Origin of the sequence: Vibrio sp. 1159 (genome assembly GCF_033340395.1) — a bacterium.
Lineage (GTDB): Bacteria > Pseudomonadota > Gammaproteobacteria > Enterobacterales > Vibrionaceae > Vibrio > Vibrio alginolyticus.
The window spans coordinates 130,128-187,068 of sequence record NZ_JAWOWL010000001.1 but is presented as its reverse complement, the minus strand read 5'-3'; the positions used below and the strand labels follow the sequence as shown (position 1 = coordinate 187,068).

Genomic DNA, 56,941 nt, shown 5'->3' with positions numbered 1-56,941 from the left:
CTTTCATTGCTAAACTCCGTAAATGAAACTGAGTCTACCGCCGGATTAACGGCCGTAGCCTTTCAGATTCGCTTTCTTCAACACAGAATCATACTGTTGAGACATCAGATGAGTCTGTACCTGTGCCATAAAGTCCATAATTACAACAACTACGATTAGTAGCGATGTACCGCCGAAGTAGAAACGTACGTTCCACGCGACCATCATGAACTCGGGAATCAGACAGATAAAGGTAATGTACAGTGCACCAGCAAGGGTTAGACGTGTCATTACTTTATCAATGTATTTCGCTGTCTGCTCACCTGGGCGGATACCGGGTACGAATGCACCAGACTTCTTCAAGTTATCTGCTGTTTCACGTGGGTTGAAAACCAACGCCGTGTAGAAGAAACAGAAGAAGATAATTGCTGCTGCATAAAGCATTACATACAACGGTTGACCTGGGCTAAGAGCCAAAGACACGTCAGTTAACCAACCGAACGCGCTGCTCTCACCGTTTTGACCAAACCACTGAGCCAATGTTCCTGGGAACAAGATAATACTTGATGCAAAAATCGCTGGAATTACACCTGCCATGTTAATTTTAAGAGGCAAGTGCGAGCTTTGCGCAGCAAATACTTTACGACCTTGTTGACGTTTCGCATAGTTAACGACGATTCGGCGTTGACCACGTTCCATGAAAACAACGAAGTAAATTACTGCAAAAGCTAATACCGCGATTAGCAACAGAAGAAGTACATGCAATTCACCTTGACGCGCTTGCTCGATTGTTTGACCGATTGCAGAAGGCAATCCAGCAACAATACCTGCAAAAATTAGTATCGAAATACCATTACCAATTCCGCGCTCTGTAATTTGTTCACCTAACCACATCAAGAACATGGTACCGGTTACTAAACTTACGGTAGCAATTAGCGTAAACATGGTTTGGTTGATAACAACCAGATTGTCGACCATGTTTGGTAGGCCAGTTGCAATACCTATAGCTTGGAAGGTTGCAAGTACAAGCGTGCCGTAGCGTGTGTATTGGCTTATCTTACGACGGCCTGCTTCACCCTCTTTTTTGAGTTCAGCTAACGCTGGATGAACTACAGTTAGCAATTGGACAACAATAGATGCCGAAATATACGGCATGATGCCCAATGCTAATATAGATGCACGCTCAAGAGCACCACCGGAGAACATGTTAAACATTTCAACGATGGTACCTTTTTGCTGTTCGAACAAATCGGCAAGTACAGCAGCGTCAATACCAGGAATCGGCACAAAAGAGCCGGCTCGGAATACTAAAAGTGCACCAATTACGAATAACAAGCGCGACTTTAGTTCACTTAAGCCGCTCTGAGCACTACGAAAATCTTGTCCTGGTTTCTTAGCCATCTGTACCTCGTTCCTCGAGATTATTCCTCGATTTTACCGCCTGCAGCTTCGATTGCAGCTTTAGCGCCTTTAGTCACACGTAGACCTTTAACAGTCACTGCTTTGTTGATTTCACCAGAAAGAACAACTTTTACAAATTCGATGTTCTTAGTGATGATGTTAGCAGCTTTAAGACTGTTTAGATCAACTACGTCACCAGAAACTTTCGCTAGCTCAGCTAGACGAACTTCAGCAGACACTAGGCTCTTACGAGAAGTGAAACCGAATTTTGGTAGACGTTGTTTCAGAGGCATCTGACCGCCTTCGAAACCTGGACGAACACTGCCGCCAGAACGTGATTTTTGACCTTTGTGACCACGGCCACCAGTTTTACCTAGGCCTGAACCGATACCACGACCTACTCGCTTCGCAGAAGTTTTCGCGCCAGCAGCCGGTGCTAGAGTATTCAAACGCATTCTGATTACTCCTCAACTTTAACCATGTAGTAAACCTTGTTGATCATACCGCGAATACACGGAGTATCTTCAAGTTCTACTGTGTGGTTGATTTTACGAAGACCTAGACCGCGCAAAGTAGCTTTGTGCTTTGGCAGACGACCAATTGAGCTTTTAGTTTGAGTTACTTTAATAGTTGCCATGGTGTTCTTACTCCGAAATAGATTCAACAGTTAGACCACGTTTAGCAGCAACCATTTCTGGTGACTTCATGCTACCTAGTGCATCGATCGTTGCACGAACGATGTTGATAGGGTTCGTAGAACCGTACGCTTTAGATAGTACGTTGTGTACACCAGCAACTTCTAGTACTGCACGCATCGCACCACCTGCGATAACACCAGTACCTTCTGCAGCAGGCTGCATGTAAACTTTAGAGCCCGAATGGCGACCTTTCACTGGGTGGTGAAGAGTGCCTTCGTTTAGAGCGATCGTAGTCATGTTACGACGCGCTTTTTCCATTGCTTTTTGAATCGCTGCAGGTACTTCACGAGCTTTGCCGTAACCGAAACCTACACGACCGTTACCGTCACCAACTACTGTTAGTGCAGTGAAGCTCATGATTCGACCACCTTTAACCGTTTTAGAAACACGGTTAACTGCGATTAGCTTTTCTTGCAAATCATTCGCTTGAACTTGTTGTTCTTTAGCCATCTTCCAACCCTACCTTAGAATTTCAGACCAGCTTCGCGAGCAGATTCTGCTAGCGCCGCTACTCGACCGTGGTATTGGAAACCAGAACGATCAAATGCAACTGCAGTTACGCCCTTCTCTAGAGCGCGCTCAGCAATAGCTTTACCCACTGCTTTAGCTGCATCAACGTTACCAGTGTATTTCACTTGCTCACGGATCGCTTTTTCTACAGTAGAAGCTGCTGCGATAACCTCAGAGCCGTTAGCCGCGATAACCTGTGCGTACACGTGACGAGGAGTACGGTGTACAACTAGGCGAGTCGCACCCAGTTCTGCAATCTTACGACGTGCACGTGTAGCACGACGGATGCGAGATGCTTTCTTATCCATAGTGTTACCTTACTTCTTCTTAGCTTCTTTAGTACGCACATTTTCATCTGCGTAACGAACACCTTTGCCTTTGTATGGCTCAGGCTCACGGTAAGAACGAATGTCAGCCGCAACTTGACCAACTAGCTGCTTGTCAGCACCAGTGATCACGATTTCAGTTTGGCTTGGACATTCAGCTTTAATACCCGCTGGCAACTCGTGCTCAACTGGGTGTGAGAAGCCTAGTGTTAGACCTACAGCGTTGCCTTTGATAGCAGCACGGTAACCTACACCTTTAAGAGTTAGCTTCTTAGTAAAGCCTTCAGTAACACCAACAACCATGTTGTTAACTAGAGCGCGAGCAGTACCTGCTTGAGCCCATGCGTTAGCAACACCTTCTTTAGGACCGAAAGTCAGGTTATTTTCTTCCTGAGCGATTACAACTGCGTTGTTAAGAACGCGAGTTAGTTCGCCTTTCGCACCTTTTACAGTGATTTCTTGGCCGTTTAGTTTCACCTCTACGCCAGCTGGAATAGCGACAGGTGCTTTTGCAACACGAGACATAGTCTACTCCTTATTAAGCTACGTAAGCGATGATTTCACCACCAAGACCTGCTTTACGTGCAGCGCGGTCTGACATAAGACCCTTGGAAGTAGAAACGATAGCAATACCAAGACCACCCATTACAGAAGGAAGTTCATCTTTCTTCTTGTAAACACGTAGACCTGGACGAGAAACACGTTTAAGTTGCTCGATTACTGGTTTAGCTTGGAAGTACTTAAGTGTAACTTCTAGCTCAGGTTTTGCTTCGCCTTCAACAGCGAAGTCAACGATGTAACCTTCAGCTTTTAGTAGTGCAGCAATTGCAACTTTAAGCTTTGAAGAAGGCATTTTTACAGCAACTTTGTTTGCTGCCTGACCGTTACGAACGCGGGTCAGCATATCCGAAATCGGATCTTGCATGCTCATATGATTTACTCCAAATGATTAAGTGGCAATTACCAGCTAGCCTTACGAAGACCCGGAATCTCGCCTTTCATGCAAGCTTCACGAACCTTAATACGGCTTAGACCGAACTTACGTAGGTAACCGTGTGGACGACCAGTTTGGTTGCAACGGTTGCGCTGACGTGATGCACTTGAATCACGTGGAAGAGATTGCAGTGTAAGAACCGCGTTCCAACGATCTTCTTCAGATGCGTTTACATCGCTGATGATAGCTTTTAGCGCTGCACGCTTTTCAGCGAACTTAGCTACTAGCTTCGCACGTTTTGCTTCACGTGCTTTCATTGAATTTTTAGCCATAACAGTAACCCTTCACCTTACTTACGGAATGGGAAGTTAAAGGCAGCCAGCAGAGCACGGCCTTCCTCATCAGTACCAGCAGACGTCGTAATAGTGATGTCTAGACCGCGTACTCGATCAACTTTATCAAAGTCGATTTCCGGGAAGATGATTTGCTCGCGAACGCCCATGCTGTAGTTACCGCGACCGTCAAAAGACTTAGCGCTAACACCACGGAAGTCACGTACACGTGGAAGAGCGATGTTAATTAAACGCTCAAGAAAATCCCACATACGTTCGCCACGCAAGGTTACTTTACAACCGATAGGGTAGCCTTCACGGATTTTGAAACCTGCAACAGATTTGCGCGCTTTTGTGATAAGTGGCTTTTGACCAGAGATCGTTGCCATATCAGACGCTGCATTTTCTAGCAGTTTCTTATCGTTGATTGCTTCACCAACACCCATGTTTAGGGTGATTTTCTCGATTCTAGGGACTTGCATGACGCTTGTGTAACCGAACTGTTTGGTCAGTTCAGCGACTACAGACGACTTGTAGTAATCATGCAGTTTCGCCATAGTAGAACTCCAAATTACTTCTATTAGTTAGAAACGGTTTCGCCGTTAGACTTGAAGAAACGAACTTTTTTGCCGTCTTCAAAACGGAAACCGATACGGTCAGCTTTACCAGTAGCTGCGTTAAAGATAGCCACGTTAGAAACGTCGATAGCTGCTTCTTGCTCTACGATACCGCCTTGGATACCCATAGCTGGAACAGGTTTCTGATGTTTCTTAACTAGGTTGATACCTTCAACGATAACTTTACCAGTTGCTAGAACCTTAGTTACTTTACCTTTCTTGCCTTTGTCTTTACCAGCAAGAACGATTACTTCGTCATTACGACGGATTTTAGCTGCCATTTCTACGTGCTCCTTACAGAACTTCTGGAGCCAGTGAAACGATCTTCATGAACTTATCGCCACGAAGTTCGCGTGTCACAGGACCAAAGATACGTGTACCGATTGGTTGCTCAGTATTGTCGTTTAGCAATACGCAAGCATTTCGGTCGAAGCGAATGACAGAACCGTCAGGACGACGTACGCCTTTACGGGTGCGCACTACCACCGCCTTCAGAACATCACCTTTTTTAACTTTACCGCGAGGGATTGCTTCCTTCACAGTAACTTTGATGACGTCACCGATATGTGCATAACGGCGGTGAGAGCCACCCAGAACCTTAATACACATTACGCTGCGTGCGCCTGAGTTATCAGCTGCGTCCAGCATACTTTGCATTTGGATCATGTTAGTGCTCCGCTAAATATTAATAACTAGACCCATCACGGGTCGGGCTGCCTCTTTAAAAGGGACGCGAATTGTACCACCCTTTTTTGTGATTGGGTAGTCAAAAAATAAACGGCTCCAAAAATATTTTGGAGCCGCTTTAGTTTCATAGAATTAACGAGATTAAATCTTCGCCTTTTCTAGAACTTTTACCAAAGTCCAAGACTTAGTCTTAGACAGTGGACGACACTCTGCGATTTCAACTGTGTCGCCTAGGCCACACTCGTTGTTCTCGTCATGTGCGTGTACTTTAGTCGTACGTTTTACGTATTTACCGTAGATTGGGTGTTTTACGAAACGTTCGATAGCAACAGTGATAGACTTGTCCATCTTGTCGCTAACAACACGACCTTGTTGAGTACGTTTTACTTCGCTCATTATGCGCCTGCCTTCTCAGTCAAAACAGTTTTCACACGTGCGATATCACGGCGTACAGCTTTCAGAGTATGAGTTTGCTGTAGTTGACCAGTCGCAGCTTGCATGCGCAAGTTGAACTGTTCGCGTAGCAAATTCATTAGCTCAGCGTTAAGCTCTTCAACGCTTTTCTCGCGTAGATCTTGTGCTTTCATCACATCACCTGCTTAGTTACAAATGTAGTTTTGAAAGGCAGTTTACGTGCCGCAAGACGGAACGCTTCACGTGCCAATTCTTCAGGTACACCACCCATTTCGTACATAACCTTACCAGGTTGGATTTGGGCTACCCAGTACTCAACGTTACCTTTACCCTTACCTTGACGAACTTCAAGTGGTTTTTCTGTGATTGGTTTGTCTGGGAACACACGGATCCAGATTTTACCTTGACGCTTAACGTGACGTGTCATTGCACGACGTGCCGCTTCGATTTGACGAGCAGTTAGACGACCACGGCCAACAGCTTTAAGACCGAATTCGCCGAAGCTTACATCAGTACCTTTAGCTAGACCACGGTTACGACCAGTCTGAACCTTACGGAACTTAGTACGTTTAGGTTGTAGCATCTGTCGACTCCTTACTTACGGCCTTTACGCTGCTTCTTAGGCTTGTCGCCTTTAGGCTCTACAGCGTTAGCTGCTGGCATACCACCTAGGATTTCACCTTTGAAGATCCAAGTTTTAATGCCGATCACACCGTATTGAGTGTGAGCCGAAGAAGTTGCGTAATCAATGTCAGCACGTAGAGTGTGTAGAGGCACACGGCCTTCACGGTACCACTCTGAACGTGCGATTTCAGCGCCGCCTAGACGACCGCTTACTTCCACTTTGATACCTTTAGCGCCTAGGCGCATTGCGTTTTGTACTGCGCGCTTCATAGCACGACGGAACATAACACGACGCTCTAGCTGAGACGCGATGCTGTCACCAACAAGTTGCGCATCTAGTTCAGGCTTACGTACTTCAGCGATGTTAATTTGCGCTGGTACACCTGCAATTTTAGCTACAGCTGCGCGTAGCTTCTCAACGTCTTCACCTTTCTTACCGATAACAACGCCTGGACGAGCAGTGTGAATAGTCACACGGATGCTCTTAGCAGGACGCTCGATAACGATACGTGATAGAGACGCTTTTTTCAGTTCACTTGTAAGGAACTGACGTACCTTGAAGTCGCCGTCTAGGTTGTCAGCGAAATCTTTGGTGTTAGCAAACCATGTAGCATTCCAAGGCTTAACGATGCCTAGACGAATACCATTTGGATGTACTTTTTGACCCATTGCTTACTCTCCTAGTCTCTAGCGATCTGCTACAACAACAGTGATGTGGCTTGAACGCTTCAAGATACGATCCGCACGACCTTTAGCACGAGGCATAATACGCTTCATGGTTGGGCCTTCATCTACAAAGATTTTTGCGACATTCAGATCGTCAATATCTGCACCTTCGTTGTGCTCCGCGTTAGCGATAGCAGACTCTAGAACTTTCTTAACTAGTGCAGCAGCTTTTTTGTTGCTGAACGTTAGGATTTCTAGAGCTTGGTCAACAGATTTACCACGGATTAGATCCGCAACTAAGCGAGCTTTCTGAGGCGAAATGCGAGCAAAGTTATGTTTAGCAATTGCTTCCATTATCTACTCCTTAGCGCTTCTTAGCTTTCTTATCCGCAGCGTGACCGCGGTAAGTGCGTGTTGGTGCGAATTCACCCAGTTTGTGACCGATCATTTCATCAGTTACAAATACTGGTACGTGCTGACGACCATTATGGACAGCGATGGTCAAACCGATCATCGTAGGGATGATCATTGAACGACGGGACCAAGTCTTAATAGGCTTTTTGTCTCCGCTTTCCACCGCTTTCTCTACCTTCTTCAGCAAGTGTAGGTCAATAAAAGGACCTTTCTTGAGAGAACGTGGCATGGCGATTCCTCTTTATATAGATTACTTGTTACGACGACGTACGATGTACTTGTCAGTGCGTTTGTTCTTACGAGTCTTGAAGCCTTTAGTAGGCATACCCCAAGGAGATACTGGGTGACGACCACCAGAAGTACGGCCTTCACCACCACCATGTGGGTGGTCAATCGGGTTCATTACAACACCACGAACCGTTGGACGGATACCGCGATGACGTGATGCACCTGCTTTACCAAGTTCACGTAGCATGTGCTCAGAGTTACCAACTTCACCGATTGTTGCACGGCCTTCAGAAAGAACTTTGCGCATCTCGCCAGAACGTAGACGGATAGTTACGTACGCACCGTCGCGAGCAACGATTTGAGCGTAAGCACCAGCCGAACGAGCTAGCTGACCACCTTTACCAGGCTTAAGTTCAACGTTATGTACTGTTGAACCTACTGGGATATTACGCATTGGTAGAGTGTTACCAGCTTTGATTGGTGCATCAACACCAGACTGAATAACATCACCAGCTACAACACCTTTAGGTGCTAGGATGTAGCGACGCTCACCGTCTTTGTAAAGAACTAGAGCAATGTTTGCGCTACGGTTTGGATCGTATTCAAGACGCTCAACTGTCGCTGGAATACCATCTTTAGTACGTTTGAAGTCAACTACACGGTAGTGGTGCTTGTGACCACCGCCGATGTGACGTACTGTGATACGACCCTTGTTGTTACGACCACCGTTCTTAGAGTTTTTCTCTAGAAGAGGTGCGTATGGCTTGCCCTTGTGTAGGTCAGCGTTAACAACTTTAACAACGTGACGACGACCAGGGGAAGTCGGCTTACATTTAACAATAGCCATTTTTAACTACTCCTGTTATTCCGCGCCGCCAACGAAGTCAAGATCTTGACCTTCTTTCAAAGTAACGTACGCTTTCTTAACGTCGCTGCGGCGACCTTGGCGTAGACCTTGACGTTTGGTCTTACCCTTAGTGATAAGAGTATTTACAGACTTAACTTCAACTTCAAATAGCTTTTCTACAGCTGCTTTGATCTCTTTTTTAGTCGCATCTTTAGCTACTTTGAAAACGATAGTGTTCGCTTTCTCAGCTGCCATAGTTGCTTTTTCAGAGATGTGCGGTGCACGTAGAACTTTTAGGATACGCTCTTCAGTGATCATGCTAGCATTTCCTCTACTTGCTTAACTGCTTCTGCAGTCATTACAACTTTGTCAAACGCGATTAGAGATACTGGATCGATACCAGCAACATCACGTGCGTCAACTTTGTATAGGTTACGAGCAGCTAGGAATAGATTCTCATCTACTTCGCTAGTCACGATTAGAGCGTCAGTTAGCTCAAGCTCTTTAAGCTTAGCAACTAGCTCTTTAGTCTTTGGTGCTTCAACTGAGAAGTTATCAACAACGATTAGACGCTCTTGACGAACAAGCTCAGAAAGAATGCTCTTCATAGCACCACGGTACATTTTTTTGTTTACTTTTTGGCTGTGATCTTGTGGTTTCGCAGCAAAAGTAACACCACCTGTACGCCAGATTGGGCTACGGATTGTACCAGCACGCGCACGGCCAGTACCTTTTTGACGCCATGGCTTAGCGCCACCGCCAGAAACTTCTGAACGTGTTTTTTGAGCACGAGTACCTTGACGAGCACCTGCTGCGTACGCAACAACTACTTGGTGTACAAGAGCTTCGTTAAACTCACGTCCGAAAGTAGTTTCGGAAACAGTTAGTGCATCGGCACCTTTAACCATTAGTTCCATTACTTACTCCTGAGACGTTATGCTTTAACAGCTGGTTTAACGATCACGTTGCCGCCAGTTGCGCCTGGGACTGCACCTTTAATAAGAAGCAGGTTGCGCTCAGCGTCAACACGTACGATCTCTAGGTTTTGAGTCGTTACACGCTCAGCACCCATGTGACCTGCCATTTTCTTGCCTTTAAATACGCGACCTGGAGTCTGACATTGACCGATAGAACCAGGAGCACGGTGAGACAATGAGTTACCGTGAGTCATATCTTGAGTACGGAAGTTCCAACGCTTAACAGCGCCTTGGAAACCTTTACCCTTAGATGTACCAGTAACGTCTACTTTCTTAGTTTCGTTGAATAGTTCAACAGTTAGTTCTGAACCAACTTCGAACTCTTCGCCGTTTTCTAAACGGAATTCCCAAAGACCGCGACCAGCTTCAACGCCAGCTTTAGCAAAGTGACCTGCTTCAGCTTTGTTTACACGGTTAGCTTTCTTAGAACCAGCTGTAACCTGGATTGCTGCGTAGCCGTCAGTTTCAAGAGTTTTCACTTGAGAAACACGGTTAGCTTCAACCTCAACAACTGTTACTGGGATAGAAACGCCTTCTTCAGTAAATACGCGGGTCATGCCCACTTTACGACCGATTAGACCAATCATACTTCTAATCTCCCTTAACCTAGGCTAATTTGAACGTCAACGCCCGCAGCAAGGTCTAGACGCATTAGAGCATCAACAGTCTTGTCTGTTGGCTCAACGATGTCGATTAGACGCTTGTGAGTACGGATTTCGTACTGGTCACGTGCTTTCTTGTTAACGTGTGGAGAGATAAGAACTGTGAAACGCTCTTTACGAGTTGGCAGTGGGATTGGACCACGAACCTGTGCGCCAGTGCGCTTAGCTGTTTCAACGATTTCCGCTGTAGAAGCATCGATTAGTTTGTAATCGAAAGCTTTTAGGCGGATACGGATACGTTGGTTCTGCATGAGACAGAGCTCCAAATTTAATAAATTACACAAACAATATCGCCACTCAAACTCGTCAAGACGAGAGAATGCCGATTGATTTATGTGAAACCGTAGCATCCAAGATTAGGACGCATTGTCAGTTAATTTTCGATTAACTATCCCTATATGCCAAAGTCACCTTTGAGGATAGTTTTTCCGAAGAAAAGATAGCTAATTGTATTAACCGCGAACATAAGCTGAGTATACATTACCTCACAAATCCTTAGATTTGCTCGCTCCTCACTGCTCATTGGTTCACAACTGGCTTAACCAGTGCGCTGCATTATACAGTTCACACTTTAGGTTGCAAGCACTGAGTGAAAAATAATCGGGAATATTTCAAACCCTATACATCCCTCTTCGCTTGGTAACCATTAAAGTAAATTACCACCTTCTAAAGAAGGTGGCTTTGTGTGAGCCCCCTAAAAGGGGGCCTTTGTTTAGTCCAGCGCCAATTGCTGCTGCTCTACTCGCTCTTGCTTCTCTTGATGTCTTACATATCGGCGTATTATTTCTTCATTGATTCCAACACTATCGACAAAATAGCCTCTTTGCCAAAAGTGATTACCCCAAAGCCTGTTCTTCCTAAGGTGAGGAAACTTGATTGTATCTACTCATGTTATTTGTCCTCTTTGACTTCTGGAAAAATCAAAGATGCATTTAGCATGAGTAGATTTACAGGCAAAGCCGAGGCGGATGATAACCACCTACTGAAGTAGGTGGTTTAGGGCTGAAAACAAAAAGGACGCCGAAGCGTCCTTTTCTAAACTGTAATCGTAATAGCGGCTGCTATTATTTCTTACCGCTTGATAGTGCACCGAAACGCTTGTTGAAGCGATCAACACGGCCGCCTGTATCAACGATACGTTGCTTACCAGTGTAGAATGGGTGACACTTGTCACATACGTCTAGGTGGATAGACTCTTTACCTAGAGTAGAGTTGAACTCAAAAGAGTTGCCGCAAGAACAAGTCGCTTTTACTGCTTTGTATTCTGGGTGGATACCAGCTTTCATGGGATAACCTCAATAGTAGGCCGTGTCGCTATACGAATCTAAGCCGCACACCACACGCAATTAATAATAAAATGGGATACCGCATCAACTAATTGCCGAAGCCATATCTCAAGGCGCGATATAGTAAAGAATCACATTGCTCGGATCAACACATTTGACAACTTTTTCGCCACTTTTTTAGCCAGACTAATCATAGAGGCACGATTCACGCTGAATCATATTGCTTTACTCGAATTTCCATACCGATTTTAATAGACTCTCATTTCCTTTCCCTCTTTTTAATAGCTAAAAATTTATGCGCCCAACCATTGCTAGAGTGGCATTACCCGTTCCGCTCGACAAACAATTTGATTACGCCATTCCGGGGCACCTGTTTCCGATCATTGGCGGGCGCGTATCCGTACCTTTTGGACGTCAAACGTTAGTTGGCATCGTCACCGCAATGGTAAACCACTCCGACTTTCCTAAAGATCAGCTTAAGCCAATCAAAGCGGTATTAGACTCCCAACCGATATGGCCAGAGACGCTTTATTCTCTGCTAAATTGGTGCAGCCAGTTCTACCAATACCCACTTGGAGATACGCTACACAATGCGATGCCAGCAGCTCTACGTAAAGGAAAGCCTGCAGATTTTGCGACGCTACAAGAGTGGCAAATTACCGAATCCGGTAAAGACAAGCTGATGCAAGGGCTTGATCGTCGGGCCGTGAAGCAACAAAAAGTTCTGCAAATCCTGGTAGACGGAGCCGTACCGCACCAAGAATTTGTAGAGCAAGAGATCGCCTCAACAGTGCTGAAATCGGTCGAAGAGAAAGGTTGGATTGAGCGAATTGAGAAAATGCCAACGATTTCAAACTGGCCTCAGCAAGTCGAAAACGACGTCGACAAACCCAAACTTAACCATGAGCAGGCGTTAGCCATCGCCAGCGTCAATAGCCAAAGTGGTTTTGCCTGCTATTTATTAGAGGGCGTAACAGGTTCTGGTAAGACCGAGGTTTACCTCAATCTGATCAAGCCAGTGTTGGAAAAAGGACGACAAGCGTTAGTTCTGGTGCCAGAGATAGGCCTGACACCACAAACTATCAACCGCTTTAAGCACCGCTTTAACGTGCCGGTTGATGTTATCCACTCAGGATTGAATGATACCGAACGTTTAAACGCTTGGTTATCGGCTCGTGATAAAGCGGCTGGAATTATCATCGGGACACGCTCCGCCCTACTGACGCCATTTGCCGATCTCGGCATTATTATTGTCGACGAAGAACACGACTCTTCATATAAACAACAAGACAGTTTGCGCTACCACGCTCGTGATGTTGCTGTAATGCGTGCGCACAAAGAGCAAGTGCCTATTGTGTTGGGTTCTGCGACTCCGGCTCTTGAAACGCTGCACAATGCGTTGACGGGTAAATATCATCACCTGACACTAACTCAGCGTGCAGGCTCAGCGGTGCCGACCACCAATAAAGTACTCGACGTAAAAGGTCAGTATTTAGAAAGTGGATTGTCTGCGCCACTGATTGCCGAAATGCGTAAACACCTAAAAGCGGGCAATCAGGTGATGCTGTTTCTTAACCGCCGAGGTTTCTCCCCAGCCCTAATGTGTCATGAATGTGGCTGGATAGCCGAGTGTAAGCGCTGTGATGCCTACTACACCTTTCATCAATACAGTAACGAAATACGCTGCCATCATTGCGGATCTCAGCAACCTGTAATTCATCAGTGTCAGGGATGTGGTTCCACTCAGTTAGTAACAGTCGGTGTCGGCACAGAGCAGTTAGAGCATCAATTGATGCAACTCTTCCCAGAATACAAAGCCATTCGTATCGACAGAGACAGCACCCGCCGCAAGGGCAGCTTAGAAGATGCCCTTGAATCGATTCGTAAAGGTGAGTTCCAGATTTTAATTGGTACCCAGATGCTTGCTAAAGGACACCACTTCCCCAACGTAACGCTGGTTGCCTTGTTGGATGTGGATGGCTCTTTATACAGCAGTGATTTCCGGGCATCTGAACGCCTCGCGCAGCTTTTTATTCAGGTTGCGGGGCGGGCTGGTCGTGCGAGTAAGCCTGGAGAAGTAATTTTGCAGACTCACCACCCCGAGCACAGTTTGTTACAAGCACTGCTGCAAAAAGATTACCGCCACTTTGCCATGACCGCATTAGAGGAGCGGAAATTAGCGCAACTGCCTCCCTACAGTTACCTGACTCTATTTAAAGCAGAGGCAAACCAAAGTGAGGTAGTCGAAGACTTCCTGCGCCAAGTTCGTTTTACGCTGGAGTCTCACCCACTGTTTGACGACACTTGTATGGTACTTGGCCCGACCCCCTCACCTTTGGCTAAACGGGCGGGCAAATATCGCTGGCAACTCTTGCTGCAAACCCAACACCGGTCATTAATGCAAAAGTTATTAACCAGTGCCAAACCTGCTATTGAGTTGTTACCTAATGCCAAGAAAGTACGTTGGAATTTAGACATAGAACCACAGGATCTCAGCTAGCAAACGTTTAGCTATGTAATGAATTACCTTTTAATGTGATACATATCACGTTGTCATTGTGGATTTTGTTAAACAGACCGTAACTTTCGCTATAGAAATGAATAGACTATCCCAATTAGTAAAGTCTTAAGTGCTTTGCAGAAAAAGACTTTAAATGAACACCATAGCGATTCCCCAAATTTGAAGTGTTGTTCTGGTAATAAAGACGTACTTTACTCGGCAAATAAACACCAGAAATGTGATGGTAAAGTGCGAATTTATCTGTACTCAATAACAGTAATTTCACTACAGGGAATAACGTCACCTTGGCGAACAATTTGAGAGGTTAAAAAACTATGGCGACAATGAAGGATGTTGCCCAGCTTGCGGGAGTGTCTACCGCGACGGTATCTCGAGCATTAATGAATCCGGAGAAAGTCTCCTCTTCAACCAGAAAAAGAGTTGAAGACGCGGTACTCGAAGCAGGTTATTCACCAAATTCATTAGCGCGTAATTTACGACGAAACGAATCGAAAACCATTGTTACGATCGTTCCTGACATCTGCGACCCTTACTTTTCCGAAATCATCCGTGGTATCGAAGATGCAGCGATGGAGCACGGCTACCTGGTTTTACTTGGAGACAGTGGCCAGCAGAAGAAACGCGAAAGCTCATTCGTAAACTTGGTATTTACAAAGCAAGCAGACGGGATGCTGCTACTTGGTACTGACTTACCGTTTGATGTGAGTAAGCCAGAGCAGAAAAACCTGCCACCAATGGTCATGGCGTGTGAATTTGCGCCTGAGCTGGAACTGCCAACCGTTCATATCGATAACCTGACTTCTGCCTTTGAAGCGGTCAATTATCTGACTCAGCTTGGCCACAAACGTATTGCGCAAATTTCAGGTCCTGATACCGCGGTATTGTGCCAATTCCGTCAGCAAGGCTACCAGCAAGCGCTGCGTCGTGCAGGGATCAATAAAGACCCACAATACAGTATTGTCACCGAGTTCTCTTTTGACGGCGGAGCAAAAGCAGTGCGTAAACTGCTGGAACTAGCGGAACCACCAACCGCGATTTTCTGCCACTGTGACACGATGGCAATCGGCGCCATTCAAGAAGCGAAAAAACTCGGCTTCCGTGTACCACAAGATCTATCGGTCGTAGGTTTTGATGACATCAATTTCGCGCAGTACTGTGATCCACCGTTAACGACTATCTCTCAGCCTCGCTACGAGATTGGCCGACAAGCGATGCTAATGATGTTAGAGCTTTTAAAAGGCCACGATGTGCATTCTGGATCTCGTCTTCTGGAGACTAACCTGATTGTGCGCGGAAGTGCGGCGCCTCCTCAGCGAGCGTAAGCTTTTCTCGCTAAGAGCAGTTAAGTTTCTGTCCATTAAAAGCAGCACTCATTTGGTGCTGCTTTTTTATATGTATCTATCAAGATTAGAGAAACAGGGTGTTTTCTCAACTCGTTCTGGATTAACATATTTGGAAGAATTCTTGATGACCAGAAATGACCGTGGCAAACAAAGATTATGTAAGAAGGGGGCGTGGTACCCCAAAAAAGTCGACAAAAAAACAGCCTTCAAGAAAGAAACCTTGGCGTAGTGGTCTACTGGCAATCGTGCTAGTGGGTGGTTTTGGCTATGGGCTATATTTGCTAAACAATGATCCAGAGCCCCAGCCACAAGTTGTGCAGCAATCAACGGCTCCAGTCAGCAAGCCTAAGGCAAAGACAGATTTACCTCCCCCACCCGAAGAAAAATGGGAATACGTAGAATCTCTCCCAAATCGCGAAGTGGAAGTGGTCGCCAAAGAGATTCAAGTCTCGAAAATCCCTTACATCATGCAGTGTGGCGCTTATAAGACCCAGGCACAGGCAGAAGAGCGTAAGCTCGCCATCGCTTTCCAGGGCTTAACCAGCAAAATTGTTAAGAAAGAAGGCAGCTCTTGGTACCGGATTATTCTAGGCCCATACAAATTTAAGCGCGATGCAGAGAAAGATCGCCATAAATTGCAACGCGCTAAAATCGAGCCGTGTGCGATTTGGAAAGAGAATTTCTAGCGATAAAGTACAACCTGGGGCCAGTTTAATCGGCCCTAGGTCACTAGAAACCTACTCCACCGAAACCCCATCCTTTAATTTCCCCTTGAATCCCCTTTTCCTATCCCCCATATACAATATTACTTCCAAAGAGAAATAATTAAGAGGTCGACTGTGACTACCATTGTATCTGTACGTCGAAATAATAAAGTCGTCATCGCGGGTGATGGCCAGGTATCTCTAGGCAATACCGTAATGAAAGGTAACGCGCGTAAAGTTCGCCGCCTTTACAACAATAAAGTACTGGCTGGTTTTGCCGGCGGTACTGCGGACGCCTTCACCCTTTTCGAGCGCTTCGAAAGCAAACTGCAAATGCACCAAGGCCATTTGACCAAAGCCGCTGTAGAGCTGGCGAAAGACTGGCGTAGTGATCGCGCGCTTCGTAAGCTAGAAGCACTACTTGCTGTTGCAGACGAAACTGCATCTTTAATTATCACCGGTAATGGTGATGTGGTTCAGCCAGAAAATGACTTGATTGCGATCGGTTCTGGTGGTGCATACGCACAAGCAGCAGCAACGGCACTGTTAGAGAACACAGATCTGGATGCTCGTGAAATCGCAGAAAAAGCATTGAACATTGCGGGCGATATTTGTGTATTCACCAACCACAATCACACTGTAGAAGAGCTAGAATCAACTGCAGAGCTGGCCGCTCCAGCCGAGTAATCGTAACGAAGTAAGGAAAGAATATGTCTGAAATGACCCCTCGCGAAATCGTTCATGAACTGAACCGCCATATTATTGGTCAAGACAAAGCAAAACGTTCGGTTGCGATTGCTCTTCGTAACCGCTGGCGTCGTATGCAGCTTGAAGAAAGCCTACGTGTCGAAGTTACACCTAAAAACATCCTAATGATCGGTCCAACTGGTGTTGGTAAAACTGAAATTGCACGCCGCCTCGCGAAGCTTGCAAATGCGCCGTTCATTAAAGTAGAAGCGACTAAATTCACTGAAGTAGGTTACGTTGGTAAAGAAGTAGAAACCATCATCCGTGATCTTACCGATGTTGCAGTGAAGCTCACTCATCAACAAGCGATGGAAAAAGTAAAATTCCGCGCTGAAGAGCAAGCTGAAGAGCGTATTCTTGATGCACTACTGCCACCAGCTCGTGACAGCTGGGGACAAGCAGAACAGAGCGATGATAGCTCACACACTCGCCAGATTTTCCGTAAAAAATTACGTGAAGGTCAGCTGGACGATAAAGAGATTGAAATCGATGTCGCCGCGCCGCAAATGGGTGTCGAGATCATGGCGCCTCCTGGTATGGAAGAGATGACCAACCAACTTCAAGGTATGTTCCAGAACCTAGCGGGCGATACCAAGAAGAAGCGCAAGCTGAAAATCAAAGATGCGATGAAAGCCCTTGCCGAGGAAGAAGCAGCGAAGCTTGTGAACCAGGAAGAGCTGAAAGAAGCAGCGATTTACAACGTTGAAAACAACGGTATCGTCTTCATTGATGAGATCGACAAGATCTGTAAACGTGGTGAAAGCTCTGGCCCTGACGTTTCTCGTGAAGGTGTTCAGCGTGACCTGCTACCTCTGATTGAAGGCAGCACTGTTTCAACCAAACACGGCATGGTAAAAACAGACCATATCTTGTTTGTGGCTTCTGGTGCATTCCAGGTCGCGAAGCCTTCTGACCTTATCCCAGAGCTGCAAGGCCGTTTGCCAATTCGTGTTGAACTTGAAGCACTAAGCAGTAACGACTTCAAACGTATTCTGACCGAACCTAAAGCGTCATTGACTGAGCAATACATCGCGTTGATGAAGACAGAAGATGTAGACATTGAATTTACTGAAGACGGTATCACGCGAATTGCTGAAGCCGCATGGACAGTAAATGAAACCACCGAAAACATCGGTGCTCGTCGTCTGCATACCGTTATGGAACGTCTGATGGACGAAATCTCTTACGATGCAGCAGAGCAATCTGGCGCTAAGTTTGTGATTGACGCTGCCTACGTGCAAGCTCGTCTGGGCGATACAATTGAAGATGAAGATCTAAGCCGCTTTATTCTTTAATAAGCACGCTAATCAACAAAGCCCAGAGATTTCACTCTCTGGGCTTTTTAGTTCTGCGGAGACAATTCAACATCAGTGTATTTGTGCAATCGCCGGCACTCGTGCTTGAAATGCTATTCTCATACTTCAAAATCCAGAACCTCGCTTTTCAACCAACCCTTAACTTCCTGACTCTCTTTGACTTGCTTTAGGTCAATAGCGCATCTGCTTCTTTATGCTTATACTGGACACATCGGTTACTAGCACGAAATATCCATGAAACAATCTCTACAGATCTGGCTCGACGCCGCTCGTCCCAAAACATTACCACTGGCATTAGTCTCTATTCTTACTGGTAGTGTGCTTGCGTATGCTGCGGGTCAATTTTCTCTGCCTATTTCCTTGATGGCGTTTATCACCGCGACTCTGTTACAGATCCTTTCCAATCTGGCCAACGATTATGGCGACGCAGTAAAAGGAACCGACAATGAAAAACGCCTTGGTCCACTGCGTGCTTTACAGTCTGGCGCGGTAACTAAAGAGCAAATGAAGCAGGCAATTGGCTTCAACATCGTGCTAACCGTCATTTCCGGCCTGATCTTAGTGTTTTACTCTTTGAGCTCTCTTGAAAGTATTCTCACCTTCATCGGATTGGGTATTCTTGCCATCCTCGCCGCCATCGCCTACACAATGGGCAGCAAACCGTACGGTTATGTCGGACTGGGTGATATTTCTGTCTTTCTGTTTTTTGGCTTGCTTGGCGTATCCGGTACCTATTTCCTGCATACCGGACATGTCGATACCACCCTATTCTTACCCGCTTTAGGGTGCGGCTTACTGGCCGTCGCCGTTCTTAATATCAATAACATGCGTGATATTGATAACGACCGTGAGTGTGGAAAACGGACCGTAGCCGTGCGCTTAGGACAACAGAAAGCCAAGCAGTACCATTTCATCTTATTAGGTGGTGCTATTCTCGCTTTCGCTGTTTACCTGCTTATTCAGGACAAACCGGTTTGGATCAGTCTGCCATTCTTATTAAGCATTTATTTTGTCGCCCATCATGGCAAAGCCGTTTGGGAAACCGAAAAGCCTGCACAGATCGCACCTATGATGCCAGTGATCGTAAAATGCTCGCTGGTTACCAACGTTTTATTTGCAACAATTGTGGTAGCTCAAACTCTGGTAAGTTAAAAAAGGATTGTCATTGCATTGACTTAATGCCCAGATATACTCAAAGACAACCAGTTTCTGTTTAGAAAGGTACGCTATGGAATACAATACCTCAGCACTCTGTGATATTTACCTCGAGCAGGTAGATGTGGTTGAACCAATGTTCAGTAATTTTGGCGGTCGCGCTTCCTTTGCCGGACAAATCACCACCATCAAGTGTTTTGAAGACAATTCTCTGATCCGTGAAACGTTAGAGCAAGATGGCTTAGGTCGCGTGCTGCTAATTGACGGCGGTGGTTCCTTACGCAAAGCCCTTGTCGACGCAGAAATCGCAACCATCGCAGAAGAAAATGAGTGGGAAGGCATTGTCGTATACGGCTGCGTTCGTGAAGTCGACGAACTGGAAGATATGAACCTTGGCATTCAGGCTCTCGCCTCTATTCCTGTCGGCGCATCTAGCCAGGGTATAGGTGAACTCGACGTACCGGTGAACTTTGGCGGCGTTAGCTTTCTACCAGAAGACTACATTTACGCGGACAGCACTGGCATCATTCTGTCTCCAGAACCGCTCAATATCGACCTAGAACTGGACGAGGAAGTTGAGGAAGAAGAGTTAGAGGAACAAGATCCTAGGCTTTAGCGCTTTTCCCTACACCAAATACACAAACACCCGCTTATAGCGGGTGTTTTCAATTCTGGACAGAAAAGTAGAATTATTCCACTTCTTCCATTTTGCCAAGTAGTGCACGAATGCGCTCTTGCCACTGCGCGTGCTCTTGCTGTGCTTGCTCAGCTTTTTGCTCAAGCTCTTCACGTTGCGTGCGAAGCTCGTTTGCTTGTGCTTCTAGCTTTACTTTATCTTCTTTCAGCTCTTCAACTTCCATTTGAAGAAGAGTGATTGTGTCAACTGCAGTTTGAATTTTAGATTCTAGTTGTGCTAATACTTCAAAAGACATCTTGGCCTACCTATGTTGTTCCGTTGGGATGATGCACGAGACAGGCGCGCACCTTACCTATATGAGGTTCATTCTACTCAGCGTTGCGACGAGAAACACTCACTATATTCGATATTTTGCATCATTCGGTTAAAAAACCGGCGCAATCTCACTAAATGCTGACTTTTCTGATCACCGAAGCATTTTTGAGCAAGGTATTTGCCTCTCGCCACGAGAAAAACGCACTCAGTATTGATCAAATTCAACTTAACCAAAGTAAAAGCTCGGCAAAAACGCAAACGTTTAACACTCGTTATGGTAAAATCGCCGCGCAAATTCTTCTTCCCTCTTGCTTACTTGGAGACATCATGAAACGTGATTTAGCAATGGCATTTTCCCGTGTTACTGAAGGTGCAGCACTGGCTGGTTATAAATGGCTTGGTCGCGGCGATAAAAACGCAGCGGACGGTGCAGCCGTTGAGGTTATGCGCACACTACTGAACAAAACAGAAATCAGCGGTGAAATTGTTATTGGCGAAGGTGAAATCGATGATGCACCAATGCTGTACATCGGTGAGCAAGTGGGTATTGGTGGCGATGAAGTCGATATTGCAGTCGATCCTATCGAAGGCACACGCATGACGGCCATGGGTCAATCAAATGCTTTAGCGGTTCTCGCGGCCGGTGAAAAAGGCAGCTTCCTTAAAGCACCTGACATGTACATGGAAAAACTCGTGGTTGGCCCAGGTGCAAAAGGCGTTATCGATTTGGAGAAGCCTCTAAAAGAAAACCTAGAGAACATCGCCAAGGCCCTGAACAAAACTCTAGACACTTTAGTTGTGATCACGCTGGCTAAGCCTCGTCACGACAAAGTGATCGCAGAAATGCAGGCAATGGGCGTACGTGTATTTGCTGTGCCAGACGGTGACGTGGCTGCTTCAATCCTGACTTGTATGCCAGACAGCGAAGTCGACGTCATGTACTGCATTGGCGGCGCACCAGAAGGCGTAGTTTCTGCGGCGGTCATTCGTGCACTAGATGGTGACATGCTTGGCCGTCTACTTCCTCGTCATGAAGTAAAAGGTAATACAGAAGAAAACCGCATCTACGGCGCAGCAGAACTAAAACGCTGTGAAGAGATGGGTGTGAAAGCAAACGTCGTGTTGAAACTGGAAGACATGGCATGCAGCGACAACGTTGTTTTCTCCGCGACAGGCATCACCAAAGGTGATCTGTTAGAAGGCATTACTCGCCAGGGCAATATCGCGACAACAGAAACCTTACTCATTCGTGGTCGCTGCCGCACCATCCGTCGCATCAAGTCGATCCATTACTTAGAGCGTAAAGACCAAGAAGTGCGCGATATTATTCTTTAATAAATATCAGAGATTTTAGGGCCTGGATAAACGGCCCTAGAATCTCGCTTATCTCACCAAAACTAAGTCAACACTTTTCTTTACAAAACCTATCGCGCATAATATGTCATGACATATAAATGGTGGGAATATGAAAACCGTAGATAGGATATTGCAAATCGTTAAGCGTGACGGCTCTGTCACGGCAAAACTACTCTCTTCTGAACTTGGAATGACCACCATGGGTGCTCGCCAGCATCTGCAAGGTTTAGAAGATGATGGCATCCTGTCTATCTACGACGTCAAAGTCAAAGTCGGTCGCCCGACCAGACACTGGGCTCTCACTCAAAAAGGCCATGAGCAATTTGCCGACCGCCATGGTGAACTCACCGTACAATTCATCGAAGCGGTCGAACACATCTTTGGTAAAGATGGCCTCGAGAAAGTGACCTCTGAACGCGAAAAGCTCACGTTACAAAACTATCGCCTACATCTTGAGCAATGTGACACGCTGGAAAGCAAATTGAAAACGCTCGTCTCATTACGAGAACAAGAAGGCTACATGGCAGAACTAGAGCAAGATGAGCACGGTTTTATCTTAATTGAGAACCACTGCCCTATTTGTAAAGCTGCTACACGTTGTCCTAGTCTCTGCCAGTCAGAGCTAAGTGTGTTCCAAGCACTACTTGGCGATGAAACTCGTGTGGAACGCACTGAGCATATCATTAGCGGCCAGCGACGTTGCGTATACCGTATTCAAGCGTAGGTAATGATTAGAAACACGCTGCTCCTGCCTACAACTCACCTATGAAAATGCTCTCTTATATCTGAGACTACAGAGTCATTTCGCCGTTCTCCCCTTCTCCGTGATATACGCTTTTAATATCGAAGTGTAACTATCCGTATGGATTGGGAGACAAACGATGGCCAATCTGCGTACTCACAAACCGCAACCTCTGCCCTCTTTCGACGAACTGATGCAAATGGCACAAGATGACCCGGAAGCTTTTGAGCAATTCCGACAAGATAAGGCCCGCGAAATGATAGAAGGCGCATCGAAAAGCATGCAGCCACGACTTTGGGCGCAGCAGAGCCATATAGACAGAGTGATCAACAACTGTAAAAACCCAAATCATGTCAACGTGGTATTGATGAATGAACTACAGAAACAAGTGATGAAGTTCAGAGAAGCGTTGCAAGGAACACCACAACCTGAAAAGACACGTAATGTGGTTCAATTCAGGTCAATGAGGGACAATGACGATTATTGTTGATGACTCTCGGATCCTGTAATAATCGCCCTTAAACTTACCAATACGCTCACTCGTCGTCCTAGCGAGCAGCATCATTTATCCAACCGGATCAGGACCGTACTTATTAGGGCCTTTCGTTCCTTTTAATAAACCACATTCAACCAAAATCCATACGCCACAAATTAAAGATATAGAAGCAATGAACAGTTGCGGCGTAGCCGACTCTTGTGAAACTGGACTCGTCATTGGTGTAGCGAGTCGGCCCAAAACCAAAGGAATATTCAGCGCTAACCAATAAATCGATTTATCACGGTCATGCCAGCGCTTTGTGGTAATTGCGAGATCAGGAATAAGCATGACCAAGAGAAAAATAGGCAGCAGAAGGTGAGAAAAAGCCGGAAACAGCTGATTGATACCCACACCAAAACCTAAGATAGAAACGTAATAGATAATGTTCCATATCCAAAACGTTTTACGCCCGATGCGTCCTCGAAAAGAAAACAGTAGCTCTTTAGTCAACATTCACAATTACCCCGAAAATAAAAACTCTAGATTAGCCGAGCCCGTTCACTTTAGGAAGGAACAACGTAAAACTAAAGACACGAGAAACAAGCTGTTTCTATCAATTCACTACTTTTTGAAAACTCTCCACATCCATATCGCGAATGTTCACCGTTAAGCTATGAACATGGCTGGCTTGCTCTTGAAGTACAACCATTAAGTCTCGGGATAACGCACGTTTTTGTTCTGACGTTCTCCCTGCCAGTAACTCAAAGTTTACATGGATAAAATCCAGACTGTCGCCTTCTTCACCTATTAGCCAGTTATGACAGCGGAGTGTTCTTGACTTCACTGATGCCAATTCAAAAAGCCCGCAATCCAACGCTGCTCTATGTAAATCTTCTAGTAAACCTTGAACGTTGACGCGCTCTTCCACTGAGTTCGAATACTCTAAAACCAAATTTGGCATTTTGATTCCTTTCTACAACATTAAAATCCAGTGCGTAGTAATACCAATCCAAGCTGCAATTTCCGAGGAATGAACTATCATTCTGTCTACGTGATCACCAATCGATTGCTTTTGATAAAACTGACAGAAACAAGTGCTACGCTGACCAGATGTACAAAGCCGAACAAGACATGATACCAATCATGATCTGTTCAAATTATTCTGTTATATTCTTTCGTAGATTTTTTACATTAATCATTAATAGATAATACGGAGATATTCCTATGCGTCGTCCTGTAGTTATGGGTAACTGGAAACTAAACGGCAGCAAAGCGATGGTAACTGAGCTGCTAACTGGTCTTAACGCTGAGCTTGAAGGCGTTGAAGGTGTTGACGTAGCAGTAGCTCCACCAGCACTTTACATCGATCTAGCAGAGCGCGTAATCGCAGAAGGCGGTAACAAGATCATTCTAGGTGCGCAAAACACTGACCTAAACAACAGCGGTGCTTTCACTGGCGACATGTCTCCAGAAATGTTGAAAGATTTCGGTGCTACTCACATCATCATCGGCCACTCTGAGCGTCGTGATTACCACAACGAATCAGACGAGTTCATCGCGAAGAAATTTAACTTCCTTAAAGAAAACGGCCTAACACCAGTTTTCTGTATCGGTGAATCAGAAGCTCAAAACGAAGCTGGTGAAACTGAAGCAGTATGTGCTCGTCAAATCAACGCAGTTATCGACGCTTACGGCGTTGAAGCTCTAAACGGCGCAATCATTGCTTACGAACCAATCTGGGCAATCGGTACTGGTAAAGCAGCAACAGCTGAAGATGCACAACGCATCCACGCTTCTATCCGTGCACTAATCGCAGCGAAAGACGAAGCAGTTGCTGAGCAAGTAATCATCCAATACGGCGGTTCTGTTAAACCAGAAAACGCAGAAGCATACTTCTCACAACCAGACATCGATGGTGCTCTAGTTGGTGGTGCTTCTCTAGACGCGAAGAGCTTCGCAGCAATCGCTAAAGCAGCGGCAGCAGCAAAAGCTTAATCTTGTTTTAAACAAGACAAATAACAAAGGGATGCTCAATGCATCCCTTTCTCTATCTCGGTTCAAAACCTTCACGCACCAACATCAAACTACCAAATAAAACACCTTCAAAGGTACAGGGCTTCAAACTTATCGATTTTTTTACCGTAAGCCTCTAACTCTTCAACTGTTTTTTTTCTTCTTGATGAAGACGTGCAAGTTTTTCCTTAGAAATTTCTTAAACTTACGATTAATCTTCTTATGCATTAGGTAAGGGATAAAGTCCGATACCGGAATAAACTCTGTATTACCAAATCCATCAATCAAATAGAGTGTAATAGCCCCTTCAGACTGCCGCACCAACAAGTTCGTCAACACTAAATCGCTTGGTATAACTCGGTTCTCGATCAAGTAATCTTTTAGAATTCGAATCTCCAGCAGCAAATGATCGATATCGAGTTCATTCCCTTGCTGCACAATATATTGTGTAAGGTTTAATGAAACTGACAGGTCCTCGTCCAAAACCACTTGCTGCTTAAAGCCAACTTGAGTCTCTGTTGTCACCTTCCCCAAAAATTCTGGGATATGCGTGAACTGAACGCTTTTCTTTTTTAGTCGCTCAAAAAACTCAATTTCTCGATAGGTTTGCTTCGCGGCGTCTTTCTGGCTCAACTTAACACATTGAGCAGGATTGGAAGGGTTTTGAAAACAAACTCGCTCTGCACCTTTACCGATAACCGTCCAGTTTTGGAATTCATGATCTGATTGCATCTTTAACCTTTACATGTTTTCTCTTGTAATCGACAGCAGGAAAGCGCTTACGTTGTATTTACGAGAGGAACTCTTTGAACTTAATACTAATTGTACCACGAACTTGAAAAACTGTGACGAGTCGCTCGCGTCTTGGTAAGATAAGCCTCGACCTAGCTCATCTCCTCAACACCGTCATTCCGAGAAGTTCCTGCAACATCAGGAATATCCAAACAGAAAGTAAACTAATGCAAATACACTTAACAACAGCTAACTATTTCCGTATATCCTAAACTCTCCTTATTAGCCCTTTAAGGTGGCAATGTTTTTCGGTGCTAACCTCATCGCATTTCGTTACTTTTCCAACTTATTACATCTAATCTACGGAAGCATAAGCCTTACTCTTTCACTGCCTGCTCGCCTATGCTGAATAGTTAAGGAGAAAGCATGACGACACCAATATCAGACATCGCCAGTGTGATCCATCATGGCGGAAAGCATACCGTTACTGGCTCCTGTCATGAGCTTAAGCTCGCCAATGGCAGTATTTTGATTGATTGTGGACTATTTCAAGGCAAGGACTTCAGCTTTGGTGGACGCAATGCCTCACTGAATATCGAGTTTCCTATCGAGCAGATAAAAGCTCTCGTTCTCACTCACGCTCATATAGATCATATTGGCCGACTGCCTTGGTTACTGGCTGCTGGATTTAAAGGGCCAATCTATTGCACGCAAGCCACAGCGGAACTCGTTCCCTTAATGCTTGAAGACGGCTTGAAACTGCAACTCGGTTTAAACTACCACCAGCGAAAACAAGTCCTCAATATCATCAAGAAACAACTCAAACCTTTTGATTATCAGCAGTGGATAGAACTCCCTGTTCTCGCAGATGTTCGCTTTCAGCCCGCAGGTCATATTCTGGGTTCCGCCTATGTTGAGTTTAAACTGTCAAATGGTGAAATCGTCGTTTTCTCTGGAGATTTAGGACCATCGAATACGCCACTTTTACCCGATCCACACCCTCCTAAAAGAGCTGATTACCTATTTATAGAGTCAACCTACGGCGATAAACAACATGAAGACATTGCGACACGTACAAAGCGTTTAAACAACATCATTGATCATGCGTTAAAAGACGGTGGTGTAATTTTGATTCCTGCCTTTAGTGTCGGTCGAACGCAGGAGCTGCTGTTTGACATTGAGCAACTGATTAACCAGCATGATTTGGCATCTTCCTTGCCGATCATCTTAGACTCACCTCTCGCCAAAGAAGTCACCAAAACGTATCGTCGCTTCAAAATGTTATGGAGCCAGGAAGCCAAGCACAGGCTAGAGAATCAACGCCACCCACTCGCGTTTGAACAGTGTATTACTGTAGAGAGTCACACCGAGCATAAAGCCCTAGTCAACCGGCTTGCTTCAACCGATGAACCTGCCATCGTCGTGGCCGCTTCTGGTATGTGTGAAGGTGGCAGAATCGTCAACTATTTAAAAGCACTACTCCCTGATAAGAAAAATGATGTGCTATTCGCAGGTTATCAAGCTCAAGGCACGTTAGGTGAGGAGATACAATCAGGCAATTCAGAGATTGAGATAGATGATCAAGAAGTCCAAGTTAATGCTCAGATTCATACTATTTCTGGTTATTCCGCCCATGCAGACAAAAGTGATTTACTCAAGTTTATTACTGGCATTCCCACACAACCAAAAGCCATTCATTTGATTCATGGGGAAGATGAAGCCCAACAAGTATTGGGGAAGGAGTTAGAGAAGAAAGGATTTACGGTGGTTTATTGATGTATGAGGTTATAGGGCCTAGGACTTAAGTACCTAGGCCCCAACGTAATTAAGCTACCTTCTCGGCAGGCACTTCTTCAACCTGGTTTTTCGAAGGTTTGTTGTAAATATTCTCGAAGCAGTAATTTGTCGCCTCAATATAACCTTCTACGCTACCACAATCGAAACGCTGACCTTTAAACTTGTACGCCAATACGCAGCCGTTCTGTGCCTGCTGCATCAGCGCATCCGTGATTTGAATTTCGCCACCTTTGCCCGGCTCAGTATTTTCAATTAATTCGAATATATCCGGAGTCAAAATATAGCGACCAATGATCGCCAGATTACTTGGTGCGGTGCCCGGCTCTGGCTTTTCAACCATATTGTCGATGCGGAAGATGTCATCTTTGATCATCTCACCCGCAATCACACCGTATTTATGCGTCTCTGTTTCTGGGACTTCTTGTACGGCGACAATCGAACAGCGGAACTGCTTGTACAACTCAACCATCTGCGCCAGCACACCTTTGTCTTCGTTAACACACAGGTCATCGGCCAATACCACGGCGAACGGTTCATCTCCCACAAGCTCACGCCCGGTCAGAATAGCATGACCTAAGCCTTTCATTTCGCGCTGACGGATATAGGTGTAGCTCGCTGAATCAATCAAACTACGAATATCATCTAGCAGCACTTCTTTGCTGCTGCCGCTGATTTGATGCTCTAATTCGTAGTTTTTATCGAAATGATCCATCAGTGAATGCTTGCCACGACCCGTCACAATACACATGCCGTCCATGCCTGCTTCAATAGCTTCTTCGACGCCATACTCGATGAGTGGTTTGTTGACCACTGGCATCATTTCTTTTGGCATGGATTTAGTCGCAGGCAAGAAACGCGTACCGTAACCCGCTGCTGGGAATAGACATTTTTTTATCATTTTTAATTACCAACTGAAAAAAAGCTCCACGGAAGGAGCCTTTAGCTTTAAGAAAATTGAAATTAATCGCTACCAAACAGGTCACGTGTATAGACTTTATCAGCGACGTCAGCCAGTTCTTCTACCATGCGGTTTGAAACGATCACATCAGCAGTCTGTTTAAACTCATTGAAGTCTTTAACCACACGGGAGTTGAAGAACTCCTCTTCTTGAAGAACAGGCTCATACACCAAGACTTCAATGCCTTTTGCTTTGATGCGCTTCATGATGCCCTGGATAGAAGATGCGCGGAAGTTATCGGAGCCGGCTTTCATGATCAGGCGGTAGATACCGACTACCTTAGGCTGACGTTTGATGACCGACTCTGCAATGAAGTCTTTTCGTGTGCGGTTTGCATCTACAATCGCACCAATGATGTTGTTGGGTACATCTTGATAGTTCGCCAGTAGTTGCTTGCTATCTTTTGGTAAGCAGTAACCACCATAACCGAATGATGGATTATTGTAGTGATTACCTATACGAGGGTCTAAACCAACCCCTTCAATGATTTGACGAGCATCTAGGCCATGCGCTTCCGCATAGGAATCGAGTTCATTAAAGTACGCAACGCGCATCGCCAGGTAGGTATTTGAAAACAGCTTAACCGCTTCAGCTTCTGTTGAATCCGTAAACAGGACTTGAATATCTTCCTTTACTGCCCCTTCAACTAACAAACCTGCGAAGGTCTCAGCACGCTCACTACGCTCACCAACAATAATACGAGATGGATGAAGGTTGTCGTAAAGCGCTTTACCTTCACGCAGAAACTCTGGTGAGAAGATGATATTTTCGCAACCTAGTTCTTGCTTGATACGAGCGGTATAACCGACCGGTACCGTTGACTTAATGACCATTACCGCATCGGGATTAATGGTCATCACATCGTTGATCACCGCTTCGACTGAAGAGGTATTAAAATAGTTAGTCGTCGGATCATAGTCGGTGGGTGTCGCGATAACAACGTACTTGGCTTCGCGATATGCCGATTCTTTGTCTGTCGTGGCAACAAAGTTGAGTGGCTTATTCGCGAGAAAATCTTCGATTTCCGCATCCACGATTGGGGATTGCTTGTTGTTTAGCAACTCAACCTTTTCGGCAATGATATCGAGCGCTACAACTTCGTGGTTCTGCGCTAACAGCATGGCGTTCGACAAGCCAACATAACCGGTACCTGCTACTGCTATTTTCATCGTTTAATCCTTACGTAATCTCTACTTAGAGCATATCAGAATCGGCAAAGTGCGACTAGCGTTTGCGTCCGCAAAGCCGCGGTGGTCTCGCGGGGGGTGAGGTTTTTGCAAAAAGAGCCCCCAAAGGCTTGGGCACATTAGACCCCTGTCAAAGACCATTCAACAATAGCTAATAAATTCAACGCTTTAACAAATATCTAATTTTACCCTGAGACAACTTTCTGCCTCAAAATGGCCAATTGAGACAGTTGTTGTTGACCAAACACTGAGATGAACGCGAGCCTTTTACCCCGTGTCACTAGTGTTTACCACACGCCTGCCTGCGGCGTATCCACCGGAAAAAGCGCCAGAGCGACCGCGCTCAGAGTGAGAAATGAGAAGTGAGAAGTGAGCGCCATCGTCATCGAACTTTTCTTGACAATCGTAGTTCATTGTTTACTCTGGATAAATGGGTAATCGTTCACCGTTTGCTCTGTCAAAAGAAACACATAAACAAAACGGCGGGCAATAACCCCTCGCCCTAAAAACAAAACGGCTGGCAATCACTGCTCGCCCTAAAAAAATAAAGCCTGCTATCAGGCTAAAACTTGTTGTCGGTGGCGGTTTGAGTGATCAAACAGAGCCGTCAGCACTTGGTGATTATGCTCATGGCATACCAAGTCGGAGGGGAGTCCAGGCTCCAGGAGGACGATGGTAGCGTCATGTCGTTTTCATCAATGAATAAATAATGAATCGTGATCCGCACTCTTGCGATGTTCTCTCACAAGAACGGTGCGATGTCGGAGACGATATCAACCCACACCCTTGCCTATTCAGGTCGGCGTTTTCGACGCTGATCGCCGTCTTGGCACGAGTGGGGGCATGAAATAATTAAATTCGGATTGTCGTCCTAAAGGTCAGCCGCAACATAGATGTTGAACGGTGTGCTGCGCCTATGGAATGACAGTCAATGAAAACTCCAATTCTTTGGCGCTTGCCAACAGAAATGCCTAACAGCTCGCGCTCACGGCCTACAGAGGCTTCAAGAAATTGAGGTTTCGACTCAACGATTTCAGTGCCAATACCGCTGAACCTAACTCTAATCAAGTTGATTAAAACTTGAACCTTCAGCCGCCTCATAAGAAGGCGGTCTGCAAGCGATCCGGGCACTTGTGAACCCTTCACTTCACAACACACGCTCGAACTCGGAACTGAGCTGCCGCCTTTGACGGCAGACGATAGCGTTCCTCACTCACACTACGAATGTATTTTTTTGATCGCCTTTCGCGAGGCTTCGCATTGCCTGTCGCAATGTCCGTCCGCGTATGGGTTTCGATCGCCTTTTTGTCATTAAGGAACCGATATGTCCTATCAACAACATGAAAAAAAACGTCATCGGGCCGCCAATTCAGGCGGCGTGCCGATTGACGCCTATCGCGCGAGCCTGACACTGGCCACCGCGATGAATGAACTTCGCCCTAAAGCGCGAGGTAAACGCCCTCATTCAAGCACCGAATTGACCCTGTTCCACCTGTACTTTCTCTACCTATGGATCACGGGCAGCCTCGAAGGGTTAACGGATGCAAAAGATATCCCAACGCTGGCGTTAGTCACTGCGACCGCTGACTGCCGTGCGCATTGCCTGCGCCGAATTCGAACAAATGGCATTTCGTGGATCGAGTACGCCGTAGCCTATCCCTGTCAGGCCGGCACGCAATACCTCTGGCAACCGTTCCCAAGCGCGCTCAATCCCCTGTTTAGTTATTGGCTGACTCACCATGACGATGACTTGGCATTAACCCAAGAGCAAAAACAAGCGCTGTTCTGGACACTCAAGGGGCGAAAGTGGCGGGCTCCAGCCCCCCTTCGTCACCACCATATGCTGCGTAAAGACCGCTTATTCTCGTACTTATCTCACGAAGCCAGCATCGACCCGTTTTTATCCACCCCGGCCAAAACCATATTGATCGGCCAGGCACACCATGGCAGTGCGATTGCCTATCAAAAACTGAGCAGCAATCACATTCGTTATGAGATTTTTTGCGCGCACAATCGATATTTAGGCCGTTTGGCCAGTGCCATCAATGAAAACCAGCTTAGCCCGTATTGTGAATTAACCACCCCAAGCCGGCACTCCGCACACCCACTATTGAGTCAGACGATGACATTACCAGCCTACCTACAGCAAACGGGCGCGATCTGTGCCTATCACATGGAAATCACCGAGGGGACGCGCACCTATATCGAGCTCCCCGCGACCTATTTTGGCTCTCATCGAGCGCTGGCGATGTCAGATCTCAACGTGTTTTTTCACTACCTACACACACAAGTGGCGTCGCTTGCCCCGTTGAACTGTCACGATGACGAAGCGCTGCGACATTATCACAATGCAAAAGCATTGGAGCTGTCACTGCTCTTCGTTCTGCTGACGGGCACACGCCCGACCCACCACATCTCCATCGAACGCCAACACTGTTTTGATCTGCGCTTTGCGCTGATCAAAGACAAGGGGCGTTATCGCAGTATCGAGCTGTGTGATCACCTTAAAGGGAAAATTCAGCAATTCCAAGCGCTGCAGCGTCGCACCCTAGACGCCCTTGAGCCGACTTCGTCCAACGCCAATCGACTGCTCTGGTATTGGATTGATGAAGCCAACTGCACTCAACCTTGCCGCGCCAAACAACTGCGTCAGTTTATGGTGCAACACTGGCAGGCGTGCTTTGCCCAAACCCCGTCAATGACCGCGGCCAAATCGGTCGTTCCTTACCAACTGCGCCACTCCTTTGCACAGCACGCGCTATTGGCCACCAACCCAAGACTGACCACGCAGCAAGTGGATAGCCTGATGGGACACAGCAACGTTGGCGAGCATTTGGGTGATCACTACAGTTTCTCTGCGGTTCATCACGTACTTAGCCATCATCTGGCGCAGTGGGCTCAGGCGTTGCAGCTTGACTCTGACTCATCGATTGCACAACAGGAGAATTGAACATGGCCCATCCCGCTTTAGATCACCCCGGCGCAAAGCCGCTGCATTCAGAGACGCACACGGTCGCGCAATTTTACGCGCAGCAATCGCTCAACCACGCACCATTAGACGAGATCAGTGAGATCTTAAACAAAATAGACACATACAGCACGCACCCCAGAGCACTTGAACAGTCTGAGTTAGCCGCAATGAATCACGACATTCATCTCATCCCCTCGGGGAGGCAAAGCGTGCTTAAGCAAGCGAGAGATGAAGTCTTACTGTATCTCCAGCAGCTTTGTGGTTGGCGTCTGCCCGAAACCAAAACAAAGCAGTTTATTGACCACCAACACAATTCAATGGTGGCGATTTATCAACACAGTGAAATCGCCGACCTCATCTATCGTGCATATTGCCAAGCGCTGCCATTGCACGTCATGCAGCGATCAGACTTTAACGTTGCTTGGGTAGCGATCACGTTAATGGTGGACGTGGCACCGTTTCCCTTACACTATTGGTGCGAGCGTCTTATGGACCCACAACCACTGGAGTGGGTGGACGGCATGCTGACCATCAGAATTACGCACCCCAAAAAACTGTCCTATTTTGACGATGATGAACCGGCAAGTTTTACGCGCTACGCCATCCCCCCACTGGCAGCGAGAGCTTTTACCCACTGGCAGACGCTCACACCACTCAACACCACAGCACGGAAAGAGAAGAAACTGCTCGACGCCTTAAACCAGTGGCTGGTTGGTTACTATCCTGACCAACGTCCACTGAGTGCCCTCAACTGGCATCGTGCTTTACAAGCGTTATGGCTCCATCGCTACCACTTACCCCCAGAAGTGCTCAACGACTTTTCCGATCCGCTGCGCCATGTCAGCCCCAGATCCCATGGCATTGCCTCATTGAATCGTCAGCAAATGGAGCACATCTTTGCTGAGCACGATCTGCATTCAAACGAGATGGAGGGGGAACATCGAGCCAAGCGACCATTTCGACATTGGCCACATAAAGCGCTGCTTAAATTCATTGACGGCCGCCGCGCAACGAGGCCTGCTCAGCCGCCATTCGATCGCCACAACATTCTCCCTCGACTGGTGTATGACTATGTAGAAGAACTACACCGACTGGGCGGCGTAAAAAAAGGCACCCTTGCGGCGAGCAGCATTACACGCTATGCCAATGTGGCCACAGATCTTGTCACACACCCGCTCTCCTACGAGGTTGCCACGCAAAAAAATACGCTTCAGGCGTGGGCAAACACCGTATATGGCGCATTACGAGACGAGCAATCCCAATGGTTTATGTATCGCTTTTTCCGTTTTTTGACCCAGCAGGCGCTCACCTCTGAGCTGGATCTTCGTGTCTTTGACAAGCCAGTTCGGCCAACAAAAGTGGATGCGTTATCGCTGGGCGCAGAGGATGTTCACAGTCTGACCACAACCCTGTTGTCTGGCGGCGGCTCTCCATTGCAACGGCTATTCAGCAGTGTGGCCACGTTACTCGGTTATTATGGTGGCTTACGGCGAGGCGAAGTCCTGCGGCTCAGGATGAAAGATATTCGCTGTACCACCAGAAAAGGGGCCCATTTTGATGTTCGGATCACCCGTACCAGCGAAGGAGGTCCCAAAGGAGGGAAACCTCGTTGGGTGTACATGGTGCTCCCCGAGGCCGCGGCCAAGCTTATTCGATTGGTGATGTCACTCAAGCAAACCTGTCAGCCCAAAACGCCCTTTCTTGGTTTCATTGGTGAAAGCAAAAGTTCTCGTGAACGCCATTACCTTAAGCCGATATCCAAAGCCCTCAAAGCACGGTTTGGTAAACGCGTCCGGTTTCATCACTTGCGCCATGCTGGGGCCACATTACTCTACCGCCAAGGGCTTCACCTTGCATGTGGACGTTTCAGCGAAGCCTCGATGAAAGGCGTTGAGCAGCCCATTACCTCCCATTTGCTCGCAGAGTCCATGGTGAATGCCAGATTTCAATACTGGTTACAAGGCCGAGAATTTGGGCACGTTAATAATGCGCTGCTGTTTGATGAAATTGGTCGCCAGTTGGGACACCAATATTACGCAACAACCCGACTGCATTACCTTCATGGCATGGAGTGGGTCACCCCATTTTTTGTGCCTCAACAGCGCCGCTATAGTCGTGCTGAGCTGCGCTATATCTTTGGTCTGTCTACCCAATCCAATGATGTTTCCCGCATCCTCACATTATTGGTGCCTGAATATGCCACCCTCTCGGTACCAGAGAAAAAGTCGTATCACCCAATACTGACTCATGAGCAACTCAACGGATTATTGATGGGACGGCTGAATGTTCGCAGGGTCTCCATGCCTGGCCCCAACCCCGACACGCAGTTCAATGATAACGATTGGATAACCCTATGGAATCACACCACTGAGCAACAAGCCTTGCGTTGCGCCAATCCGCAGCATGTCGAATTTATGTGGCAGACTCAGGCTTGCCTGCACATGTTGCACACCGGCCAACAGACGTTTGCCGCCATTAGCAAGGTGTGGCAAACATTCGGACAGCACAAACCATTTCTCATCGAGAAAACCGCCCTCTCCGCGCTGAAAACACTGGGGCCTTTAATGCTGACACAGGCGCACAACTTCATCTTTGAAGGTCCGTGTAATCAGAAAACACAAAAAGCGCTGAATGCGCTTCGTTCAATCGGTATTGATGCCCAGCTCCATATGACGCTTCATCAAAACCGAAAACGCCTGGACAGTAAAAAGTGGGCGTTCATCCAACATCAGCTACTTAAACCCGGCGACACGGCAGAAAAACGCATCCACAACGCAGGGAAAACCTACCTCACTTTGACGTTATCTATTCCCAATCTCCCACTCGCTGCGCGACATGAATTTCACCAGTGGTGGACACGCCATACCCAACCAAACTTATAAGGATAGCCGCATGAAAACATTAACTTTCCAACCTGAAACGCATGAAAGCATCACACACTTCACTCAACGCATCAGACATGGCGATCCCAACCCCTTTATTACGCTGGTGATCAGCCATCATGCTGACATTACAATGATTGGCGGACCGAGCAGTGATCTCTGCCAAGTCACGATCCCCAAAGAAGACAATCCGGAACTTCCGACAGGCACCTGGTCGTTCAGCGCGACCGCCTTTCGCCAATACTGGCAAGGACAAGCAACAAAATTGCAGAAAAAAGAGCCCATCACACTCAAGGTCATAGATACACGCACCCCCTCCCACCTGACACTCGAGGGGATCACAGATCTGAACTCGTTTCGCTATGCCGAGTCGCAACCTGCGTGTGAGCACCACCTCGCGTTTTATAACGCCATCAACACCAAATCCACGCGTACCTTAAAAACGGACCAAGCCATTGCAATCCTCAACACCGCTGAAACCTATGTGCCCTATCAAGTGTTTGAACTCAGCAAAGAAGACCGTATGGTTCGCATTGAACGTGACAATGACATCTTGCCTTTTCCACTGCCTGACACGTTAGACGTGGACTTCAATATGACATTAACCCCCGAGGCCATGGCGTCAATGGCGTATTTGGCCCACTCGACCCATAAACCGGCGCTGTCGATGTATTTAGATGATGAACAAGCCATTTTTAGCGATGGGATCACGACGCTGAGCCACTCACTGGCACCACTGCGCGCCTATCGTGAGAAACAGCAACAACACTACGAGCTGGAAGCAAAAATAGTGATCAATATCTTTGAGTTCAAAAAGGAGCTTCAAGACTTTAAAAACATTGAAGAAGTAAGTAAGGCTAATCAGGCGCTTCTTTATATTGCTTCTGAGAACGTTTATCTAGGCGCACTCTCAAGTGCGGGCAGCGTTATGCGTCTGCACACAGCGGATATTAGCGTCACCCACCCACAAGTTTATGCCGTGAACCTCAATGCCATCACTAAAGTAAAAATTAAAGATATTACCGGTGCAAAAGCAATCAAGCTGACCGTATTGAAAAATACGCATGGTGAGCGAAAGTTGGGGTTTCATAATGATAAAGACAAAGAACACCCTTATGTTAGCGTGCCGTTGGAATTGGCGACCTCAAAACTGGCTGAACTGAAGCAGCGTATTGAGGCCGAAAAAGAGCTTGAGCAGGATCTCTCTGGCAAGCAAGGCGATATGATCGGCTTTGATGACGTTTGACCGTTTTGCGCCTGATGAAAAATAATGGGGCGCAAATACTGGACAAACATCCAGCTGCAACTATAGTATTAAGTAATCTTTTATCCAATAGAGGGTTATCAATTTCCTTTTATTGGACTGAAGACTTGAGAGGTGCCGAGGGTTCTCGGGATTTCGAAGAGATAAAGACAAGCAGTTGGGATAGGAAGGCTGCAACCTCCCTACCCCGTACCGGCTGCACCGACGTTTAACACGATCCCAGCCGATGGCACGATTCTAGCGAATTCCATCGGTGAGGGACAGATCTATTTATCAATCTGGCACCGATGGAGACCACTATGGCTCATATTCGCATCCGCCCCAACGGGCGCATTCAATTCGATCTGCACTTGTACGGACAGCGTTTTCGTGAAGGTACCAAGCAGATGGCCACGCCCAAAAACCTCAAGCTCGCGCAGGCGACCCTGAAACAGATGAATGCGGAAATCGATTTGGGGACGTTCCAGTACCGCGACTATTTTCCACACAGCAAAAAAGTCGCCACTTTTGAGGCGCTGCAACGCGCCAAATGCCCCGATCACCTTTATCCTTTTTTTGATGTCTACGCCAAGCAGTGGTATGAGCGCCAAAAGGCCAACTGGAAACCCAGCTATCAACGTGTGGTCTGGAACACCTTAGAATGCTACCTCCTCCCCGAGTTTGGTAACACACTGGTATCCGAAATCACCCTGTCTCAAGTGGATTTCTTTCGTCAGTCTTTGAAAGAGCGCACCAAAAGCAGTGGCACAAGAAAACTGACCAACAAACGCATCAACAATATTCTCTGGCCATTGATTGCCATCGTCAGTTTGGCCGCCGAAGAGCTCAAATTTGATTACCCGTTTCGCCGTTATAAATCGCTTCGAGAAGAGAAGGCCGAGTCCAAACCGCTGACCGCCGAAGAGGTGCACCACTTTCTCGCGTGTGTGGATGCGCACTGGCGAGATTATTTCCAGCTACGATTTTGGACAGGCATGCGAAGCTGTGAAGTACACGGACTGTGCTGGGAGCACATTGATTTTGACCACCGCCTGATCCGAATACGACAAAATCTGGTCAATGGGGCGGTGTGCGATGTGAAAACGCCGAAATCCCGACGTGATTTAGTCATGAACGATACGCTTTATGAGCTGTTCCTACGCCAAAAAAACAGCCCTTATACCAGTGATACGTTTGTGTTCACCAATAGGAAAGGCCAGGGCTTAGACACCCACTGGGTGAGTAAAAAAATTTGGCATCCAACGCTTGGCAAAGCGGGGCTTAAAAAGCGCCGCGCCTACGAAACCCGACACACGGCTGCCGTGCTCCATATTGCGGCTCATGAGAACCCACTTTATATCTCTCATATGCTTGGGCACAGTGATACTCAACTGTTGTTCGACGTGTATGCGCCTTATGTCGCTAACGCTTCTCGTATTGATGGGCAAGCGTTCACTGCCATGATGTCAGGAGGCGCACAATGACGATCCTCACCTTTGAGAAACCCGAGCATTTTCTGAAAAGCCTCACACAATACCAACAAATCGCCGCTTTTGCGCTCGGGGGGCAGAACCCTAAAGTTTATGTACATTTAAAGGCAGCTGGGATACCTCAAGCACTCGCACACCAACAGGCGATTGAGAGGCTAGCGAACCATTTCTATCAAACGCTCAAGTACAAGCCCGATTGTCAACGTGCACTGGATCGTCATCATGCTTTGGTTGTTGAGAACCTGCCTATCATGTGTGAGGATGTCGAACTGCACCTAAAATACCCTGAACTTCCTCTAGTAAAATATTACTCGGCGATCCAATATGCGAATAATCAAGTGGATGTCATCGAAATTTGGGAGCGTCATTTCAGTCTGTCTCGGACGTTGTGCTTTGCCATACACCACAAGCTAATAGAGCCTAAATCGCAAATTGGGTATACCAATGATATGGTGCTTGTTGAATTGTCAAACCAAAAGCAGAGCTTTTGTTATGTTCAAAACAGCATACCCCTTTGTTTTCATGTCGGGCAATTTCAATATTTCCAATTACCCTTGCCCTGGACTACATCCCTCTAACAGAGCCGTACGTATGGGTCTCGTATACAGCTCATGCATACTCCATATCACCTCGATTGGTCGCACAATGCTAATCTTAGGATCATGTGTTGTACGCTTTGTGGGGACAGTTTGTTGTTTTCAACATTGTTGGTAACTTTCATTGCAGGATTTGGCATTCTGACCATTAGCCACCATTAGCCAGTGACGCCCTTGCCATTCGGATTGCATTCCCCTTAGTCACGATAACTCCACTTTCTTTCAAATGAAGGGGGTTGCCAGCTTTGCTGGGCAAACAACGACGAGGGCTCCCACATGGGGGCCCTCGTATTGATGTTGCATTTTAACTAGCCTCTGTCACAGGTCACGTATGTAAATATCGCAGTTTCCTAAAACTGCGATTTTCTTCGTCTATTCCTTCATACACTTTTCCAAAAACAACAAAAATTGAATATTGAAACTTATCTCTCCTAACCCCTACTGAATAAGATAATTAGATAGATACTTAAAAACGAGCTTTTGGAGTTATAGAATTTGAGCTAAAATTAGTCGATATAATGAAAATAACCGTTGGCTAAATTATGTTCCTCGAGCTTAGTTTTATCTTTTTTTCTTCATTTACAACTCTATTCTTGATGCGAAAAATAGCAAAAAGAATTGGTCTTGTAGACAAACCAAATGCCAGAAAACTGCATGATGGTGCAATTCCTTTGGTAGGTGGGATTTCCATTTGCCTAGTGCTGGCGCAGTACTTAACTTTTAGGCCTGAAGCAATCGAACATAGCTGGCTGTTCTTGTTATGTATTGCTGTCCTTACTTTTGTCGGTGCTGTTGACGATAAAATAGATTTGAGCTTTAAAGTTCGTATGGGAGTTCAAGCCATTTTATCGATTATAATGATGAAAGTTGCTGGTATTGAGCTACATAGCTTAGGCAATTTGTTCGGAATCGGTGAGATATCATTAGGTTTGGGGGGGACATTAGTTACCATTCTGGCTGTCATTGGAGCGATTAATGCGTTTAATATGGTGGATGGTATTGATGGCTTGTTGGGTGGACTATCTATCGTAACTTTTGGTGCCATTGCATTCTTGCTACAAATAGACAGTCAGCACGGTTTAGCTTACCTATGCGTTGTCATTATTGTAGCGATGCTGCCTTATATCTTTATGAACTTGGGAGTACTGGGACGAGAGCGTAAGGTATTTATGGGAGACGCCGGTAGTATGATGATTGGCTTTACTGTCATTTGGTTACTTTTAGGAGTAAGCCAAACGGAAGGCACTCCACTTATGCGCCCAGTAACTGCACTTTGGCTTATTGCGGTACCATTAATGGACATGGCAGCAATTATGATTCGCCGAGTTAGAAGAGGTGATTCCCCATTTAAACCGGACAGAGAACATTTGCATCACATTTTCCAGCGTTTAGGCTTAGGCCCAAGACAAACGCTAGTTGCTATATGTTTGATCGCCGCAATGTATGCGTCATTCGGAATTTATGGTGAGGCAACAAACATTCCTGAAGTAATAATGTTTATGCTATTTATTGCCTGCTTTATAGTTTACTCTGTTGTCTTGGCGTATATCTGGAAAATAACTCGCTTTATCCGTGCTAAGTTAGGAAAGGACACCCGCATAAACGATACTTCTTTTGCAAAATAGTTCGGCCTATTGGGAAGCATATCAGCTTGATAAGTCGTTGCGACGCCTTACCTGCCAACATGCGAAGGCCATCGTCTATTCACGCAATCGCGTTTTTGAAGACTTGTCTTGGCATATCAGCCACCCAGAACTGCCGTTGGTGAAATACTATGCGGCCTTATTGGAAGCGGAGGGACAAATGGAGAAGGAGCAGGTGTGGCGGCGACATTTGATCTATTGCCGAACATTGTGTTTAGCCCTTCTGGAACAACAGCAACATCCAAAGGCTGACGTGTGTTATTTCATCAATGCGGTTCTGGTGAACATGGTTGAGGAGAGTCAATGCCTATGCTACTGCTTTAGGGCTACGCCGCAATGCTTTCACATAGATCAATGGCGTTATTTTCTCTTGCCGATGCCTTGGGAAAATAACGCCATACTTTACAGTGATTCGAAACGTGAGCCGAATTAAACACAGCCCGTTCTAATTTCAACACAGCCAACTCGGTATACATCTGGTTGGCTGTATCTTACAAAATATCAACACTACCTCAACTGAAATTACAATTCGCAATGACTAATAAAACTCGTTAGCGATTAGATAGTCGCCAAATCTCATAGTCTCATTATGCAGGCAAAAGTTCGTCAATACTCTCTCGTTGCTGGACCTGTTGCTCGTTAGCCGGAGGCGTCAAATAGAGGTTTTGATAACAATAATTGGTTGCTTCAATGTAGCCTTCCACACTGCCACAATCGAAACGTTTACCTTTGAATTTATAGGCCATCACACAGCCTTGCTGGGCTTGTTTTAACAGTGCATCGGTGATCTGAATTTCTCCACCTTTGCCAGGTTTGGTATTTTCAATGTGTTCAAAGATATCTGGTGTCAAAATATAGCGACCTATGATTGCGAGATTGCTTGGAGCCGTGCCAGGCGCAGGCTTTTCGACCATGTTGTCCACACGGAAGAGATCACCTTTGAGTTGCTCTCCAGCAATCACCCCATATTTATGCGTTTCAGAGTCCGGAACTTCCTGTACAGCAACGATGGTGCAACGGTGCATATTTCGGAGCATTCCGATCAGTCATTTCCCCTCAACACACCTTTGTCTTCGTTAACACAAAGATCATCGGCAAGCACAACTGCAAATGGGTTGTCGCCAACCAGTTCTTTGCCTGTCAGGATAGCATGCCCAAGCCCTTTCATTTCGCGCTGACGAATATAAGTAAATGAAGGAGAATCGATTAGGGAGCGAATATCATCCAACAACAACTCTTTCGACGTGCCGCTAATTTGATGCTCTAGCTCATAATTTTTATCAAAGTGATCCATCAGGGTATGTTTACCGCGACCGGTTACGATAGCCATATGGTTCATTCCGGCCTGAATCGCTTCTTCCACACCATATTCAATAAGTGGTTTGTTGACCACTGGCATCATTTCCTTCGGCATGGACTTTGTGGCAGGTAAGAATCGGGTACCGTAGCCAGCGGCAGGAAACAAACCGTGTTTGATCATGACGTTGTCCTTTGATTTTTTTATTAAGCCTATTCAATGGCATTATGTAGCGACAAAAAAGAGCAGCGGTCAAAAGACTCACTGCCCATTATGTGTAATATAAAACATCGATAACAAACACTATAAATTAGTTACTTGTACAATTATTTTTTCAATATACCTACAACAGAACCTTGCTCAACAACTAACAAAGAAGTGATACCTCTGTCAGACATTAATTCGTAAGCCGCTTGAATATTAGTACTTGGTGACACAGTAAGTGGATCGTTAGATGATATGTCTATAGCAACCAAATCGAACACTTCTTTGCCATTTTTATCCATAGCTCGTCGAATATCTCCATCAGTTATGATTCCTATACCGGAAGGTGAATTAACTAGAGTTAACCCCAGTTTCCCGCTAGTAATTGAGTGAATAACAGACTTAAAATCATCGTGTTGATCTACGATTGGATATTCAGAGACCATTTCATCTCCGACTTTAGAAAGCAATCTTCTTCCTAAACTTCCACCAGGGTGAAAACGAGCAAAGTTTTCTGGCTGAAAATTACGTGAATTCATTAAGGTTACCGTTAAAGCATCACCCATCACCAAGGTAGCTGTAGTCGATGATGTAGGAGCAAGTTGCAACGGACATGCTTCTTGTGGAACCGCAATATCTAAGTGACAATGCGCAGCTTTTGCCAAAGTGGATTCTGGCCTACCAGTGATTGCGACAATAAAGTTACCGTTATCACGTAAAAAAGGCAGCAACTTCAATACCTCGTCTGTTTCACCAGAGTTGGAAATAGCAATGAAGACATCTTCTGTCTTTACCATACCCAAATCGCCATGAAATGCTTCACCTGGATGCATGAAAAAGCTAGGCGTGCCTGTGCTCGCAAAAGATGCAGCGATCTTCTTACCAATAATCCCCGACTTACCCATACCGCAAATAATGGTACGGCCTTTGGTGTTTAAAATTGCTTCTATAGCAACTTCAAAAGACTGGCCAAGCTGTGTAGCCATATATTCTAATCCACTGATTTCTGTGCGGATAACTTCCCTAGCGCGCTCAATTACTGACATTTTAGTTTTCCATTATTGTTTTAACATTTAAATAATCTTGCTCAGTATCAATTCCGTGTGGTGGGGCCTGTTCTACAATCGTTGCTCCAATGGAAAAACCATTGCTCAAAGCACGTAATTGCTCAAGCTTTTCCATATTCTCTAATGCTGATTCTGAATATTGGCAAAATTGGCGAAGGCTTTTTACAGAATAAGCGTAAATACCAATATGACGAAAGACTGAGTCAATTGATTCAGGTTGGTCACGATTAAATGGAATGGCCGAACGAGAGAAATATACAGCCCGACTATATTCCCCCATGGCAACTTTAACGATATTTGGGTTAGTCACATCATCAATACAATGTATCGGTGAAATAGCTGTCGTAATATCAAATTGGCCATTCTCTTGGGTAAAATTAATTAGCTGACATATCAATGCGCTTGGAATTAATGGCTCGTCTCCTTGAACATTAATGATTAACGTCTCATCATCCCAACCAAGTTGATCCGCAACCTCATTTAACCTATCCGTTCCGCTAGGATGCCTTGAATCGGTCATAACACATGGTATAGCTAATTCAGATGCTTTTGAAAAAATACGGTCATTATCTGTAGCGACCACAATATCTTCAGATTGTACACCTGCCTCAACAACACGCTGGAACACATGCCAAAAAATAGGTTTACCACATAATGGAAGCAAAGGCTTACCAGGTAAACGTGAAGACCCATATCTCGCGGGTATGACAACTTTTATCCTGCTATTCACTGCTCTACTCCTTTGAAGTCGTCTTGAGCAATTTTGTTCAAAAGCGGTTGATAGATCTCTTTTAGCTGAAGGCCACTTTGTGTCATGAGTAAGTGATCCACAAAATCCCGGACCATTCCAAAGCCACCGTTACATTGAGATATCCAATTAGCTTCGGCTAAGACCAATTGGTGAGCATCCGCTGGTGCGGCTGACAAACCACATTGGCTCATAATGGGCAAATCAAGCACATCATCACCACAAAAAGCTATTTCATCTGTAGCAATATCAAAACGATTACAAATTTCTTCCAATTTAGGAAGCTTATGCTTGCAGCCAGTTTCAATAACTTCAAAGCCAAGTTGTTGGCAGCGCTTTGTTAGTGCAGGACTAGCTTTACCAGAAATTACACCGGATTTAATTCCATGCGAGCGGAGTAACTCGATAGCAAGTCCATCTTTGACATTAAATGCTTTGATGAACTCTCCAGATTCTGACATATAAATAGAACCATCAGTCATGACACCATCTACATCAAAAAGAACCATTTTGATTGGTTTGTTGATCTTTATAGACATACTTAGATTAACTTAGATTCAATCAATGGACGCTTATTCACAACCTGATCAATTTCAAGCAATGTTTCAAGAAGCTCCTCCATATGCTTAAGCGGCAGCATATTCGGCCCATCACATAGAGCATTATCTGGATCTGGATGAGTCTCCATAAATAGACCATCTACTCCTACAGCTACGGCTGCTCTAGCTATTGCAGGCACATGATAACGATTACCGCCTGTCGAACCATTCAAGGTGCCAGGCATTTGAACACTATGCGTAGCATCCATGACAACTTTGCATCCGGTTTCTTTCATAATAGTTAAACCCGGCATATAGTTGATCAACTGACCAAATCCAAAGCTAGTGCCACGGTCACATAGCCAAATATCTTCATTTCCTACAGCACGACATTTCTCAACGACTGGGGCCATATCACTAGGATGCATCCACTGGCCCTTTTTGATATTGACAGGTTTACCCATCGAAGCCACTCGTTGGATGAACCCTGTTTGCCGAACTAAAAAAGCTGGTGTTTGAAGTACATCAACTACTGATGCGACTTCATCTAGAGGTGTATCTTCGTGAACATCAGTTAAAACTTTAACATTAAGTTGGCTCTTTGCCTTTTGCAATACGCTAAGACCATTATCTAGCCCAGGGCCAGTAAAAGCGCTAATGGAAGATCGATTGGCTTTTACAAAAGAAGATTTAGCTATATATTCTATACCCAAGTTACCACAAATTTCTTTAAGTGAACCAAAAGTATCAATTACCAAAGACTCCGATTCAATAACACACGGCCCTGCTATTAAAAACATATCCGACTCCAAACAAATAGAAAGAGGAATAACAAAAACTTATAAAATAAATTTAGACTTAGCGACTCTCAAAACATACTTGACAAAAAATCTTGGATAATCGGAAACCAATCTTTTTCTGACATGTTGGTTTGATACTGCTCTCTGCAACCACCTTAGCCCAAGCTTTTTAACCCATCGATGATAATAATCACCTTTCACAGCAGTTTGGCTTAAAAAGCCACCACAGGTGAAAGCTATAAAATTTTGCTCCAAATGGGAATCAATTTTGCTTATAAAATCTTCCTGGTAAGGCGTACCCATACCTACTATTATCAAATCCACCTTGAGTTCTTCTAGAGATTTTAAGCATTCTACTAACTCTTGATCAGTATTGAAGTATCCGTTCCGATAAAATACTATGTCAATTCCAGAATACTGAAGCTTAATATTTTCAACTGCTAAACTTATTTCTTCTTGCTTACCACCGATAAATGCAACTTTCTTGGAGTTCTCTACAGCAAATTCCAACACATCACTAGCTATTGACGAAAAGTCAAAACTATACCTACTAATATTTGCACCATGCATTAGATTAAATATTTTTACTAATGATGCTCCATCCACATATACTCCATCAAACACGTCTTTATATTCACTTCGTTGTTCTACTAAGTTATATGAGAATGGATTAACGAATGTTACTTTAATGGAATTTGTTTTGTGATTATTAAGCAATGTTTCTATGTTTGGCGAGAGTAATATTTTTTTATCTAACCAATTCATTATCACCTCTCACCATTTCAATTTGTTAATAGTTAATCTAAAATATTTCCTAGATATAATCTTAAGCCTATCATAATAGGACAACTTCCAACTATGCTGCCAATGATGAATAGCTAGTGTGGTATTTTTTATATTTTTATACATCAGCTGCATTACAGTATCCCTATTGGGTTTATAAGGATAAAAAACTTCTTGAGTAAATATTTCAATATCTTCATCGAATGTATTTTCTTGAAGAACGTTACTCACCACTATTGGTGATATTTCAAACTTGCCAAGTTTATGGTTATTTTCCATTCTATCCATACAAGCCTTTACAAAAGCACTTCCTTTTTTTGCTCCAAAAACACCATTTGTAATCAACTTGTCGTCCTGATAGCCTAAGAAACAATCAAGCAAAAAAAGATGATCGATATTTTTTACCAACTCTATATCTGTATCTAAGTATATTCCACCGTACTCGTACACAGCCCAAAGTCGGACATAATCTGAAGCGAAAGCCCACTTTTTATCTCGTAATGCCTGTTGAACAACAGGATTATCAATTGGTGAATTTTCCTCACTCCATTTAAATATCGTAATGTTTGAAACATAATCGCCCCAAGTACTAATGCATTCTTCATTTAAATTACTTATTGGATTAGGACCAAACCAGCAGTAATGTATCAAATTACTCATAATTTACTCTTCTAAAAAATGTTGTCTAACTCAATGATTTTCTTAATTTCTGCCTTATTAAATCCTTGCGGCCTGAAATAATCAACATTTATTAAATACCGGGTAATAAACACCTTCATATCAATATCATTGAAATACTTGTATATTGCATTTCCGAATATTTGAACATCTTTATCCATTATTTTTGATTGAAGTCCTACAGTAGAGTTTATTGTAAATACAACTTTTGCACCTTTTATTAACTCTATAGAATCACAATCATTTTTCAATATAACGCCATTTAAATTACAAATAGAGTAAAGTTGTTTTATATGCTCATGATTTTCTTCAGCTGGGTGTATTTTTGCAACCACTTGAATATTGTTATTTTTAGAAAATTCAATAGCCTTTAATATCAAATCAATATTATTGATTTTGCTATTAACTAATACTTGAGTATCATTAGAAACTTGGAAAGGCACAAAGACATAATTATTAATCTTTTCGGAACTTATGTTTGAAGATTCATAGTTTGATTTTATTTCTTTTTTATTATGAAATTTATACAATCTATAGACTTTATTAATGTATGAATCGTCAGCTCGTTTACAAAAACCGAGAATATAATAACCAAAGTATTTAATTGATTCATTAAGAAGAGAGAATAGTAACAACTTACCTCCCTTACCTTTTACTTGCTTTGGCTTTTGAAGTGTTGATAAATACTTGTTTTTCCAATTAAAAAAATCCGCTTCAACCTCATTATCTATAAGTCTTTTATTTACTATAGAAGAATCTTCAAAGTACTTACTTTGTGCATTTGTACCTTTGGAATCAACAAAAACTTTTCCTGGGAAATTTGATATTTCGAAAAATCTAAATTTACTAAATGCTTTGAATTCATTAAATATTGTTTTAGCAATTAAACTTTCACCATTCCAAATAAACACATACTTAACTAACGTTTTATCAATTCTACTACATGACTGTATTGTGATATCTACTACTTTTTTTGCTAACTCTATTGACGTATCACCACTAATAACTTCGTAATTTCTCTTTATATCAACAACATTATCATCATGGCGAGATAACCGTTTACTACCTTTTTCTTTAATCGCTATTACTTTCTTACCTTTTGCAACTAGATAAAGATATACATTCAGTTCGTTAGTTATAAAAAGAGAATCAAATTCTGATGAAAAGTTACGACTAACTTCTATCCAAAACTTTGCTCTTTCAATATTGTCAGCATAGTATAAGATCATGACAAAAACCTTTTGGCTAAATTATTCAATCCAAATCGTTCTTTTAAGTTCATTAGGAAACCATTAGGGAAAATTCTTATTATCGTTACAAAAATTATTGTTTTTATTAAAATTAGCAAATTGACTTTACCCTGAAAGCACAGTCTAAGATCTCTAATGCACTGAATGTAGTTGGCATTTATTGCATGATTTACTGCAGTTTTAGAGTACAATTTGCAAGGATAAGAATTATAAATGTCTTTATATCTTTTAAAAAACAATTCTATTTGTTCAAAGTTATTGTTATCTACAATATCTTCATATTTATTTCTAGCAACTCTTCCCCGAAATAATTCAACAATAAAATCATGGATATGAATGGACTCTACATCATACTTAACAATTCTAGTTAATGAAGATAACGACATCCTATAGATGTAACCAGAATATTCTATATTTGCTACTTTGTGCTTTTGAATTATTCTGCTGAACCAATCTATGTCTTCACCAACTTTTCCTTTAAAGTATTCTCTATAACCACCAACCGAGGATATAATACCTTTTCGAATCATAATAGAACTGCCACAAATGACATCGTTGCCATTAAACAAATTAGCGAATATCTCATCATGATGTAAAGGTAAATTAGATGAAACTGAACAATAGTTACTTTCTTCATCTATTCTTTTAAAATTGCAGCCTACAGCATCAGTACAGGGATTTTCATTTAAAAAATCAAGTTGCCTTTTAAGCTTTTCAGTCTCATACATATCATCTGCATCTAAAAACGCAACAAATTCAGCACTACTTTTATCAAGTAACTTATTAAAAGTTTTCAAATAACCAAGGTTTTCTTCATTCTTTATTATTGTTATATTTTTGTGAGCTTCTGCCAGTCTTGCTACAATATTGAAAGATTCATCTTTAGAAGCATCATCGCATATAATTATATTTGCCTCTACAGTTTGTTTTAATACACTATTAATGCAATCTTCTATTGTGGATTTTGCATTGTACATTGGGATTAAAACATCTATTTCACTCATTATCTCACCTAACTATTTCAAACCATGATGACAGTAGTAACTGATCAGAAAAAACTTCATATGTCCAATGTGAACCAAAGATATATTTATACAAATACATTAAAAAGAAAAACATCGATGTTAGTAAAGAAAACAGACATTTTATTTCAACCCTATCATAATGCATATTTTTTAGAAAAATAAAAGCAACACTAAGCGATATGAAAAAGTAGTAGTTGTGGTATAGAAACATTCTTACTGAAAATAAAGGAACATTTCGGAAAATTAAGACTAGACAACTAATAAATAGAAATGGCGCTAATACATTATATATTCTTGGACTTTTATATGTTTTTCTATTGAATAAAACCAATAATAGGACAATCCCAAGTTCTACTATAAAAACCAAGAACTGTTTTGTATTTAAAACTTGTTGTGTTAAATCTGAAGCTCGATATATATAATAATCCAAATACACATTAAATATAGATATACTCAAGCCATTTAATAGTGCTTTTATAATAGAGAATAGATTACCTATCCCAAGAATATAAGATATAGGTAATAATATTATTAATGTGCGCAATTTAAGCACTTGTCCAAGTAAAACAATACTAGAACTATGTATACCAATACCAATAAAAGATAATAGGTAATATTTTTTCTTACTATTTGATAACATGTAGGACATAGCTAACAGCATAAATGCTAAAGAAGCAAAAGCTCTTGTAGTATGGCTCATATGTTCGGGTTGAGAAAAATAAAATACCCCAGCAACAAGCTGAATATAAAGAAATTTATTATCAACATTACCAAGATATCTGTTTATATTAACACAAGCTATTAATACCAATCCGATTGACAAACAATTCCAAAATAACAAAAATGTTTTTTCATTATCAAATACTGTCAAAAGACTCGTTGTATATATGAAAACGGGATCTGTTGGTCTAAACTTATAAGCATAAATAAATGGTATATCTTCCAGTGCTCTATACCATTCATAATAATTACTCAAATCGCTTTCAGCTACTTTGGTAGAATTTACCGAAGCTACAAAAAGAACAACCAAGAATATATATATATATGATTCAATATTCCTCTTGAATGTGAGTGACAAATAAACCAATAAAAATAAAACGGTTATTGTTGGTAAAGTTGAAAAAGTCAGCAATACCAAAATAAACCTTACAATTATTAAGTTGTGCTTATTAATTGTTGGCGATACATATTTCCCAATATAATTATTTTTCATGAATTTAATATTACAAAACAGATGTCATAATGTTTGTTTAAGTTTCATCCTTATTATTACAAGCTTACTTATAATAACAATTGTATATTGTATAAGGGATGATAGTATTAATGAATACATTCCTAACCTTTCGGTACTATACATTAGCACAATTAAATATACCATGTTACTCAAAACAATTATGGCTGTTACTGACTTCATCGCAGATAAACTTATACATAAAGGATGCACCCATATGAATGCAAACGCATACGCTTGTAATACTCCGAATAATATGACATGAATTTTGTAATCAATTAGTAGCGATTTAAATAATAATCTATCGAAATAGTCAAAACCCACGTACCCAAAAATAACCACGAAAATAGAAATAGCAATTGCAGTTAACATTATTTTATTTGCGATGTTTTTTATTTTATCTACACTGTTCTCTTTTAAATGATCTATAAATTTAGGGAATAGTATTTGTAAAACAGGTTCAGATAATTGTTTAACCATACCACCTATTCGTTTTATTAGATTAAAAACCCCAGCTAACTCAACAGTAAAAACCATGGATATAACTATACGGTCTAAATATACTACAGGGATATCAACAAGTGAATGTATATTCCCCCACAAAGCGTAAGAATTAAATTTCTTGAGTTTCTGTAATTTTGAACCACGTACTGATTTAATTCCTACTTTAACAAACAAAAGAAAACATACCGACAGAAACCAAACCACTCCATCGATACCACACAATATTATGATAAGTTCTTCAATATCTGCGTTAATAAAATAAGCGGCTAAAAGTTTTGTTATCGAACTAGTCATTAGTATTATTGAAACAAAAAGATATTGTTCTCTAGCCCTAAAGTAACCAATTACTGCTCCGCAATTTAAAGCGAATGAAAAAAGTAACGGAAGGACAAATAACTCTTGCTGCTCAAATATAAAATAATCTATTTTTATCGTATTTTTTAATGTTAAATATAATGCGAGTATTATTGGACTGGTTATTAAAAATATTGAAACCTCTTTGATTAGACCATAGTAGAACAACGCATTTATATCATAATCATTTTTAAATTTTACGATTGCCTGCCAAACCAAAGGTCTTGTAACTAAAGGAAATATCATGAAAAAAGATTGCACTACCACAAACTTACCATAACTCTCCATCCCATATTTATTAACTACTATTGCAGCAATCAAGAAACTCGATATCACTTGGCTTACATTGCCTGTTATAATATACAAGAAATGCCTAAAAAATCGCCACATTCAAATCAACCTCGATAATTTATCAAGCTAAAGAGTAAATATTATTAGTTTGTTAAAGTAAATCTAATTCTAAAAAATTCTAATTGTATCGATTAAGTAATTCTACCGTTTTGTAGTTCACAACATATCCAACATAATAATTTATGAATAAACATTTCTCGTGTTGATGAACTAACATTTAACTTAGTGGTAATTGGATTACTAGTCATTGGTGATGAAAACTTTTTATTTTTCTGAGGGATTGATTACAGATTATAAAAACCGTTTCGTCTAATACCACGCTCTAATTATATGACTAGAAATTAATAGCCGAATAATAATGCTATGAACATTACTTCTTGAATTATTGAATTCCATTCTCTTAAAGAATTTTTCGTGTGATTTCGCGTAAATTACTTCAAGAGTCCTGGCGAACTCAGACAATTTGAGTTCCTGAGACAGGAGATAGCCGTTTTGAGACGTATAATAATGTCGAATCAATAGTAATTCTTTGTTTTGTTTAAATTCGCCCAACCCGCCCCAACAGGTCCTGTATTTTCTTTTCAATTTCTCAAAGCGCACCTGCTTGTTGAATATAATCGTTTTTTCATCTCAGACAATCAAGTCAATTGAGACACTTTTTATCCATTTTGAGACAGCCTATTTTTACTATCTCATTGTAATTGCTTGTTTTATCCTAGTTTCCTAAACCTGCCCCAATGGCTTCTGTAGCCTAGGCTCTGGATGCTAGGTCCTCTATATCTTCATCCTTTCGAAACGCAAATCGTACTAACACAACTGCGACACCTAGCATTCCACCCAGTAATGTACCTAGTACACAGATCAGCGCTCGCTTAGGACCATCTTTTATTTCTGGAACAACGGCTGGATCTACTACCTTGAATACAAACTCTTCTTGAACTTCAGCCAGCATTAAGCTTTTGGTTTGTTCTTCTATAAGCTTGTAAAACGTGCTTTGCATATCGGCTACAGCCGTTTTCTGTAGCTGAGTATTCAGATAAGCCAAGTTTTGAGAAGTTTCTGCAATAGTACGTTCACGCATGACTTTGTTGATATCTTCAATCAGCCAGTTAACCCATTGCTGAGCAACATAAGGAGAGTAATGCTTCACCGATACTGTGTATAAACCACTCTCTTTATCTTGATTTACACTTAAGATATCTTTACTGAAACGTTCAAAAGCCTCTTGCGCTGTTGGTTTTGCACCGCGAAGACCTTCGGGCTCGCGTAACCACTTACCAGTATTCTGATCATATAGTTCTTCATCTAAAACTAATTGGTTATTAGATAAATCCCAGTCTTTTGCTGCCATTAACGGCACTAGCAAGTCATGTTTATTGATGAATTCGTCTACAAACTGGCGAGACTTTATGACTTGGACTGCAAGATCGGTTTGAGAAGTTTCACCACTACCAAGATTAACCCCAGCTAATGCCGCTAGGCCACCAAGTTGACCGGCCATTTTTGCTAAACCGCCACCGTTTGAGCTTTCTGCCGGTGCTAGTAAAGCATCAGCTTTGTAAATGTTCGGTAGGCTTAACGCGTACAATACCGAAGCGACCGCAAATACAAACGTTGTGGTGATGATGAGCCATTTACCTTTCCAGATAGCCTTGAACAATTCACGCAGATCGATCTCATCATCAGCAACAGGAGTCTGCGGGGGATAGGGTAAATAATTTGGTTGTGGTTCTTTGTGTGGTTCCATAGGGTTAAAAAGGTCCTAGCAGCCCAGAATCTAGTACTAATTCTAGGTTTGAAGATTGGTGAATTAGGATAATTTCGTTGTACAGCGATTATCCATTGAAGATATGACTTTCAGCTATCGAGAGCGTGTTGATTCGATTCCTAGCCTCGCTGGAATGACGTTTTATATTTCCTATACAAAGCACTTCGAGCCATACCTTCTTACTTTTGAAGCGAAGTAAGAGGTGTTTGGTCCCAGAGACCTAGCCCCTAGGACCGAAGCTTTTTTACTTCAATGCGTTGATTGCTACACCTGTTTGGTAAAGGATTTGCGTTGCGGCAGTCCAAGTGCTCAGCGCGTCACGGTAGTCCGTATCTATTGGAACAACAATCGTATCACCGGCACTTAGCTCTTCATTGTTATTACCAAACCAGTAGCCTGACGTCGGTTTATAAACAGAGCCGTCGGCACGTACGACGAAAATACGGTCTTCATCTGCTTGTTTTTTCGCACCACCCGCTTTGTTCAGGTAATCATCCACATCCAACTTACTATCTCTTAGATAAGTAATTGGAACCTGAACTTCACCCATAATCGATACGGTGTTACGGAAGGTCGGCACAAATAGGAAATCGCCGTCTTCTAGCATAAAGTCAGCAGAACGCTCATCTTTAATAATACGATTGAGCTGAACGACCATTCGGCCAAGTGCTTTTCTGCGACTAGCTTCCTCGACAAATTTCAGTGTTTTATCTGGGTCAGAAATAATGGAACCTAAGTTACTGTCGGCACGGAAAGTCTTCTTGGCTGTTTCTGCACGCACGTCAGCAGCATACTCGTTAAGTAGCTTCTGCTCTTTTAGTCGAAGTGCTTCACGAGTAAATATTGCCCCTTGAGGGTGAGCAAACTCAGTAAGACCACCAGCCCGCTCGAGTAGCTCTCCGAGCGTTTCACCTTGTCGTACAGTATAGTTACCCGGGAAGCGAACTTCGCCTTGCAAAGTCACTGTGCTTTGCAATTTCACATCCTGCTTTTGGAGAACGTTTAATCTATCTCTTCCACTAATAATTACATCATGGTTAATGTCACCTTGAATGGCCTTAATAAGATTAATTCGCTCTATACCAACAGATGCTCTTTCATCAAGGTTATTAATGGTGCTTCGCGCAAGCTCTGCATTGCTGAAAGCACTATAAGTCAAACCACCTGCAGCCTCTAATAGGATAGATACTGTCATACGTGAAGTAATTGGGTAGCGTCCTGGATATTTTACTTCGCCTGTTACTTCAACGATTTGTGGTGGTATGCCCAATCGAGCTTGCTGCTGCAGCTTAAGTAAAACAGGAGCTAATAAAGCTGTACGAGTGTTCTGTTTTAAACTATTAAGTTGCTCTCTTGAAACAGGCTTACCTTGCCACATCATGCGAATGTCAGTCTGAGAAACATTTTTCGACGGCTCAACAGCTTGCTCACGTTCTTGCTCTTGAGCTTGCTGTTGAGCTTGTTCTAAACTCTTCGCTTTATCTTCAGTTTCTAATAACGATTCAACATTCGTAATGCTTAATCGGTTAAAGACCAATACTCGGTCACGAGAATTAAGTTGTATGTTATCTTTGCTGCCTGGCGATAAGATCGCTTTTGCAAGGTTAACTTGATGGACTTCTATATCTCGTTGCGGATTGACTTCTCGTACGACTACGGCGTAATTAACATCTGCAGTTGAGTTGAAGGAAGAGTCAACAGAGTGAAAAAGGTCTGCAATACGTAGTCCGCTATTCCATTCAACAAAGCCAGGATGGCGTACGTCACCTTCTATTTGAACATAGCGAGTTAACTCTGCGCTTTTTTTCAGCACATTGACTTCATCACCCACTTTAACTTTCGCTTGTTGGTCTTGGGCGTTAATAAAGTTCAGCGTTAATGCTTCTCGGCTACCTTCAGTGCCAAAGCGTTTTATATCGATTTGTTCAAAGAAGGCATTGGCTGTAAAACCACCCGCCATTTGAATTAATTGTTTGTAAGTTTCACCCGGTTTTACTTCATATATAGCTGGGCGGTTAACTTCACCATCAATTGAAACGGTTTGTGCCACCGAGCCAATAAACACCACATCCCCTGGCATTAAGCGCACATCGTTACGAGCATCGCCGTTTAGAAGCAAATCGTACATGTCTAGATTGCGAATAACTTGACCATCACGCTTCAACTGAATATTACGCAGCGCACCACTTTCGCCAAAGCCACCACTGTAGTAAATCGCCTGAGAAATCGTCGATAGAGCACTCACGGTATACGCGCCCGGTTTGTACGCATCGCCCATGACAAACACTTGCATGGTACGCATTTCACCCAATGAGATGTCGCTACGTACACCAATCATCTGCTCTTGTACACGCTGGTTTAGTGAATCACGCACTTCAGAAAAGCTCATGCCCGCCACTTGCACTGGACCCAATGACGGGAAATTGATGATACCTGCACGGTTAACACGAAGACGATGAGTGGTATTCTCTTTACCGAATAACTGGATAACGATCTCGTCACCCGCACCAACCGTATAGTCAGCCGGTACTGGAACATCGCTAATAGGAGCAAATGTACTTGGTGAGCCTGCAAAAAGTTCTAACCCAAAGCGTTTTAACCCTGTCTCTTGGTTTTTCTGATTTACTTTCCTATTTTGTTCATTGTCGTTCACAGGAGTACGAGGCTCAATCACCTGTGGGTTTTGGTAAGTATCTGGCTGAGAAGATGCTGATGGGATGGAAATACCATACTTACTTGCCAGTGCTTGTTGCTGACTGGCTGGTAAGCTCTTAAACATTTGAATTTGTTCTGGAGTTGGGTTCTGCGCTAACGTGTATGGCGCAAGCATACTGGCCAATACACAAACCGCAATGGAGAAATATCCTTTAAGCATGATCGATCGCTATAATATAATGAAGTGAAAAACCTAGACACAATGACCTAGGCGCTAGGTTTTTAATTAAAACCGGTGCTGGAAGCCAAGCGAAATTCCATTCAGACGGACTTTATCTTCTGCGAGGCTATCAATAAATTCAAAGACAATGGCACTTTGCTTATCGAGCGCGTAATGCGCGCCCATACCAAAGCTAAAGCCCTGATCTTTACCAGATCCAACATTTTGTTGATCAATTTGCACACTGGAGTAACCTGCCAATCCATATAGGGCGACTCGGTCAGAGACTGGAATATTAAACTTGGTAAAGCCGCTTACTATACTATCGACAGCTAATCCACCATCGCGTTCAAGAGAGGTGCCGTAACGGGCTTCGAATCCGAGGTAATCATTGAAGAAGTAGCCAGCTTGAGCTTGAAGAAGAAAAGGGCTTCCTTCAGCTACTGAAGATGAGGTGGTGTGGTGATATTCGGCGTTAGAGTAACTCAATAACGCACCTGCATAAAAATCAGCCGAAGCAGAAAAAGAGCACAATCCTAAGCTGATTGCACTCAACGCCCCTAGCCATGGTCGTTTATTAATCACGTAATTGTTCCCTAGGTATCGACCTACCGCAGCGCTTAAAGCGAGCAGTAAGGCATGTTAAATATCTCGCGTTCCACGCTACCGCCCTGCGGCACTTACGCGTTAGCCACTGTTCGCTGATTACCGATTCACTTCTCGGTTTATTGATATAAATATTTTTATTTAAGCCTTTAAGCTTGTGAGATTACACCAAAAAAATCATGATTTAAAGTGCTCTACAAGGCTGCCAAATTATGCATGGAATGACAGTAAACAGCAAGAGGGCGAATATGTCTAGAATGTAAGAATGGGATACTCGTTTTTAGAAAAGGTCTAGGTGGCGAGTGTTCTGACTATCGAGGTAAACGTCAAGTTAGTAATTTGTCGCTTGGGATTACGGATTACGGATTACGGATTACGGATTACGGATTACGGATTACGGATTACGGATTACGGATTACGGATTACGGATTAC

Annotated in this window: 62 protein-coding genes and 3 pseudogenes (1 of these 65 running past the window's edge); 19 read left to right on the top strand and 46 right to left on the bottom strand. The window is 43.7% G+C overall.

Going from position 1 to position 56,941, the window contains the following annotated elements; translation table 11 throughout:
• From rpmJ to rpmE, 25 genes and pseudogenes are all read right to left on the bottom strand, one after another.
• On the bottom strand, positions 1-7 hold the beginning of the coding sequence (gene rpmJ, locus R7127_RS00925; protein ID WP_000868186.1) for a 50S ribosomal protein L36. It extends 107 nt beyond the left edge of the window; only the first 7 of its 114 coding nucleotides appear in the window; the start codon lies at positions 5-7; its stop codon lies off the left edge, out of view.
• A 38-nt stretch (positions 8-45) separates the two neighbouring features.
• Entirely contained in the window at positions 46-1,380 is a 1,335-nt protein-coding gene (secY, locus tag R7127_RS00920; protein ID WP_005379562.1) for a preprotein translocase subunit SecY, read from the bottom strand.
• Positions 1,381-1,400: 20 nt separating this feature from the next.
• Positions 1,401-1,835 carry a 50S ribosomal protein L15 gene (gene rplO / locus R7127_RS00915; protein WP_005383155.1) on the bottom strand — a complete coding sequence of 145 codons (435 nt, stop codon included), beginning with the start codon at positions 1,833-1,835 and terminating at the stop codon, positions 1,401-1,403.
• 5 nt (positions 1,836-1,840) lie between these two features.
• Entirely contained in the window at positions 1,841-2,017 is a 177-nt protein-coding gene (gene rpmD, locus R7127_RS00910; protein WP_005379565.1) for a 50S ribosomal protein L30, read from the bottom strand.
• Positions 2,018-2,024: 7 nt separating this feature from the next.
• Entirely contained in the window at positions 2,025-2,528 is a 504-nt protein-coding gene (gene rpsE / locus R7127_RS00905) for a 30S ribosomal protein S5 (protein WP_004745894.1), read from the bottom strand.
• Between the two features lie 14 nt (positions 2,529-2,542).
• Entirely contained in the window at positions 2,543-2,896 is a 354-nt protein-coding gene (gene rplR, locus R7127_RS00900; RefSeq protein WP_005379568.1) for a 50S ribosomal protein L18, read from the bottom strand.
• A gap of 9 nt (positions 2,897-2,905) precedes the next feature.
• Positions 2,906-3,439, bottom strand: a complete 534-nt coding sequence (rplF, locus tag R7127_RS00895; protein WP_005379570.1) for a 50S ribosomal protein L6 — start codon at positions 3,437-3,439, stop codon at positions 2,906-2,908.
• Between the two features lie 13 nt (positions 3,440-3,452).
• Complete coding sequence (rpsH, locus tag R7127_RS00890) at positions 3,453-3,845, bottom strand: 30S ribosomal protein S8 (RefSeq protein WP_005379572.1); 393 nt, start codon at positions 3,843-3,845, stop codon at positions 3,453-3,455.
• 29 nt (positions 3,846-3,874) lie between these two features.
• Entirely contained in the window at positions 3,875-4,180 is a 306-nt protein-coding gene (rpsN, locus tag R7127_RS00885; RefSeq protein WP_004410442.1) for a 30S ribosomal protein S14, read from the bottom strand.
• A gap of 17 nt (positions 4,181-4,197) precedes the next feature.
• Positions 4,198-4,737, bottom strand: a complete 540-nt coding sequence (rplE, locus tag R7127_RS00880) for a 50S ribosomal protein L5 (RefSeq protein WP_005379573.1) — start codon at positions 4,735-4,737, stop codon at positions 4,198-4,200.
• A gap of 23 nt (positions 4,738-4,760) precedes the next feature.
• Positions 4,761-5,078, bottom strand: coding sequence for a 50S ribosomal protein L24 (rplX, locus tag R7127_RS00875; RefSeq protein WP_005379574.1), 318 nt, complete (start codon positions 5,076-5,078; stop codon positions 4,761-4,763).
• A 13-nt stretch (positions 5,079-5,091) separates the two neighbouring features.
• Positions 5,092-5,463 carry a 50S ribosomal protein L14 gene (gene rplN, locus R7127_RS00870; RefSeq protein WP_004410450.1) on the bottom strand — a complete coding sequence of 124 codons (372 nt, stop codon included), beginning with the start codon at positions 5,461-5,463 and terminating at the stop codon, positions 5,092-5,094.
• A gap of 162 nt (positions 5,464-5,625) precedes the next feature.
• Positions 5,626-5,880: a 30S ribosomal protein S17 gene (rpsQ, locus tag R7127_RS00865; RefSeq protein WP_005379575.1), complete on the bottom strand. Its 255-nt coding sequence runs from the start codon at positions 5,878-5,880 to the stop codon at positions 5,626-5,628.
• On the bottom strand, positions 5,880-6,071 hold the full coding sequence (rpmC, locus tag R7127_RS00860) for a 50S ribosomal protein L29 (protein ID WP_005379576.1): 192 nt from the start codon (positions 6,069-6,071) through the stop codon (positions 5,880-5,882). The genes rpsQ and rpmC overlap by 1 nt, the downstream gene beginning before the upstream one ends.
• Positions 6,071-6,481 (bottom strand): 50S ribosomal protein L16, encoded by a 411-nt coding sequence (rplP, locus tag R7127_RS00855; protein WP_005379577.1) that lies wholly within the window; start codon positions 6,479-6,481, stop codon positions 6,071-6,073. The genes rpmC and rplP overlap by 1 nt, the downstream gene beginning before the upstream one ends.
• A gap of 11 nt (positions 6,482-6,492) precedes the next feature.
• Positions 6,493-7,191: a 30S ribosomal protein S3 gene (rpsC, locus tag R7127_RS00850; protein WP_005383161.1), complete on the bottom strand. Its 699-nt coding sequence runs from the start codon at positions 7,189-7,191 to the stop codon at positions 6,493-6,495.
• A gap of 18 nt (positions 7,192-7,209) precedes the next feature.
• Positions 7,210-7,542 carry a 50S ribosomal protein L22 gene (rplV, locus tag R7127_RS00845; RefSeq protein ID WP_005383164.1) on the bottom strand — a complete coding sequence of 111 codons (333 nt, stop codon included), beginning with the start codon at positions 7,540-7,542 and terminating at the stop codon, positions 7,210-7,212.
• A gap of 10 nt (positions 7,543-7,552) precedes the next feature.
• The gene (gene rpsS / locus R7127_RS00840; RefSeq protein WP_004394525.1) at positions 7,553-7,831 is read right to left on the bottom strand and encodes a 30S ribosomal protein S19; all 279 of its coding nucleotides are present in this window, start codon (positions 7,829-7,831) and stop codon (positions 7,553-7,555) included.
• 21 nt (positions 7,832-7,852) lie between these two features.
• Complete coding sequence (gene rplB / locus R7127_RS00835; protein ID WP_005383168.1) at positions 7,853-8,677, bottom strand: 50S ribosomal protein L2; 825 nt, start codon at positions 8,675-8,677, stop codon at positions 7,853-7,855.
• A gap of 15 nt (positions 8,678-8,692) precedes the next feature.
• Positions 8,693-8,995 carry a 50S ribosomal protein L23 gene (gene rplW / locus R7127_RS00830; RefSeq protein ID WP_004398471.1) on the bottom strand — a complete coding sequence of 101 codons (303 nt, stop codon included), beginning with the start codon at positions 8,993-8,995 and terminating at the stop codon, positions 8,693-8,695.
• Positions 8,992-9,594 (bottom strand): 50S ribosomal protein L4, encoded by a 603-nt coding sequence (rplD, locus tag R7127_RS00825; RefSeq protein WP_005379556.1) that lies wholly within the window; start codon positions 9,592-9,594, stop codon positions 8,992-8,994. The genes rplW and rplD overlap by 4 nt, the downstream gene beginning before the upstream one ends.
• Before the next feature lie 17 nt (positions 9,595-9,611).
• The gene (gene rplC, locus R7127_RS00820; protein ID WP_005379555.1) at positions 9,612-10,241 is read right to left on the bottom strand and encodes a 50S ribosomal protein L3; all 630 of its coding nucleotides are present in this window, start codon (positions 10,239-10,241) and stop codon (positions 9,612-9,614) included.
• 14 nt (positions 10,242-10,255) lie between these two features.
• Positions 10,256-10,567 carry a 30S ribosomal protein S10 gene (gene rpsJ / locus R7127_RS00815; protein WP_004410492.1) on the bottom strand — a complete coding sequence of 104 codons (312 nt, stop codon included), beginning with the start codon at positions 10,565-10,567 and terminating at the stop codon, positions 10,256-10,258.
• A gap of 461 nt (positions 10,568-11,028) precedes the next feature.
• Positions 11,029-11,190: pseudogene (locus tag R7127_RS00810) on the bottom strand (transposase); the annotation flags it as partial.
• Between the two features lie 190 nt (positions 11,191-11,380).
• Positions 11,381-11,602 carry a 50S ribosomal protein L31 gene (gene rpmE, locus R7127_RS00805; RefSeq protein ID WP_005379546.1) on the bottom strand — a complete coding sequence of 74 codons (222 nt, stop codon included), beginning with the start codon at positions 11,600-11,602 and terminating at the stop codon, positions 11,381-11,383.
• Between the two features lie 295 nt (positions 11,603-11,897).
• Here rpmE and priA point away from each other — a divergent pair, with 295 nt between their 5' ends.
• The 7 genes from priA to rraA all read left to right on the top strand — a co-directional run bounded on the left by priA (position 11,898) and on the right by rraA (position 20,004).
• Complete coding sequence (priA, locus tag R7127_RS00800; RefSeq protein WP_253644120.1) at positions 11,898-14,102, top strand: primosomal protein N'; 2,205 nt, start codon at positions 11,898-11,900, stop codon at positions 14,100-14,102.
• Between the two features lie 335 nt (positions 14,103-14,437).
• Positions 14,438-15,445 (top strand): DNA-binding transcriptional regulator CytR, encoded by a 1,008-nt coding sequence (cytR, locus tag R7127_RS00795; protein WP_014230660.1) that lies wholly within the window; start codon positions 14,438-14,440, stop codon positions 15,443-15,445.
• Positions 15,446-15,606: 161 nt separating this feature from the next.
• Positions 15,607-16,152: an SPOR domain-containing protein gene (locus R7127_RS00790; protein WP_014230659.1), complete on the top strand. Its 546-nt coding sequence runs from the start codon at positions 15,607-15,609 to the stop codon at positions 16,150-16,152.
• 153 nt (positions 16,153-16,305) lie between these two features.
• Entirely contained in the window at positions 16,306-16,857 is a 552-nt protein-coding gene (hslV, locus tag R7127_RS00785; RefSeq protein WP_014230658.1) for an ATP-dependent protease subunit HslV, read from the top strand.
• 23 nt (positions 16,858-16,880) lie between these two features.
• On the top strand, positions 16,881-18,212 hold the full coding sequence (gene hslU / locus R7127_RS00780; RefSeq protein ID WP_014230657.1) for an HslU--HslV peptidase ATPase subunit: 1,332 nt from the start codon (positions 16,881-16,883) through the stop codon (positions 18,210-18,212).
• Between the two features lie 255 nt (positions 18,213-18,467).
• Positions 18,468-19,385, top strand: a complete 918-nt coding sequence (locus tag R7127_RS00775; protein ID WP_014230656.1) for a 1,4-dihydroxy-2-naphthoate polyprenyltransferase — start codon at positions 18,468-18,470, stop codon at positions 19,383-19,385.
• Between the two features lie 76 nt (positions 19,386-19,461).
• Positions 19,462-20,004 carry a ribonuclease E activity regulator RraA gene (gene rraA, locus R7127_RS00770; RefSeq protein ID WP_014230655.1) on the top strand — a complete coding sequence of 181 codons (543 nt, stop codon included), beginning with the start codon at positions 19,462-19,464 and terminating at the stop codon, positions 20,002-20,004.
• A 73-nt stretch (positions 20,005-20,077) separates the two neighbouring features.
• Here rraA and zapB read toward each other — a convergent pair whose 3' ends face one another.
• Positions 20,078-20,320 carry a cell division protein ZapB gene (zapB, locus tag R7127_RS00765; protein ID WP_014230654.1) on the bottom strand — a complete coding sequence of 81 codons (243 nt, stop codon included), beginning with the start codon at positions 20,318-20,320 and terminating at the stop codon, positions 20,078-20,080.
• Between the two features lie 347 nt (positions 20,321-20,667).
• On the opposite strand from zapB, the gene glpX reads away from it, so the two are divergent.
• The 3 genes from glpX (at position 20,668) to R7127_RS00750 (ending at position 22,928) form a co-directional block, all read left to right on the top strand.
• Positions 20,668-21,675, top strand: coding sequence for a class II fructose-bisphosphatase (gene glpX / locus R7127_RS00760; RefSeq protein ID WP_025532746.1), 1,008 nt, complete (start codon positions 20,668-20,670; stop codon positions 21,673-21,675).
• A gap of 130 nt (positions 21,676-21,805) precedes the next feature.
• On the top strand, positions 21,806-22,420 hold the full coding sequence (locus R7127_RS00755; RefSeq protein WP_025532745.1) for a helix-turn-helix transcriptional regulator: 615 nt from the start codon (positions 21,806-21,808) through the stop codon (positions 22,418-22,420).
• Positions 22,421-22,577: 157 nt separating this feature from the next.
• The gene (locus tag R7127_RS00750) at positions 22,578-22,928 is read left to right on the top strand and encodes a DUF3135 domain-containing protein (RefSeq protein ID WP_025532744.1); all 351 of its coding nucleotides are present in this window, start codon (positions 22,578-22,580) and stop codon (positions 22,926-22,928) included.
• A gap of 75 nt (positions 22,929-23,003) precedes the next feature.
• Here R7127_RS00750 and R7127_RS00745 read toward each other — a convergent pair whose 3' ends face one another.
• Entirely contained in the window at positions 23,004-23,429 is a 426-nt protein-coding gene (locus R7127_RS00745) for a DUF805 domain-containing protein (RefSeq protein ID WP_025532743.1), read from the bottom strand.
• Positions 23,430-23,529: 100 nt separating this feature from the next.
• Positions 23,530-23,877, bottom strand: coding sequence for a 5-carboxymethyl-2-hydroxymuconate Delta-isomerase (locus R7127_RS00740; protein ID WP_025532742.1), 348 nt, complete (start codon positions 23,875-23,877; stop codon positions 23,530-23,532).
• 263 nt (positions 23,878-24,140) lie between these two features.
• Here R7127_RS00740 and tpiA point away from each other — a divergent pair, with 263 nt between their 5' ends.
• Entirely contained in the window at positions 24,141-24,911 is a 771-nt protein-coding gene (gene tpiA, locus R7127_RS00735) for a triose-phosphate isomerase (protein WP_014230647.1), read from the top strand.
• Between the two features lie 162 nt (positions 24,912-25,073).
• Here the strand turns inward: tpiA and R7127_RS00730 are convergent, their stop codons facing one another.
• Entirely contained in the window at positions 25,074-25,661 is a 588-nt protein-coding gene (locus tag R7127_RS00730; protein ID WP_229651917.1) for a YrbL family protein, read from the bottom strand.
• A gap of 426 nt (positions 25,662-26,087) precedes the next feature.
• Here R7127_RS00730 and R7127_RS00725 point away from each other — a divergent pair, with 426 nt between their 5' ends.
• A complete protein-coding gene (locus R7127_RS00725) occupies positions 26,088-27,437 on the top strand; it encodes an MBL fold metallo-hydrolase RNA specificity domain-containing protein (RefSeq protein WP_025532741.1) in 1,350 nt (449 codons plus the stop codon).
• Positions 27,438-27,486: 49 nt separating this feature from the next.
• Here the strand turns inward: R7127_RS00725 and galU (R7127_RS00720) are convergent, their stop codons facing one another.
• From galU (R7127_RS00720) to R7127_RS00710, 3 genes are all read right to left on the bottom strand, one after another.
• On the bottom strand, positions 27,487-28,356 hold the full coding sequence (gene galU / locus R7127_RS00720) for a UTP--glucose-1-phosphate uridylyltransferase GalU (protein ID WP_025532740.1): 870 nt from the start codon (positions 28,354-28,356) through the stop codon (positions 27,487-27,489).
• Positions 28,357-28,418: 62 nt separating this feature from the next.
• Positions 28,419-29,585, bottom strand: coding sequence for a nucleotide sugar dehydrogenase (locus R7127_RS00715; protein ID WP_025532739.1), 1,167 nt, complete (start codon positions 29,583-29,585; stop codon positions 28,419-28,421).
• A 285-nt stretch (positions 29,586-29,870) separates the two neighbouring features.
• Positions 29,871-30,017 carry a hypothetical protein gene (locus tag R7127_RS00710; protein WP_318148293.1) on the bottom strand — a complete coding sequence of 49 codons (147 nt, stop codon included), beginning with the start codon at positions 30,015-30,017 and terminating at the stop codon, positions 29,871-29,873.
• Between the two features lie 910 nt (positions 30,018-30,927).
• On the opposite strand from R7127_RS00710, the gene R7127_RS00705 reads away from it, so the two are divergent.
• The 7 genes from R7127_RS00705 to R7127_RS00675 all read left to right on the top strand — a co-directional run bounded on the left by R7127_RS00705 (position 30,928) and on the right by R7127_RS00675 (position 40,861).
• Positions 30,928-32,553, top strand: coding sequence for a site-specific integrase (locus R7127_RS00705; RefSeq protein ID WP_318148292.1), 1,626 nt, complete (start codon positions 30,928-30,930; stop codon positions 32,551-32,553).
• Between the two features lie 2 nt (positions 32,554-32,555).
• On the top strand, positions 32,556-35,456 hold the full coding sequence (locus R7127_RS00700; protein WP_318148291.1) for a site-specific integrase: 2,901 nt from the start codon (positions 32,556-32,558) through the stop codon (positions 35,454-35,456).
• Between the two features lie 10 nt (positions 35,457-35,466).
• Positions 35,467-36,702 (top strand): hypothetical protein, encoded by a 1,236-nt coding sequence (locus R7127_RS00695; RefSeq protein ID WP_318148290.1) that lies wholly within the window; start codon positions 35,467-35,469, stop codon positions 36,700-36,702.
• Positions 36,703-37,019: 317 nt separating this feature from the next.
• On the top strand, positions 37,020-38,183 hold the full coding sequence (locus R7127_RS00690) for a tyrosine-type recombinase/integrase (RefSeq protein ID WP_318148289.1): 1,164 nt from the start codon (positions 37,020-37,022) through the stop codon (positions 38,181-38,183).
• The gene (locus R7127_RS00685) at positions 38,180-38,767 is read left to right on the top strand and encodes a hypothetical protein (protein WP_318148288.1); all 588 of its coding nucleotides are present in this window, start codon (positions 38,180-38,182) and stop codon (positions 38,765-38,767) included. Before R7127_RS00690 ends, R7127_RS00685 begins: the two co-directional genes overlap by 4 nt.
• A 560-nt stretch (positions 38,768-39,327) precedes the next feature.
• Positions 39,328-40,410 (top strand): UDP-N-acetylglucosamine--undecaprenyl-phosphate N-acetylglucosaminephosphotransferase, encoded by a 1,083-nt coding sequence (gene wecA, locus R7127_RS00680; RefSeq protein WP_318148287.1) that lies wholly within the window; start codon positions 39,328-39,330, stop codon positions 40,408-40,410.
• Entirely contained in the window at positions 40,400-40,861 is a 462-nt protein-coding gene (locus tag R7127_RS00675; protein ID WP_318148286.1) for a hypothetical protein, read from the top strand. Before wecA ends, R7127_RS00675 begins: the two co-directional genes overlap by 11 nt.
• A gap of 154 nt (positions 40,862-41,015) precedes the next feature.
• Here R7127_RS00675 and galU (R7127_RS00670) read toward each other — a convergent pair.
• The 14 genes and pseudogenes from galU (R7127_RS00670) to R7127_RS00605 all read right to left on the bottom strand — a co-directional run bounded on the left by galU (R7127_RS00670) (position 41,016) and on the right by R7127_RS00605 (position 56,487).
• Positions 41,016-41,908, bottom strand: a pseudogene (gene galU, locus R7127_RS00670) (UTP--glucose-1-phosphate uridylyltransferase GalU).
• A gap of 143 nt (positions 41,909-42,051) precedes the next feature.
• The gene (locus R7127_RS00665) at positions 42,052-42,975 is read right to left on the bottom strand and encodes a KpsF/GutQ family sugar-phosphate isomerase (protein ID WP_318148285.1); all 924 of its coding nucleotides are present in this window, start codon (positions 42,973-42,975) and stop codon (positions 42,052-42,054) included.
• Position 42,976: 1 nt separating this feature from the next.
• Positions 42,977-43,726: a 3-deoxy-manno-octulosonate cytidylyltransferase gene (kdsB, locus tag R7127_RS00660; protein ID WP_318148284.1), complete on the bottom strand. Its 750-nt coding sequence runs from the start codon at positions 43,724-43,726 to the stop codon at positions 42,977-42,979.
• Positions 43,723-44,283 carry an HAD-IIIA family hydrolase gene (locus R7127_RS00655; protein ID WP_318148283.1) on the bottom strand — a complete coding sequence of 187 codons (561 nt, stop codon included), beginning with the start codon at positions 44,281-44,283 and terminating at the stop codon, positions 43,723-43,725. Before R7127_RS00655 ends, kdsB begins: the two co-directional genes overlap by 4 nt.
• A 2-nt stretch (positions 44,284-44,285) precedes the next feature.
• Complete coding sequence (kdsA, locus tag R7127_RS00650) at positions 44,286-45,095, bottom strand: 3-deoxy-8-phosphooctulonate synthase (protein WP_318148282.1); 810 nt, start codon at positions 45,093-45,095, stop codon at positions 44,286-44,288.
• A gap of 27 nt (positions 45,096-45,122) precedes the next feature.
• Complete coding sequence (locus R7127_RS00645) at positions 45,123-45,848, bottom strand: WecB/TagA/CpsF family glycosyltransferase (protein WP_318148281.1); 726 nt, start codon at positions 45,846-45,848, stop codon at positions 45,123-45,125.
• Between the two features lie 9 nt (positions 45,849-45,857).
• Positions 45,858-46,526 (bottom strand): glycosyltransferase family 32 protein, encoded by a 669-nt coding sequence (locus R7127_RS00640; protein WP_318148280.1) that lies wholly within the window; start codon positions 46,524-46,526, stop codon positions 45,858-45,860.
• An 11-nt stretch (positions 46,527-46,537) separates the two neighbouring features.
• The gene (locus tag R7127_RS00635) at positions 46,538-47,773 is read right to left on the bottom strand and encodes a hypothetical protein (RefSeq protein ID WP_318148279.1); all 1,236 of its coding nucleotides are present in this window, start codon (positions 47,771-47,773) and stop codon (positions 46,538-46,540) included.
• Positions 47,770-48,798, bottom strand: coding sequence for a glycosyltransferase family 2 protein (locus tag R7127_RS00630; protein WP_318148278.1), 1,029 nt, complete (start codon positions 48,796-48,798; stop codon positions 47,770-47,772). The genes R7127_RS00635 and R7127_RS00630 overlap by 4 nt, the downstream gene beginning before the upstream one ends.
• A 4-nt stretch (positions 48,799-48,802) precedes the next feature.
• A complete protein-coding gene (locus R7127_RS00625) occupies positions 48,803-50,032 on the bottom strand; it encodes an EpsG family protein (protein ID WP_318148277.1) in 1,230 nt (409 codons plus the stop codon).
• A gap of 24 nt (positions 50,033-50,056) precedes the next feature.
• On the bottom strand, positions 50,057-51,298 hold the full coding sequence (locus R7127_RS00620; protein WP_318148276.1) for a hypothetical protein: 1,242 nt from the start codon (positions 51,296-51,298) through the stop codon (positions 50,057-50,059).
• A gap of 712 nt (positions 51,299-52,010) precedes the next feature.
• Positions 52,011-53,006, bottom strand: coding sequence for a Wzz/FepE/Etk N-terminal domain-containing protein (locus R7127_RS00615; protein ID WP_025533540.1), 996 nt, complete (start codon positions 53,004-53,006; stop codon positions 52,011-52,013).
• A 265-nt stretch (positions 53,007-53,271) separates the two neighbouring features.
• Positions 53,272-55,629: pseudogene (locus R7127_RS00610) on the bottom strand (SLBB domain-containing protein); the annotation flags it as partial.
• A 339-nt stretch (positions 55,630-55,968) separates the two neighbouring features.
• Complete coding sequence (locus tag R7127_RS00605; RefSeq protein ID WP_025534585.1) at positions 55,969-56,487, bottom strand: porin family protein; 519 nt, start codon at positions 56,485-56,487, stop codon at positions 55,969-55,971.
• Positions 56,488-56,941 lie beyond the last annotated feature (454 nt).

What these genes read in the sequence shown, in the direction of transcription:
- rplW (WP_004398471.1), bottom strand. Translation starts at nt 8,995, where the DNA reads ATGATCACTGAAGAGCGTATCCTAAAAGTTCTACGTGCACCGCACATC.
- rplV (WP_005383164.1), bottom strand. Translation starts at nt 7,542, where the DNA reads ATGGAAGCAATTGCTAAACATAACTTTGCTCGCATTTCGCCTCAGAAA.
- rplR (WP_005379568.1), bottom strand. Translation starts at nt 2,896, where the DNA reads ATGGATAAGAAAGCATCTCGCATCCGTCGTGCTACACGTGCACGTCGT.
- R7127_RS00620 (WP_318148276.1), bottom strand. Translation starts at nt 51,298, where the DNA reads ATGTGGCGATTTTTTAGGCATTTCTTGTATATTATAACAGGCAATGTA.
- rplD (WP_005379556.1), bottom strand. Translation starts at nt 9,594, where the DNA reads ATGGAACTAATGGTTAAAGGTGCCGATGCACTAACTGTTTCCGAAACT.
- rplC (WP_005379555.1), bottom strand. Translation starts at nt 10,241, where the DNA reads ATGATTGGTCTAATCGGTCGTAAAGTGGGCATGACCCGCGTATTTACT.
- R7127_RS00775 (WP_014230656.1), top strand. Translation starts at nt 18,468, where the DNA reads ATGAAACAATCTCTACAGATCTGGCTCGACGCCGCTCGTCCCAAAACA.
- rplX (WP_005379574.1), bottom strand. Translation starts at nt 5,078, where the DNA reads ATGGCAGCTAAAATCCGTCGTAATGACGAAGTAATCGTTCTTGCTGGT.
- R7127_RS00725 (WP_025532741.1), top strand. Translation starts at nt 26,088, where the DNA reads ATGACGACACCAATATCAGACATCGCCAGTGTGATCCATCATGGCGGA.
- R7127_RS00655 (WP_318148283.1), bottom strand. Translation starts at nt 44,283, where the DNA reads ATGTCTATAAAGATCAACAAACCAATCAAAATGGTTCTTTTTGATGTA.
- rplB (WP_005383168.1), bottom strand. Translation starts at nt 8,677, where the DNA reads ATGGCTATTGTTAAATGTAAGCCGACTTCCCCTGGTCGTCGTCACGTT.
- hslU (WP_014230657.1), top strand. Translation starts at nt 16,881, where the DNA reads ATGTCTGAAATGACCCCTCGCGAAATCGTTCATGAACTGAACCGCCAT.
- R7127_RS00645 (WP_318148281.1), bottom strand. Translation starts at nt 45,848, where the DNA reads ATGAATTGGTTAGATAAAAAAATATTACTCTCGCCAAACATAGAAACA.
- R7127_RS00740 (WP_025532742.1), bottom strand. Translation starts at nt 23,877, where the DNA reads ATGCCAAATTTGGTTTTAGAGTATTCGAACTCAGTGGAAGAGCGCGTC.
- zapB (WP_014230654.1), bottom strand. Translation starts at nt 20,320, where the DNA reads ATGTCTTTTGAAGTATTAGCACAACTAGAATCTAAAATTCAAACTGCA.
- glpX (WP_025532746.1), top strand. Translation starts at nt 20,668, where the DNA reads ATGAAACGTGATTTAGCAATGGCATTTTCCCGTGTTACTGAAGGTGCA.
- R7127_RS00755 (WP_025532745.1), top strand. Translation starts at nt 21,806, where the DNA reads ATGAAAACCGTAGATAGGATATTGCAAATCGTTAAGCGTGACGGCTCT.
- R7127_RS00640 (WP_318148280.1), bottom strand. Translation starts at nt 46,526, where the DNA reads ATGAGTAATTTGATACATTACTGCTGGTTTGGTCCTAATCCAATAAGT.
- rpmD (WP_005379565.1), bottom strand. Translation starts at nt 2,017, where the DNA reads ATGGCAACTATTAAAGTAACTCAAACTAAAAGCTCAATTGGTCGTCTG.
- rpsQ (WP_005379575.1), bottom strand. Translation starts at nt 5,880, where the DNA reads ATGAGCGAAGTAAAACGTACTCAACAAGGTCGTGTTGTTAGCGACAAG.
- wecA (WP_318148287.1), top strand. Translation starts at nt 39,328, where the DNA reads ATGTTCCTCGAGCTTAGTTTTATCTTTTTTTCTTCATTTACAACTCTA.
- rpmE (WP_005379546.1), bottom strand. Translation starts at nt 11,602, where the DNA reads ATGAAAGCTGGTATCCACCCAGAATACAAAGCAGTAAAAGCGACTTGT.
- rplE (WP_005379573.1), bottom strand. Translation starts at nt 4,737, where the DNA reads ATGGCGAAACTGCATGATTACTACAAGTCGTCTGTAGTCGCTGAACTG.
- R7127_RS00700 (WP_318148291.1), top strand. Translation starts at nt 32,556, where the DNA reads ATGGCCCATCCCGCTTTAGATCACCCCGGCGCAAAGCCGCTGCATTCA.
- rpmC (WP_005379576.1), bottom strand. Translation starts at nt 6,071, where the DNA reads ATGAAAGCACAAGATCTACGCGAGAAAAGCGTTGAAGAGCTTAACGCT.
- R7127_RS00690 (WP_318148289.1), top strand. Translation starts at nt 37,020, where the DNA reads ATGGCTCATATTCGCATCCGCCCCAACGGGCGCATTCAATTCGATCTG.
- rraA (WP_014230655.1), top strand. Translation starts at nt 19,462, where the DNA reads ATGGAATACAATACCTCAGCACTCTGTGATATTTACCTCGAGCAGGTA.
- galU (WP_025532740.1), bottom strand. Translation starts at nt 28,356, where the DNA reads ATGATAAAAAAATGTCTATTCCCAGCAGCGGGTTACGGTACGCGTTTC.
- R7127_RS00685 (WP_318148288.1), top strand. Translation starts at nt 38,180, where the DNA reads ATGACGATCCTCACCTTTGAGAAACCCGAGCATTTTCTGAAAAGCCTC.
- R7127_RS00705 (WP_318148292.1), top strand. Translation starts at nt 30,928, where the DNA reads ATGTCCTATCAACAACATGAAAAAAAACGTCATCGGGCCGCCAATTCA.
- R7127_RS00615 (WP_025533540.1), bottom strand. Translation starts at nt 53,006, where the DNA reads ATGGAACCACACAAAGAACCACAACCAAATTATTTACCCTATCCCCCG.
- rpsC (WP_005383161.1), bottom strand. Translation starts at nt 7,191, where the DNA reads ATGGGTCAAAAAGTACATCCAAATGGTATTCGTCTAGGCATCGTTAAG.
- rpsN (WP_004410442.1), bottom strand. Translation starts at nt 4,180, where the DNA reads ATGGCTAAAAATTCAATGAAAGCACGTGAAGCAAAACGTGCGAAGCTA.
- rplN (WP_004410450.1), bottom strand. Translation starts at nt 5,463, where the DNA reads ATGATCCAAATGCAAAGTATGCTGGACGCAGCTGATAACTCAGGCGCA.
- R7127_RS00715 (WP_025532739.1), bottom strand. Translation starts at nt 29,585, where the DNA reads ATGAAAATAGCAGTAGCAGGTACCGGTTATGTTGGCTTGTCGAACGCC.
- R7127_RS00750 (WP_025532744.1), top strand. Translation starts at nt 22,578, where the DNA reads ATGGCCAATCTGCGTACTCACAAACCGCAACCTCTGCCCTCTTTCGAC.
- rplO (WP_005383155.1), bottom strand. Translation starts at nt 1,835, where the DNA reads ATGCGTTTGAATACTCTAGCACCGGCTGCTGGCGCGAAAACTTCTGCG.
- R7127_RS00665 (WP_318148285.1), bottom strand. Translation starts at nt 42,975, where the DNA reads ATGTCAGTAATTGAGCGCGCTAGGGAAGTTATCCGCACAGAAATCAGT.
- priA (WP_253644120.1), top strand. Translation starts at nt 11,898, where the DNA reads ATGCGCCCAACCATTGCTAGAGTGGCATTACCCGTTCCGCTCGACAAA.
- R7127_RS00730 (WP_229651917.1), bottom strand. Translation starts at nt 25,661, where the DNA reads ATGCAATCAGATCATGAATTCCAAAACTGGACGGTTATCGGTAAAGGT.
- cytR (WP_014230660.1), top strand. Translation starts at nt 14,438, where the DNA reads ATGGCGACAATGAAGGATGTTGCCCAGCTTGCGGGAGTGTCTACCGCG.
- R7127_RS00635 (WP_318148279.1), bottom strand. Translation starts at nt 47,773, where the DNA reads ATGATCTTATACTATGCTGACAATATTGAAAGAGCAAAGTTTTGGATA.
- rplP (WP_005379577.1), bottom strand. Translation starts at nt 6,481, where the DNA reads ATGCTACAACCTAAACGTACTAAGTTCCGTAAGGTTCAGACTGGTCGT.
- R7127_RS00630 (WP_318148278.1), bottom strand. Translation starts at nt 48,798, where the DNA reads ATGAGTGAAATAGATGTTTTAATCCCAATGTACAATGCAAAATCCACA.
- R7127_RS00745 (WP_025532743.1), bottom strand. Translation starts at nt 23,429, where the DNA reads ATGTTGACTAAAGAGCTACTGTTTTCTTTTCGAGGACGCATCGGGCGT.
- rpsE (WP_004745894.1), bottom strand. Translation starts at nt 2,528, where the DNA reads ATGGCTAAAGAACAACAAGTTCAAGCGAATGATTTGCAAGAAAAGCTA.
- secY (WP_005379562.1), bottom strand. Translation starts at nt 1,380, where the DNA reads ATGGCTAAGAAACCAGGACAAGATTTTCGTAGTGCTCAGAGCGGCTTA.
- rpsJ (WP_004410492.1), bottom strand. Translation starts at nt 10,567, where the DNA reads ATGCAGAACCAACGTATCCGTATCCGCCTAAAAGCTTTCGATTACAAA.
- rpsS (WP_004394525.1), bottom strand. Translation starts at nt 7,831, where the DNA reads ATGCCACGTTCTCTCAAGAAAGGTCCTTTTATTGACCTACACTTGCTG.
- R7127_RS00710 (WP_318148293.1), bottom strand. Translation starts at nt 30,017, where the DNA reads ATGAACTACGATTGTCAAGAAAAGTTCGATGACGATGGCGCTCACTTC.
- rplF (WP_005379570.1), bottom strand. Translation starts at nt 3,439, where the DNA reads ATGTCTCGTGTTGCAAAAGCACCTGTCGCTATTCCAGCTGGCGTAGAG.
- R7127_RS00695 (WP_318148290.1), top strand. Translation starts at nt 35,467, where the DNA reads ATGAAAACATTAACTTTCCAACCTGAAACGCATGAAAGCATCACACAC.
- R7127_RS00625 (WP_318148277.1), bottom strand. Translation starts at nt 50,032, where the DNA reads ATGAAAAATAATTATATTGGGAAATATGTATCGCCAACAATTAATAAG.
- tpiA (WP_014230647.1), top strand. Translation starts at nt 24,141, where the DNA reads ATGCGTCGTCCTGTAGTTATGGGTAACTGGAAACTAAACGGCAGCAAA.
- rpsH (WP_005379572.1), bottom strand. Translation starts at nt 3,845, where the DNA reads ATGAGCATGCAAGATCCGATTTCGGATATGCTGACCCGCGTTCGTAAC.